This is a genomic window from Pseudomonas sp. EA_15y_Pfl1_P101 (genome assembly GCF_963970835.1).
Classification (GTDB): Bacteria; Pseudomonadota; Gammaproteobacteria; order Pseudomonadales; family Pseudomonadaceae; genus Aquipseudomonas; species Aquipseudomonas tritici.
Window position 1 is genome coordinate 1 of the sequence record NZ_CAXAPA010000009.1, and the last position, 57,671, is coordinate 57,671.

At 60.8% G+C, this 57,671-nt stretch carries 45 protein-coding genes and 2 pseudogenes (1 of these 47 running past the window's edge); 26 read left to right on the forward strand and 21 right to left on the reverse strand.

Going from position 1 to position 57,671, the window contains the following annotated elements; all coding sequences use genetic code 11:
- The 6 genes from AACY36_RS15535 to AACY36_RS15560 all read right to left on the reverse strand — a co-directional run.
- A partial coding sequence (locus tag AACY36_RS15535) for an ATP-binding cassette domain-containing protein (protein WP_339419326.1) occupies positions 1-263 on the reverse strand: 263 nt, incomplete at its 3' end.
- Between the two features lie 63 nt (positions 264-326).
- Positions 327-1,331 (reverse strand): substrate-binding domain-containing protein, encoded by a 1,005-nt coding sequence (locus AACY36_RS15540; RefSeq protein ID WP_339419328.1) that lies wholly within the window; start codon positions 1,329-1,331, stop codon positions 327-329.
- A gap of 37 nt (positions 1,332-1,368) precedes the next feature.
- Positions 1,369-2,232 carry an SMP-30/gluconolactonase/LRE family protein gene (locus tag AACY36_RS15545; protein WP_339419330.1) on the reverse strand — a complete coding sequence of 288 codons (864 nt, stop codon included), beginning with the start codon at positions 2,230-2,232 and terminating at the stop codon, positions 1,369-1,371.
- Positions 2,233-2,257: 25 nt separating this feature from the next.
- Positions 2,258-3,838: an aldehyde dehydrogenase (NADP(+)) gene (locus AACY36_RS15550; RefSeq protein ID WP_339419332.1), complete on the reverse strand. Its 1,581-nt coding sequence runs from the start codon at positions 3,836-3,838 to the stop codon at positions 2,258-2,260.
- Positions 3,839-3,849: 11 nt separating this feature from the next.
- Positions 3,850-4,839, reverse strand: a complete 990-nt coding sequence (gene araD1 / locus AACY36_RS15555) for an AraD1 family protein (protein WP_339497278.1) — start codon at positions 4,837-4,839, stop codon at positions 3,850-3,852.
- A 15-nt stretch (positions 4,840-4,854) separates the two neighbouring features.
- Complete coding sequence (locus tag AACY36_RS15560; RefSeq protein ID WP_339419336.1) at positions 4,855-6,177, reverse strand: MFS transporter; 1,323 nt, start codon at positions 6,175-6,177, stop codon at positions 4,855-4,857.
- Positions 6,178-6,369: 192 nt separating this feature from the next.
- Between AACY36_RS15560 and AACY36_RS15565 the strand changes: the two genes are divergently transcribed.
- Both AACY36_RS15565 and AACY36_RS15570 read left to right on the forward strand, forming a co-directional pair.
- Positions 6,370-8,106: an IlvD/Edd family dehydratase gene (locus AACY36_RS15565; protein WP_339419338.1), complete on the forward strand. Its 1,737-nt coding sequence runs from the start codon at positions 6,370-6,372 to the stop codon at positions 8,104-8,106.
- 48 nt (positions 8,107-8,154) lie between these two features.
- Positions 8,155-8,877 carry a FadR/GntR family transcriptional regulator gene (locus AACY36_RS15570; protein ID WP_339419340.1) on the forward strand — a complete coding sequence of 241 codons (723 nt, stop codon included), beginning with the start codon at positions 8,155-8,157 and terminating at the stop codon, positions 8,875-8,877.
- 45 nt (positions 8,878-8,922) lie between these two features.
- Here the strand turns inward: AACY36_RS15570 and AACY36_RS15575 are convergent, their stop codons facing one another.
- On the reverse strand, positions 8,923-11,049 hold the full coding sequence (locus AACY36_RS15575; RefSeq protein ID WP_339497279.1) for a TonB-dependent siderophore receptor: 2,127 nt from the start codon (positions 11,047-11,049) through the stop codon (positions 8,923-8,925).
- 188 nt (positions 11,050-11,237) lie between these two features.
- Complete coding sequence (locus AACY36_RS15580) at positions 11,238-12,329, reverse strand: NADH:flavin oxidoreductase/NADH oxidase (protein WP_339468768.1); 1,092 nt, start codon at positions 12,327-12,329, stop codon at positions 11,238-11,240.
- Between the two features lie 78 nt (positions 12,330-12,407).
- Between AACY36_RS15580 and AACY36_RS15585 the strand changes: the two genes are divergently transcribed.
- Positions 12,408-12,719, forward strand: coding sequence for an ArsR/SmtB family transcription factor (locus tag AACY36_RS15585; protein WP_339419343.1), 312 nt, complete (start codon positions 12,408-12,410; stop codon positions 12,717-12,719).
- A gap of 8 nt (positions 12,720-12,727) precedes the next feature.
- Here AACY36_RS15585 and AACY36_RS15590 read toward each other — a convergent pair whose 3' ends face one another.
- On the reverse strand, positions 12,728-13,186 hold the full coding sequence (locus tag AACY36_RS15590; RefSeq protein WP_339497281.1) for a metallophosphoesterase family protein: 459 nt from the start codon (positions 13,184-13,186) through the stop codon (positions 12,728-12,730).
- 123 nt (positions 13,187-13,309) lie between these two features.
- On the opposite strand from AACY36_RS15590, the gene AACY36_RS15595 reads away from it, so the two are divergent.
- The 5 genes and pseudogenes from AACY36_RS15595 to AACY36_RS15610 all read left to right on the forward strand — a co-directional run bounded on the left by AACY36_RS15595 (position 13,310) and on the right by AACY36_RS15610 (position 20,226).
- On the forward strand, positions 13,310-14,200 hold the full coding sequence (locus AACY36_RS15595) for a bestrophin family protein (protein ID WP_339419346.1): 891 nt from the start codon (positions 13,310-13,312) through the stop codon (positions 14,198-14,200).
- Positions 14,201-14,428: 228 nt separating this feature from the next.
- A pseudogene (locus AACY36_RS28305) lies at positions 14,429-15,427 on the forward strand (cache domain-containing protein); the annotation flags it as partial.
- A 327-nt stretch (positions 15,428-15,754) separates the two neighbouring features.
- Positions 15,755-16,291 (forward strand): annotated as a pseudogene (locus AACY36_RS28310) (methyl-accepting chemotaxis protein); the annotation flags it as partial.
- 205 nt (positions 16,292-16,496) lie between these two features.
- Positions 16,497-18,905, forward strand: coding sequence for a glucose/quinate/shikimate family membrane-bound PQQ-dependent dehydrogenase (locus AACY36_RS15605; protein WP_339419349.1), 2,409 nt, complete (start codon positions 16,497-16,499; stop codon positions 18,903-18,905).
- Between the two features lie 55 nt (positions 18,906-18,960).
- Positions 18,961-20,226 carry a carbohydrate porin gene (locus AACY36_RS15610; RefSeq protein WP_339419350.1) on the forward strand — a complete coding sequence of 422 codons (1,266 nt, stop codon included), beginning with the start codon at positions 18,961-18,963 and terminating at the stop codon, positions 20,224-20,226.
- Positions 20,227-20,232: 6 nt separating this feature from the next.
- Here the strand turns inward: AACY36_RS15610 and rpiB are convergent, their stop codons facing one another.
- The gene (gene rpiB, locus AACY36_RS15615) at positions 20,233-20,715 is read right to left on the reverse strand and encodes a ribose 5-phosphate isomerase B (RefSeq protein ID WP_339419352.1); all 483 of its coding nucleotides are present in this window, start codon (positions 20,713-20,715) and stop codon (positions 20,233-20,235) included.
- 255 nt (positions 20,716-20,970) lie between these two features.
- Between rpiB and AACY36_RS15620 the strand changes: the two genes are divergently transcribed.
- The 5 genes from AACY36_RS15620 to dhaL are packed head-to-tail and all read left to right on the forward strand — an operon-like array spanning position 20,971 to position 25,894.
- Positions 20,971-22,458: a sugar ABC transporter ATP-binding protein gene (locus AACY36_RS15620; RefSeq protein ID WP_339419354.1), complete on the forward strand. Its 1,488-nt coding sequence runs from the start codon at positions 20,971-20,973 to the stop codon at positions 22,456-22,458.
- A complete protein-coding gene (locus AACY36_RS15625) occupies positions 22,455-23,432 on the forward strand; it encodes an ABC transporter permease (RefSeq protein ID WP_339419356.1) in 978 nt (325 codons plus the stop codon). The genes AACY36_RS15620 and AACY36_RS15625 overlap by 4 nt, the downstream gene beginning before the upstream one ends.
- Before the next feature lie 14 nt (positions 23,433-23,446).
- Positions 23,447-24,205 carry an SDR family oxidoreductase gene (locus AACY36_RS15630; protein ID WP_339419358.1) on the forward strand — a complete coding sequence of 253 codons (759 nt, stop codon included), beginning with the start codon at positions 23,447-23,449 and terminating at the stop codon, positions 24,203-24,205.
- 36 nt (positions 24,206-24,241) lie between these two features.
- The gene (locus tag AACY36_RS15635; RefSeq protein ID WP_339497283.1) at positions 24,242-25,243 is read left to right on the forward strand and encodes a dihydroxyacetone kinase subunit DhaK; all 1,002 of its coding nucleotides are present in this window, start codon (positions 24,242-24,244) and stop codon (positions 25,241-25,243) included.
- A gap of 3 nt (positions 25,244-25,246) precedes the next feature.
- Positions 25,247-25,894 (forward strand): dihydroxyacetone kinase subunit DhaL, encoded by a 648-nt coding sequence (dhaL, locus tag AACY36_RS15640; RefSeq protein WP_339419361.1) that lies wholly within the window; start codon positions 25,247-25,249, stop codon positions 25,892-25,894.
- Positions 25,895-26,081: 187 nt separating this feature from the next.
- On the opposite strand, the gene AACY36_RS15645 is transcribed toward dhaL, so the two are convergent.
- Together AACY36_RS15645 and AACY36_RS15650 are read right to left on the reverse strand one after the other, a co-directional pair.
- Positions 26,082-27,059 carry a sugar-binding transcriptional regulator gene (locus AACY36_RS15645; protein ID WP_049708871.1) on the reverse strand — a complete coding sequence of 326 codons (978 nt, stop codon included), beginning with the start codon at positions 27,057-27,059 and terminating at the stop codon, positions 26,082-26,084.
- An 88-nt stretch (positions 27,060-27,147) separates the two neighbouring features.
- Complete coding sequence (locus AACY36_RS15650) at positions 27,148-28,320, reverse strand: XylR family transcriptional regulator (RefSeq protein ID WP_339428055.1); 1,173 nt, start codon at positions 28,318-28,320, stop codon at positions 27,148-27,150.
- 139 nt (positions 28,321-28,459) lie between these two features.
- Here AACY36_RS15650 and xylA point away from each other — a divergent pair, with 139 nt between their 5' ends.
- From xylA to AACY36_RS15670, 4 genes are all read left to right on the forward strand, one after another.
- On the forward strand, positions 28,460-29,776 hold the full coding sequence (gene xylA / locus AACY36_RS15655) for a xylose isomerase (RefSeq protein ID WP_339419371.1): 1,317 nt from the start codon (positions 28,460-28,462) through the stop codon (positions 29,774-29,776).
- Positions 29,777-29,877: 101 nt separating this feature from the next.
- Entirely contained in the window at positions 29,878-30,879 is a 1,002-nt protein-coding gene (gene xylF, locus AACY36_RS15660; protein ID WP_339419374.1) for a D-xylose ABC transporter substrate-binding protein, read from the forward strand.
- A 5-nt stretch (positions 30,880-30,884) separates the two neighbouring features.
- Positions 30,885-32,429 carry a D-xylose ABC transporter ATP-binding protein gene (gene xylG / locus AACY36_RS15665; RefSeq protein ID WP_339436248.1) on the forward strand — a complete coding sequence of 515 codons (1,545 nt, stop codon included), beginning with the start codon at positions 30,885-30,887 and terminating at the stop codon, positions 32,427-32,429.
- Complete coding sequence (locus tag AACY36_RS15670; protein ID WP_339419377.1) at positions 32,430-33,566, forward strand: sugar ABC transporter permease; 1,137 nt, start codon at positions 32,430-32,432, stop codon at positions 33,564-33,566.
- Positions 33,567-33,866: 300 nt separating this feature from the next.
- Here AACY36_RS15670 and AACY36_RS15675 read toward each other — a convergent pair whose 3' ends face one another.
- From AACY36_RS15675 to AACY36_RS15685, 3 genes are all read right to left on the reverse strand, one after another.
- Positions 33,867-35,117, reverse strand: coding sequence for a glycoside hydrolase family 68 protein (locus tag AACY36_RS15675; protein WP_339419378.1), 1,251 nt, complete (start codon positions 35,115-35,117; stop codon positions 33,867-33,869).
- Positions 35,118-35,368: 251 nt separating this feature from the next.
- On the reverse strand, positions 35,369-36,307 hold the full coding sequence (locus tag AACY36_RS15680) for a pectate lyase family protein (RefSeq protein ID WP_339419379.1): 939 nt from the start codon (positions 36,305-36,307) through the stop codon (positions 35,369-35,371).
- A gap of 239 nt (positions 36,308-36,546) precedes the next feature.
- The gene (locus AACY36_RS15685) at positions 36,547-38,046 is read right to left on the reverse strand and encodes a CoA-acylating methylmalonate-semialdehyde dehydrogenase (RefSeq protein ID WP_339419380.1); all 1,500 of its coding nucleotides are present in this window, start codon (positions 38,044-38,046) and stop codon (positions 36,547-36,549) included.
- 109 nt (positions 38,047-38,155) lie between these two features.
- Between AACY36_RS15685 and AACY36_RS15690 the strand changes: the two genes are divergently transcribed.
- Together AACY36_RS15690 and AACY36_RS15695 are read left to right on the forward strand one after the other, a co-directional pair.
- Positions 38,156-39,091: a LysR family transcriptional regulator gene (locus tag AACY36_RS15690; RefSeq protein WP_339419381.1), complete on the forward strand. Its 936-nt coding sequence runs from the start codon at positions 38,156-38,158 to the stop codon at positions 39,089-39,091.
- Positions 39,092-39,263: 172 nt separating this feature from the next.
- Positions 39,264-40,946, forward strand: a complete 1,683-nt coding sequence (locus tag AACY36_RS15695; protein ID WP_339419383.1) for an AMP-binding protein — start codon at positions 39,264-39,266, stop codon at positions 40,944-40,946.
- A gap of 54 nt (positions 40,947-41,000) precedes the next feature.
- Here the strand turns inward: AACY36_RS15695 and AACY36_RS15700 are convergent, their stop codons facing one another.
- Together AACY36_RS15700 and AACY36_RS15705 are read right to left on the reverse strand one after the other, a co-directional pair.
- Positions 41,001-42,275, reverse strand: coding sequence for a glucarate dehydratase family protein (locus AACY36_RS15700; protein ID WP_339419384.1), 1,275 nt, complete (start codon positions 42,273-42,275; stop codon positions 41,001-41,003).
- Positions 42,272-43,633, reverse strand: a complete 1,362-nt coding sequence (locus AACY36_RS15705; RefSeq protein ID WP_339419386.1) for an MFS transporter — start codon at positions 43,631-43,633, stop codon at positions 42,272-42,274. Before AACY36_RS15705 ends, AACY36_RS15700 begins: the two co-directional genes overlap by 4 nt.
- A gap of 106 nt (positions 43,634-43,739) precedes the next feature.
- Here AACY36_RS15705 and AACY36_RS15710 point away from each other — a divergent pair, with 106 nt between their 5' ends.
- The 4 genes from AACY36_RS15710 to AACY36_RS15725 all read left to right on the forward strand — a co-directional run bounded on the left by AACY36_RS15710 (position 43,740) and on the right by AACY36_RS15725 (position 48,838).
- Positions 43,740-44,648: a LysR family transcriptional regulator gene (locus tag AACY36_RS15710; protein ID WP_065876275.1), complete on the forward strand. Its 909-nt coding sequence runs from the start codon at positions 43,740-43,742 to the stop codon at positions 44,646-44,648.
- 149 nt (positions 44,649-44,797) lie between these two features.
- On the forward strand, positions 44,798-45,253 hold the full coding sequence (locus AACY36_RS15715) for a (2Fe-2S)-binding protein (RefSeq protein ID WP_339419389.1): 456 nt from the start codon (positions 44,798-44,800) through the stop codon (positions 45,251-45,253).
- Entirely contained in the window at positions 45,253-47,478 is a 2,226-nt protein-coding gene (locus AACY36_RS15720) for a xanthine dehydrogenase family protein molybdopterin-binding subunit (protein ID WP_339497285.1), read from the forward strand. The genes AACY36_RS15715 and AACY36_RS15720 overlap by 1 nt, the downstream gene beginning before the upstream one ends.
- A 16-nt stretch (positions 47,479-47,494) precedes the next feature.
- A complete protein-coding gene (locus AACY36_RS15725; RefSeq protein WP_339497287.1) occupies positions 47,495-48,838 on the forward strand; it encodes a c-type cytochrome in 1,344 nt (447 codons plus the stop codon).
- Between the two features lie 2 nt (positions 48,839-48,840).
- On the opposite strand, the gene AACY36_RS15730 is transcribed toward AACY36_RS15725, so the two are convergent.
- From AACY36_RS15730 to nhaA, 4 genes are all read right to left on the reverse strand, one after another.
- On the reverse strand, positions 48,841-49,917 hold the full coding sequence (locus tag AACY36_RS15730; protein ID WP_339428061.1) for a GlxA family transcriptional regulator: 1,077 nt from the start codon (positions 49,915-49,917) through the stop codon (positions 48,841-48,843).
- On the reverse strand, positions 49,914-51,323 hold the full coding sequence (gene gabP / locus AACY36_RS15735) for a GABA permease (protein ID WP_339419395.1): 1,410 nt from the start codon (positions 51,321-51,323) through the stop codon (positions 49,914-49,916). The genes AACY36_RS15730 and gabP overlap by 4 nt, the downstream gene beginning before the upstream one ends.
- Before the next feature lie 167 nt (positions 51,324-51,490).
- Positions 51,491-51,796, reverse strand: coding sequence for a YdcA family protein (locus AACY36_RS15740; protein ID WP_339419505.1), 306 nt, complete (start codon positions 51,794-51,796; stop codon positions 51,491-51,493).
- A gap of 380 nt (positions 51,797-52,176) precedes the next feature.
- Positions 52,177-53,370 carry a Na+/H+ antiporter NhaA gene (gene nhaA, locus AACY36_RS15745; protein WP_339419396.1) on the reverse strand — a complete coding sequence of 398 codons (1,194 nt, stop codon included), beginning with the start codon at positions 53,368-53,370 and terminating at the stop codon, positions 52,177-52,179.
- 388 nt (positions 53,371-53,758) lie between these two features.
- Between nhaA and AACY36_RS15750 the strand changes: the two genes are divergently transcribed.
- The 3 genes from AACY36_RS15750 to AACY36_RS15760 form a co-directional block, all read left to right on the forward strand.
- A complete protein-coding gene (locus tag AACY36_RS15750; protein WP_339419508.1) occupies positions 53,759-55,246 on the forward strand; it encodes a SulP family inorganic anion transporter in 1,488 nt (495 codons plus the stop codon).
- Positions 55,247-55,474: 228 nt separating this feature from the next.
- Positions 55,475-57,142 (forward strand): BCCT family transporter, encoded by a 1,668-nt coding sequence (locus AACY36_RS15755; RefSeq protein ID WP_339419398.1) that lies wholly within the window; start codon positions 55,475-55,477, stop codon positions 57,140-57,142.
- Between the two features lie 326 nt (positions 57,143-57,468).
- Positions 57,469-57,671 carry the start of a methyl-accepting chemotaxis protein gene (locus AACY36_RS15760; RefSeq protein WP_339419400.1) on the forward strand. The gene runs 1,417 nt beyond the window's last position, so 203 of the gene's 1,620 nt are visible here — the first part of the coding sequence; it begins with the start codon at positions 57,469-57,471; its stop codon lies beyond the right edge, outside the window.

Genomic DNA, 57,671 nt, shown 5'->3' on the forward strand with positions numbered 1-57,671 from the left:
ATGCTGTCCGCCGCGTTCTTGAACGCCATGGTCTGCTCGCCGATTTGCAGCGTGCCGCTGTTGGGGATGTAGGCGCCGCCGAGGATCTTCAGCAGCGTCGACTTGCCCGCGCCGTTCTCGCCCATCAAGGCATGCACCTGCCCAGGGTGGGCGGTGAAGCTGATGCCATCCAGCGCCTTGACCGCGGGAAAGGTTTTACCGATGCCGTCAAAACGCAGACTGGCGCCGGCAGTGTGTTGTTGTTCATTGACTTGCGCGTGCATAACCACCTCATCACACCGATCAGGCAGCCCTGTTGCCGGGGCTGCCGAGGAAAGCGAACTGCCTTATTTCCACAGGCCGATCTTTTCCAGCTCCTGCTTGAAGTTTTCGCGGGTGATCAGGGTCACTTCGTCCATGGCGGTGTACTTCGGCGGCTCGGTGCCTTTGGTGACCCACTCGTACATCATCAGCGCGGTGTTGTAGCCCTCGATGTGCGGGCTAGGCAGCATCGAACCGAAGAAGCCGCTGTTGGCTTTCTTCAGTTCACCGATAGCGTCGGTGCCATTGATGCCGATGCCGATCACATTGGCGGCTTTGAAGCCGGCGCTTTCGGTCGCGCGTACGCCGCCGAGTACGGTGTTGTCGTTCATGCCACCGATGATCAGGTTTTTCGCACCGCTGGGCAGCTTGACCAGCGCCGAGTTGGTGGCGTCCATGCTGCCTGGTACGTCGAGGGTTTTAAGCGCAGCGGTGAGAATATGGTCGTCAGGAATGCCGGCCTCTTTCAGGGACTGTATCGATCCGTCGGTGCGTTTTTTACCGGTGTCGAGCTCGTTGAAGGTGTTGATCACCGCATAGGTGTCCTTCCAGTCCCAGCCGCGTTTTTTAGCTTCGGCGGCCATGGCCGCCCCCTGCTTCTGGCCGACTTCAAACGCAGCCATGCCCAGGTACGGCACGTCTTCCATGAAGGCGCCTTTGGCGTCGACGAAGCGGTCATCCACAGCAATCACTTTCAAGCCGTTGGCCTTGGCCTTGGCGACAATGGCCGGGCCCAGGGACACGTCCGGCGGGCAAATCACAAAGCCTTTGGCGCCGTTGGCCGCCAGGCTGTCGATAGCCGACAGGGTTTTTTCGCCATCGGGCACGGCGATCTTGATCACGGTGAAGCCATGCTCCTTGCCGGCTTTTTCGGCAAAGGCCCATTCGGTCTGGAACCACGGTTCTTCAGCCTGCTTGACCAGAAAACCGATCTTGACTTCCTCAGCGGCCAGCAGCAGCCCGCTCAGGCTCATGGCCGAAACCGCCACAGCGGCGCAGCACAGGGAACGCAAACCTCGACGACGATTCATACAGGTGACTCCTTGTTGTTGTTTTTAAAATCGGGATTTAGCCGGCAAAGCGGTGACAGGGCTTGCCTGGCACGTCAACCTCAATGGCCAGCACGGCGCCGTCCAAAGGGTGATCCAACGGGCTGGCGGCACTGGTGATATAGAGGGTGGTGAGGTTAGGGCCGCCAAATACGCAACTGGTGGGGCGGCTCACGGGCAGCTCGATGATGCGGTCCACCTCACCACCAGGCGTGAGGCGCAGCAGGCAACTGCCGTCCCAGCGCGCGTTCCAGATATAGCCTTCGACGTCCATGGCCGAGCCGTCCGGCCCGCCACGTTCATGGGGGCCGAACCAGACGTGCGCGGGTTCGAGTTGACCGTTCGGCAGAACCCCATGCCGGTACAGCGTGCCCTCCATGCTGTCGCCAAAATGCACGTGGCGGCCGTCATCGCTCCACAGCAAGGTGTTGGGAATGCCCAGGCCACTCAGCAACGGCGTGACCTGCGCATCGGCATCAATGCGAAACAGGCCGCCGGAGCGTCGGGTGATGGGCAGGTCTTCGCCCTGCTCGCCAATGTTGTTCTGCATAGTGCCCAGCCACAGACGGCCCTGGGCATCGCAGCGCGCTTCATTGCCACGATTGCCCGATTGCGGGTCGGCCACACACAGCAGGGTCAAGGCTTCGGTGACCAGGTCCAGGCGGTACACGCCGCTGCTCAAGGTCACCACGGCATCGCCGCTTTCACACGGGATAAACGCCGAGACATGCTCGGGCAATTGCCAGACCTGTAACTGCCCGTCCATCAGGCGCAATGCCTGTTTGCCGGCAATGTTGACCCAGTACAGGGCCTGGGTGGGCACGTCCCAGAACGGGCCCTCCCCCAATTGCGCACGGTGCGCGGTGACGGCACTCAGCGACATGAAACCTCCTGCTTCATTGTTTTTTTTACAGCGCGTCGCGTGAAGGCGTGCCATCCACGAGCCGCTGGATACGCAACGGGTTAGCGTTTTTCAACGCGTCGGGCAGCAGGCTATCAGGGTAATTCTGGAAGCACACCGGGCGCAGGAAACGGTCGATGGCCAGCGTACCGACCGAGGTGCCACGCGCATCGGACGTCGCGGGGTACGGCCCGCCGTGCACCATCGAATCGCAGACTTCCACACCGGTCGGGTAGCCGTTGAGCAGGATGCGCCCGACTTTCTGTTCGAGCAGTGGCGTGAGTTCGGCGAACTGTTGCAGGTCGGCCGGCTCGCCAATGACCGTCGCCGTCAATTGACCGTGCAGGCCATGTAAGGCGGCGCTGAGTTGGGCCTGGTCGGCGACTTCGACAAATACCGTGGTGGGGCCGAACACTTCTTCCTGCAGCACTTCATCGCCGTCGATCAACAGGCGCACATCGGCCTTGAACAATTGCGGGTGTGCCTGGTTACCGGCCTGAGCGCTGCCCGCGAGGTGCTGGATGCCGGGGTGCGCCAGAAGTTTTTCCAGGCCTTTGCCGTAGCTGCCCAGGGTGCCGGCGTTGAGCATGGTCTGCGCCGGTTGATCACCGATCAGTTGCGCAACTTGTTGAGTAAACGCCGTGAATGCAGGCGAAGCGATACCGATCACCAGGCCTGGGTTGGTGCAGAACTGGCCGCAGCCTTGCACTACCGAGGCGGTCAGGTCACGAGCAACACTTTCAGCCCGTGCTGTGAGGGCCTGGGGCAGCACGATCACCGGGTTGATGCTCGACATTTCGGCAAACACAGGGATCGGCTGCGCACGTGCCGCAGCCATGTCGCACAAGGCACGCCCGCCCTTGAGCGAACCCGTGAAGCCTACGGCCTGGATCGCCGGGTGCTTGACCAGCGCTTCACCGACGCCACCGCCGAAGATCATATTGAACACGCCGGCCGGCATCTCGGTGCTTTCGGCCGCCCGAATGATCGCATCGGCCACCCGCTCGGCGGTCGCCATATGCCCACTGTGGGCCTTGAAGACGACCGGGCAGCCCGCCGCCAGTGCGGCTGCGGTGTCGCCGCCGGCCGTGGAAAAGGCCAGGGGAAAGTTGCTCGCGCCGAACACCGCAACCGGCCCGAGGCCGATACGGTATTGGCGCAAATCCGGGCGAGGCATCGGCTGGCGATCCGGCAGCGCCTTGTCGATACGCGCGCCGTAGAAATCACCGCGACGCAGCACGGTCGCGAACAGGCGCATCTGGCCGCTGGTGCGCCCACGCTCGCCCTTGATACGCGCAGCCGGCAGCGCGGTTTCGCGGCAGACCAGCTCGACAAAGTCATCGCCCAACGCGTCCAGCTCATCGGCCACCGCGTCCAGGAACTGCGCGCGACGCGCCGCACTCATGGCACGGTACGCAGGGTAAGCCTGCGCGGCAGCCTTGGCGGCGGCGTCGACTTCTTCCGGGGTAGCCTGGTAGAAATCCTGGGGCAAGGCTTCGCCAGTGGCGGCGTCGACGCTTTGCAGTTTGACGCTGCCGTTGGCGCTGCGCTGGCCGCCGATGTAGTTGTGGCCGAGGAACTGGGTCATGGGGTTCTCCATTAAAGGGTGATGACGTGGCCGGGTTCGAATGCCGCATCGCTGCTGCCGACGCTGTTGATCAATGGCGCGCCGAACTCGGCTTGGCTGATCTCGAACACATCGCCCGGTTGAGTACGTATACCGTCGGCGAATGACAAGGTGGCGGTGCCGAAAAAGTGGACGTGCACATCGCCGGGCTTGAGGAACTGGCGGTATTTGAAGTGGTGATACTCGAGGTTTTCCAGGCTGTGGCACATATTGGCCTCGCCGCTGAGGAATTCGTTCCGCCAGATTTCCTTGCCGTTACGCAGGAGGCGGCTGGTGCCCGCCAGGTGCTGGGGCAACTCGCCCACGCGCAGCTCCGGGCCGTAGCTGCAACTGCGCAGTTTGGAATGGGCCAGGTACAGGTAATTCTTGCGCTCCATGATGTGGTCGGAGAACTCGTTGCCCACCGCGAAGCCCACACGGTAGAGCTTGCTGTCCGGGCCGATCACGTACAGGCCGCCGATCTCCGGTTCTTCGCCGGCATCTTCGGCAAACGGTGGCACCGGGAAGGCGGCGCCTGGACGCACGACGATGCTGCCGTCACCTTTATAGAACCACTCCGGTTGCACGCCCGCCTGACCCGCTGCTGGCTTGCCGCCCTCCACGCCCCATTTGAAGATGCGCATGGTGTCGGTCAGTGCAGTGTCATCGCCGGCCTGGTGCATTTTGTCCCGCGCCGAGGCGCTGCCCAGGTGGGTCAGGCCGGTACCGCTGATCAACATGTGCGCCGGGTCCGGGTGGTCCAGCGGCGGCAGGATCTTCAGCTCGGCCAGCAGTGCGGCGTAGTCGTGGCTATCGCCCAGACCGAGGCTGTTCACCTGTTGTGCCAGGCCGACGCCCGCTTCGATGGCGGCCAGGGCCAATTCGCGCACACTGCGCGCCGTCTGGACTTCGCGCAGGCTGTCGCCCTCTACAACGCCGACCCGACGCTCGCCATTGCTTAATTCGAACTGAACTAAACGCATGAAACTTCTCCCAGATTAAGTACGTGTGGCGCCACGAGCGCTGGCGGCGAATTGATCGGCGGGCAGTGCGTGCTTGCGCTCCAGCACGCGGTAGACCACGCCGGTCAAGACCAGCCCGAACACCATGACCCCGGACAGGAAGTACAAGCCCGAGGCGAGGTTGCCGGTGTATTCCTTGAGCGCACCGATCACGAACGGACCGATATAGCCGCCGAGGTTGCCCACCGAGTTGATCAATGCAATGCCCGCCGCCGCACTGGCGCCGGCAAAAAACCGACCCGGCAAGGTCCAGAACACCGCCGTGCAAGAAAACATCGCGAACGCCGCCAGGCACAGCGCCGTCATTTGCAGCAGCGGCACGCTCAGCCATGCGCTGAAGAACAGGCCGATGGCACCGAGTACATAGAGCACCGCCAGGTGGCCGTAGCGATCGTTCAAACGGTCGGAACTGCGCGGGATGATCAGCAGGCCGATGATGCCGAAGATATACGGCACGGCGGAGATGAAGCCGGTGGTCAAATCACTGCCGCCGAACTGTTTGATCAACGTCGGCAACCACAGGCCCAGGCCATAAATGCTCAGGGTCACCGGCAGGTAGAACAGCGCCAGCAGCAACACCCGCTTGTCTTTCAAGGCATGCAGTGGGTTGCCGTGACGGGTCTGGCCGTAGGCTTGCAAGTCTTTGTTCAACTCGCCGGCGAGCCAGGCTTTTTCCTCGTCGTTCATCCATTTGACGTGCTTGGGGCCGTCCGGCAGGTAGCGCAGCACCGGCCAGGTGAGCAGGATCGCCGGGCTGCCGATCACGATAAACAGCCACTGCCAGCCGTGCAGACCAAGGATGCCGTCCATGCCTAGCAGCCCGCCGGATACCGGGCCGGTGATCATCATTGCGATGGGTTGCGACAGGATAAACAGCCCGAGGATCTTGCCGCGATGGCGCACCGGGAACCATTGGGTGATGTAGTAGAGAACGCCCGGAAAGAACCCCGCTTCCGCCGCGCCAAGCAGAAAGCGCATCACATAGAAGCTGTGTGGACCCTGCACAAAGGCCATGCCGATGGTGATGGCGCCCCAGGTGATCATGATCCGCGCGAACCAACGCCGTGCGCCGAAGCGGTCGAGCATCAGGTTGCTGGGGATCTCGAAAAGGAAGTAGCCAATGAAGAACAACCCCGCGCCCAGGCCATAGGCCGCATCGCCGATGCCGACGTCGGCGCCCATGTGCAGCTTGGCAAAACCCACGGCGGAGCGGTCCACGTAGGCGATCAGGTACAGCAGGATCAGGAAGGGAATCAGTTTCAGCGTGATGCGCCGAATAAGCCGCAGTTCCTGGCTCATGGGGTCGATCTCCGATTGTTGTTTTTATAGAAGCTCGGGGGACGCCTCTCGCGAAAATCCGCCAGGGTCATACCTCAGTTAAGCCAGACTATATAGTATGACTATTTACAAAACAACTCTTCCAAAGCATCGATTTTGCGCTTATGTTTAGGCGCAGATAGAACATATAGTCATACAATAAGAGAATCGATCATGTCTGATAAAAAGCCCGGCCTACGCTCCGCCCAGTGGTTTGGTACTGCCGACAAAAACGGTTTTATGTACCGCAGCTGGATGAAGAACCAGGGCATTGCCGACCATCAGTTCCATGGCAAGCCAATCATCGGCATCTGCAACACGTGGTCGGAGCTGACGCCGTGCAACGCGCATTTCCGCCAGATCGCCGACCACGTTAAACGCGGCGTGATTGAGGCCGGTGGCTTCCCCGTGGAATTCCCGGTGTTCTCCAACGGTGAATCGAACCTGCGCCCTACCGCCATGCTCACCCGCAACCTGGCGAGCATGGACGTGGAAGAAGCCATTCGCGGCAACCCGATTGACGGTGTGGTGCTGCTGACCGGCTGCGACAAGACCACCCCGGCCCTGCTGATGGGCGCCGCCAGTTGTGACGTGCCGGCCATCGTGGTCACCGGTGGGCCGATGCTCAACGGCAAGCACAAGGGCCAGGACATCGGCTCGGGCACCGTGGTGTGGCAGCTCAGTGAACAGGTCAAGGCCGGCACCATCACGCTGGATGATTTCCTCGCGGCCGAGGGCGGCATGTCGCGTTCGGCAGGCACCTGCAACACCATGGGCACCGCGTCGACCATGGCCTGTATGGCCGAGGCACTCGGTACTTCGCTGCCCCACAACGCGGCAATCCCGGCGGTGGATGCGCGGCGTTATGTATTGGCGCATATGTCGGGCATGCGCGCCGTGGAGATGGTGCGCGAAGACTTGAAACTGTCGAAGATCCTCACCAAAGAGGCGTTTGAAAACGCAATCCGCGTGAACGCCGCCATCGGTGGTTCGACCAACGCCGTGATTCACTTGAAAGCCATCGCCGGGCGCATTGGCGTTGAATTGGACCTGGACGACTGGACCCGCATCGGTCGTGGCATGCCGACCATCGTCGACCTGCAACCGTCCGGGCGCTTCCTGATGGAAGAGTTCTACTACGCCGGTGGCCTGCCCGCCGTGCTGCGTCGCCTCGGTGAAGCCAACCTGATCCCGCACCCGAACGCCCTGACCGTCAACGGCAAGACCCTGGGCGAGAACACCAAGGACTCGCCGATCTACGGCCAGGACGAGGTGATCCGTACCCTCGACAATCCGATCCGCGCCGACGGTGGCATCTGCGTGCTGCGCGGCAACCTGGCGCCATTGGGCGCGGTGCTCAAGCCTTCGGCGGCCAGCGCCGAGCTGATGCAGCATCGCGGCCGTGCGGTGGTGTTCGAGAACTTCGACATGTACAAGGCGCGCATCAACGACCCGGAACTGGACGTGGACGCCAACTCGATCCTGGTCATGAAAAACTGCGGCCCCAAGGGTTACCCAGGCATGGCCGAAGTCGGCAACATGGGCCTGCCGGCCAAGCTGCTGGCCCAGGGTGTGACGGATATGGTGCGAATTTCCGACGCGCGCATGAGCGGCACGGCCTACGGCACGGTGGTGTTGCACGTGGCCCCGGAAGCCGCTGCCGGCGGACCGTTGGCCACCGTGAAGGAAGGCGACTGGATCGAACTCGACTGCGCCAATGGCCGTTTGCACCTGGACATCCCCGACGCAGAACTGGCGGCGCGCATGGCAGACCTTGCGCCACCTGAAAAGCTTATCGTCGGCGGCTACCGGCAGTTGTACATCGACCATGTGCTGCAGGCCGACCAGGGTTGCGACTTTGACTTCCTGGTGGGTTGCCGTGGGGCTGAAGTCCCCCGGCATTCCCACTAATTGGGATGCTATGATGCCGCGAATTTAAGTCAGAGCATCCCTGTCGTTATGGATCACCAGCCGCCCAAGCCGCGCAAGAGCCAGCATGCCCAGATCGTTCAGGACTTGGGCATGCACATCGTTTCCGGTCGCTTCAAGCCCGAAGAACGGCTGCCCATGGAGGCCACGCTCTGCGAGGAGTACAAGGTCAGTCGCTCGGTATTGCGCGAAGCGACCCGGGTGCTCAGCGCCAAGGGCCTGGTGTATTCCAAGCCGCGCGTGGGCGCGGTGGTGCGGCCGCGCTTGAAATGGCACCTGCTCGACCCGGACGTGTTGTCCTGGTTGATGCAGTCCACGCCCCACAGTGAATTCTTCAATACCTTGGCCGGTGTGCGGCGCATCCTCGAACCGGAAATTGCCGCCATGGCCGCAACCACCGCCACCGATGACGACATCGCCACCATCGAAAAAGCCTACCAAGGCATGGAAACCGCGCAGACTCACGAACAGCTGTTGCAGGCCGACCTGGACTTCCACCGCGCCATTGCCGACGCCACCCGCAACGACCTGCTGGCCTACATGTGCAACATGCTGTCGCTGCCATTGCGCGAGTCGATCAACATCACCAACCAGCGCCCGGATATCCAGGGCCTGAGCCTGCCCCGGCACAAGGCGATCCTTACCGCGATCCAGAACCGCGACGCCCTTGGGGCGCGGCATGCGTCGCTGGTGCAGTTGGATGACACGCGAGTGGCGTTGGATACGGTGATGAATGTGCTCACGCCGCTTTAATGTGGGAGCTGGCTTGCCTGCTCCCACCGGGATAGGGTCCCGCTACTACAGGGTGTAGGAGATCCCCACCTGCACCGTGCGCGGCTCGCCGGGGTAGGCATAGAAGTTCAGGAACGAGCCCTCTTCGTACTCACGGTTAAACAGGTTCTTCACATCCAGGTTCAGCCGCACGTTTTCGTTGACCTTGTAGTAACCGAGCAGGTCGACCACCGTGTAAGCGTCCATGGTGAACGTGGAGTTGTTGGTCTGCCCGGCACGATCAGCCACGTACTTTCCACCGGCGCCAAGGCCCAGGCCCTTGAGTGCGCCGTCCTGGAACTCATACACGTTGAGCAGGCTGAAGCTGTTGCGCGGGATGTTGGCCAGACGCGTTCCGGTACGCACTGTCGTGTCCTTGGTGACGGCGGCATCCACGTAGGCATAGCCGCCGATCATCCGCCACTCGGGCGTCAGGTTGCCGGCCACGTTCAGGTCGAAGCCGCGGCTGCGCACCTGACCGGTCGCGACGTTGAAAGCGGAGTCGAGCGGGTCGACACCTTGGACGTTTTTCTTTTCGATCTGGTAGATCGCCGCGTCGACGCTCAGCTGTTTATCCAGCGCTTCCCATTTCACGCCCATCTCATAGGACTTGCCCTTCTCCGGCTCGAACCCGCCACCCTGGCGGCTGGCGCCAGTGTTCGGCTTGAAGGAGCGGGCGGCATCAGCGTAGATCGCGACGGTGTCGGTGAGGTCGTACATCACGCCGACGCGCGGGGTGACAGCATTATCGGCGGCGTTCCAGTCGCGCACGCCGGTTACGTAGGATTCGTACTTGTGCTCGAACCGCTCAAAGCGCGCGCCCGCGAGGACTTTCAAACGGTCGGTCAATGCCACCTGGTCCTGGACGAATGCGGCGTAAGTCTTGAGGTTTTCTTTATCGTGGGTCGGCGTGCGCGTCAGCGCCGGACGCGGCTGGCCATAGACCGGGTTGAAGATATCGATCGGGAACGCAGCACTGGAACGCTGGATGATCGACTTGTAGTCGTAATCTTCGTATTCGATACCGGTGAGCAAGGTGTGCTCCAGCCCCCCGGTGGAGAAGTGCCCGGTCAGGTTGAGCTGGTAGTCCTTGTCGGTCCAGTCCAGCTTGCGGTAGTTGAAGTTGCGCTGCAGGGTGCGGCCGTCGGCCCCGAGGCTGCTGGCGTTGTTTGCCTCCACGCCATTGCCCTTCATCGTGCCGTCCAACCACTGGAACCCTCCGCCCAGAGTCCAGTTGTCGTTGAGCATATGCTCGAAACGCAACTGCGCCATGTTGTTATCGTTGTGCAGGTTGCCGGCGTATTTTTCGCCCCAGAAGGTGTCGCGCGACGGCGTGCCGCGCTGGTTGGCAAAGCGCGTCAGGCCGCGATCCAGCGGGTGGTTGTTGCGTATGAAGTCGCCTTCGAAGATCACCTTGGTTTCGTCGGTGGCTTGCCAGGTCAGCACCGGGGCCACACCGTAGCGTTCGGTGGAGACGTGGTCGCGGAAGGTGTCGCCGCCCTCGCCCACCACGTTCAGGCGATAAGCCAGGCGGCCCTCCTCATCCAGCGGGCCGGAGGCATCCAGGGTGCCGCGCTTCATGCCTTGATCATCCAACTGGCTGCCCAATGTGACCGTGCGCTCGGCCAGGGGCTGCTTGGACACCACGTTGAAGGTACCGCCGGGATCGCCACGGCCGTAGAGCATGGTGGCCGGGCCACGCAGCACTTCAAGGCGTTCGATCGTGTTGGCATCAGGCATGGCCGGGTAGCCGCGGTTTACAGGAAAGCCGTTGCGATAGAACTCGCCAGTGGTAAAGCCGCGCACGGTAAAAGTGGTCAGGCCCTGCCCGCCGAAGTTGTTGGCGCGGCCGACACCACCGGCGTAGTCCAGCGCTTCCTGCAAACGGGTGGCGCCGATGTCCTCGACCACATCTTTGGACACCACGGTGATGGACTGCGGCGTTTCATGAATCGAGGTATCGGTGCGCGTTGCACTCGCTGACCGTGTGGCGTGGTAGCCCTTGACCGGCCCCTGAGCCGTCTCGTAGTCCGCCTGTCCCGTGACATTGGTGGCTTGCAGCTCAAGACTGGCCTTGTCGGCAGAGACAACCTCTGCCCAGGTAAAAGGCGAAAAAGCTTGAAGCACACAGAGGGAAATCAGGGTACGACGCATGAATGTTGCACCTAGTGAATGAGCCAGATGGGACGGCAAACCTGCCAAGAATTCGACGCGCATGGTATATCAAAGAATTCTCGTTTGATATCTATTCTCATTCGTTATTTTTTGCGTATCCATTTTGTATCAATGCCGAGACAAAAAAAGCCACTCAATTGAGTGGCCTATAGACTGCCTGGCTTACCTTAGCGATAGCGCTCCAGCCAATGGGCGTAAGGCGCCGGCAACGTCCAGGAGGATTTCTCCACGCCCAGTTCCTTGGCCGCAAAGTAGGCCCAATGCGGGTCAGCCAGGTGCGCACGACCGACCGAGACCAGGTCCAGGTGCCCAGACTGCAACGCGCCTTCTGCCAGTTGCGGCGTGCCAAAGCCCCAGGCCGAGGTCACCGGGATGCCCGCTTCGCGGCGCACGCGCTCGGCGATCGGGCCCATGAAGGCCGGGCCCCACGGAATATGGGTGTCGGGGATGGTAAAACCGACGCTGACGCTCAGCAGGTCCAGGCCGCCAGCCTTGAAGTTGCGGGCCAGTTCGATGGATTCGGTAAGGGTCTGCTCGTCACGGCCGTCGTATTCGATCACGCCAAAACGCGCGGTCAGGGGCAGGTTCTCTGGCCAGACTTCGCGCACGGCGGCCAGGGTTTCCAGGAGGAAGCGGCTGCGGTTGTCAAAGCTGCCGCCGTAGGCGTCGGTGCGCTGGTTGGAATGCTCGGAGAAGAAGCTCTGGCCCAGGTAACCATGGGCGAAGTGCAGTTCGATCCACTCGAAGCCGGCGTCACGGGCCCGGCGGGCGGCGTCGACGAAGTCCTGCTTGACCCGAGCGATGTCGTCCAGGGTCATGGCGCGTGGCACTTGCGGCAGGTTGGCACCGAAGGCGATCGCCGACGGTGCGATGGTTTCCCAGCTGCGCGCATCGGAAGCCGGCATGTGGTCGTCACCTTCCCACGGGCGGTTGGCGCTGGCTTTGCGGCCGGCGTGGCCGATCTGGATGCCTGGCACCGAGCCGGCGGCCTTGATGGCCTTGACCATGGGCACGAACGCTTCAGCGTGGGCGTCACTCCAGATACCGGCGCAACCTGGGGTGATACGCCCCTCAGGCGCTACAGCGGTGGCTTCGACCACCAGCAACCCGGCGCCGCCACGCGCCATACTGGCCAGATGCACGAGGTGCCAGTCGTTGACGATGCCATCATCGGCCATGTATTGGCACATTGGCGGGATGGCGATGCGATTGCGCAGGGTGACGTCTTTGAGTTTGAACGGTTCGAACAAAGCGGGCATTGAGAACTCCGGGAGCGAGTGGATGATTCGATAGTTCGATGGTAATCGAACTATAGTATTCGATGATACCCCCCTGTTATGATTCGTTTCATGCGAGCCTTTAAACACCCTCCTCTTGAAGACCTGACCCTCGAGCGCCTGCTGTACGCGCTGAGTGACCCGGTGCGCCTGGAAATCGTGCGCTGCCTGGCCGGTGTGCCCGAAGCCACCTGCGGCGAACTGGACGGCGGGCGTCCCAAGTCGAGCATGTCCCATCATTTCCGCGTGTTGCGCGATGCCGGGCTGGTGCAGACTCGCAGTGCCGGCACCACTCATCTGAATTCGTTGCGCGGCGATCTGCTTGATGAGCGGTTCCCGGGATTGCTGCAAACCATTCTTGCGCAGCGGTAAAACGCGGCTCAGTCCAGCAGCGCGATCAACCGCGGCTCAATGGACGTCTCCAGCACCTCCAGCAACGCCAACGTCACCGGCAACTTGAAGCGCCGCCGCCCTGCGCTGCCGGGGTTCACATACAACGTTGCGCCGCGCCACTCGATCAGCGGCTTGTGCGAATGGCCGGTGATCACCAACCGCGTGTGTGAATCGAGTAACCCCGTTACATCGGCGATGTCATGCACCAACAGCGCCTTCCAGCCGTTCACATCAATCGTCAGATGATCGGGCACCGACTGCGCCCATGCAGCATCCTGATCTTTATTGCCGCGCACCACGTGAAGCGGTGCGATCAGCGCCAATTGATCGAGAATATCCAGGCTGCCGATATCTCCGGCATGGATGATCTGTTCACAGCCCTGCAATGCTGCGACGGCCTCTGGCCGCAGTAAGCCGTGGGTATCGGAAATCACGCCGATTTTCATAAGTGCTCCGGAGCAGTGTTGATACCTATGTAACTTAAACGATTCAGGTGCGGGGCGAACCTTCCCCGCCGACGGGCGTCCGAGTTAGGCACTGTTGCTTACTGCTCGCCCCGAGGTCCGCGTTTGAAAGCCGCCATTCTCAAAAAGTACCGACTGATCATCAAGACCATGGGCTACGTAGGCTGGGCCCTGTTCTGGCTGTTGCTGTGGGACGTCGCCGTCACCGTCGACTTCATGTTGTTTCTCACCTACAAGATCAATCTGCCGCTGATGCCCCTGACCCTGCTGGGTTCGGCGCTGGTGGTGCTGATCAGTTTCCGTAACAGCAGCGCCTACAACCGCTGGTGGGAAGCCCGCACCTTGTGGGGTGCAATGGTCAACAACTCGCGCAGCTTTGCCCGCCAGGTATTGACCCTGCTCGATGATCCCGCCGGCGAAGTGAACCCGGTCAAGGCCACCCTGCTGCGCCGCCATGTGGCCTATGTGAATTGCCTGGCCGCGCACCTCAAGGGCCAGCCGTGTCCCGCGGAAGTCCGGGCGTTTATCCCCGGCGATGAGTTTGCGCGCAACGGCACCACCAACAACTTTGCCAACGACATCCTCACCGGCTCCGCCGCGCTGCTGGCCAAGGAATACAAGGTCGGTCACCTGGACAGCATCCGCCTGGCGCGGCTGGAGTCGACGCTGGTGGATTTGTCCAACGCCCAAGGTGGCATGGAGCGAATCGCCAACACGCCGCTGCCCTACCCTTACGTGTACTTCCCGCGATTGTTTATTTCGCTGTTCTGCCTGATCGTGCCGGTGGGCCTGGTGGAATCCCTGGGGTGGTTCACCCCGCTGGCCTCGACGGTGGTGGGCTTCATGCTGCTGGCTATCGAGCGCATCGGTACCGACCTGCAAAGCCCGTTCAACTCCAGCGAACATCAGATCCAGATGGACACCATCTGCGAAACCATCGAAAAAAACCTGCAGTCGATGCAGCGTGATGCGCTGGGTGGCGAGCGCATCGGTTAAACACGCCCTTCGACCTCAAGTACGTGCCCCCTCAGTCGATATACAGGGGGTACGCATGGGCCACACCCCCCCGTCATAACAACACATGCGACGCTCGACGCTACTGTTTTCTCCTTGCCAAAATTATAAATACCCGCGGGTGAAGTCATGAATATCAAGCAAAAGCTGACCTGGGCGTTTGCCGCCATCGCGTGCGTCCCGGTCGTTTTGGTCGCTGTGTTGGTTGTAATGAATCTGCGCGAGGGGGCCCTGGCCAATTTCCTCGACAGCAGCGGCCGCGAGATCCGCCAGATCGACAATGGCATGAAGCAGTTCTTCGACGGTATCAGCCAGAACGTCGATTTTGTGGCCAAGGACCCGCGCGTTGTCGCGGCCAAGGACCTCAAGAGCTACGCCGGTGCCGACGCTGCACAACTGCCGCTGACCCCGACAAACAAAGCACTACTGGAGATTTTCGACCAGTTTGCCAAGAGCCATCCGAGCACCGCCTACCTGTCCCTGGGTTTGAAGGACGGCGGCTACGCCAGTTGGCCCGACGACACCAAACTGAATAACTACGACCCGCGCGTACGCCCCTGGTACCAGGCGGCCATCGCCGCGCCGGGCGCCACTGTGCGTACCGGCGCCTATTACTGGGCGCCGGACGATGTGGTGCTGATCGGCACCGTGCACACCGTCGCCGACGCCACGGGCAACATCCTGGGCGTGGTCGGCCTGGACGTATCGCTCAAGCAACTCACCGAACTGGTGCGCAACATCAAGCTCGGTGACAGCGGCTACCTGATGCTGGTGGAAGGCAACGGCAACGTGCTGGTCGACCCCAGCGATGCCAAGCACAACTTCAAACCCCTGGCCGACTTGGGCCCCAACTATGCCGAACTGGCCAAGCGCAGCGACGGCGTGACCCAAATAGACATCGATGGCGTGGCTTACATGGCCAACGTTGTCAGCTCCAAAGACTTGGGCTGGCGCTTTATCGGCCTGATCAAGCGTGATGAAGTGATGGCCGGCGCCACCCGCCTGACGTGGCTAATTGGGGCCATCGCGGCGATATTGGCATTGGTGTTCGCGATTGTCGGCGCCAGTTTCGCCAGCGTGATCGTGCGCCCGATTCGCGGCGTGGCCGACGGCCTGCAGGAAATCGCCGAAGGAGAAGGCGACCTGACCCGTCAGCTCAAAGTACAAGGCAAGGACGAAACCGCCAGTTTGGCCGGTTGGTTCAACCAGTTCCTCAGCATGATCGCCCAGTTGGTGCAGCGCATTGGCAATGCTTCTTCCGACCTGCAGACCGCCGCCGCCGACACCAGCGAAGTCGCCAACAACATGAACCAGGCGGCCGGCCGTCAACGTGAAGCCGTGGAACTGGTGAGCACCGCATTCAACGAAATGGTAGCCACTGCCAACGAAGTCGCCCGCTCCTGCAGCGCTGCCGCCACCAGTGCCGACGAAGGCTACCGCGACGTGCACAACGGCCAACAGCACATTGGCGAAGCCACCGGCAGCGTGCTCAAGTTGAGCGAAGACCTGCAAAAGTCCACCCAGACCATGCAATTGCTGGAGCAGGACAGTAAAAACATCAACACCATCCTCGACACCATCCGTTCGATTGCCGAACAGACCAACTTGCTGGCGCTCAACGCGGCCATTGAAGCCGCGCGTGCCGGTGACCAGGGCCGAGGTTTTGCGGTAGTTGCCGACGAAGTCCGCGCCCTCGCCCGCCGCACCGCCGACTCCACCGGCGAAATCGACAGCCTGCTCGGCAACCTCGCCCGCCGCACCCAGGAAGTGACGCAGCAGATGCAAGGCAGCCTGCTGGTGTCTCACACCAGCGTGGAACGCATCCAGCAGGCCCGCGACAGCTTTGACAAGATCCGGGGCTCGGTCGACTCGATCCGCGACCAAAATACCCAGATCGCCACGGCCGCCGAAGAGCAGCACCAGGTGGCCGAAGAGATCAACCGGCATATCGCGCAGATCCATGCCGATGCGCAACTGGTCGAAGAGTTTGCCCACTCAGCGCAGACCGGGTCAGGCCGGCTGACGGATATCTCGGGCCAGCTCAAAGGGTTGGTGGGTCGGTTCAAGTTCTAACCTGACGCGCTACCCGTTCAGCGCGCGAGTGTGGTGAGCGGGCTTGCCCCGCTCACCACACTCGCGCCGCCGCCAAACGCGACATTTAGCCTCAACCCATCATCGCACCCCCTGCAATAGTCTATTGCAGGACTCCAATGTACTAACCAGTTACTTATGTTGCTAAAATCGCGTCTTTGCCCTCTCACATTCGAGTCCTTTCGACATGAAACGAGCATCGCGCGCCGCTGGCGCCTCTAAATTTTTACTGCTGGGCCTGGGCGTAATCATCGCCCTGCTCGGCCTCGCGCTGGCCATCGGCGGCCTCAAACTGGTCAGCCTGGGAGGTTCCTGGTACTTCCTGGTCGGCGGCCTGGCCATGGCGATTGCCGGCTTGATGATCGCCCGGCGTAAACCGGCGGGCGCGTGGCTGTTTGCGGCTTTCCTGGTCGGCACGGCCATCTGGGCGGTGGCGGATGTGGGGCTGGTGTTCTGGCCGCTGTTCTCGCGTGTATTCATGTTTGCGGCCATCGGCATGGTGGTAGCGCTGGTCTACCCGCTGCTCGTCAATAAGCCTGCACGCGGTGCCTATGGCGTCGCCGCAGTATTGGCGATCGGCGTGGCCGTGGCGGCGGGCAATATGTTTGTCGCCCACCCAAGCGTGGCCCCGACCGGTACCGGCCCTGGCATCACGCCGGTAGCCCCCGCCGATGCTCAGAAAGACTGGGCGCACTACGGCAACACCGAAGGCGGCAGCCGCTTCGCCGCGCTGGACCAGATCAACCGTGACACCGTCAACCAGCTCAAAGTGGCGTGGACCTACCACACCGGCGACGTGGCAATCAGCGACGGCAACGGTGCCGAAGACCAACTGACGCCCTTGCAGATCGGCAACAAAGTCTTCATCTGCACGCCGCACAATAACCTGATCGCCCTCGACGCCGACACCGGCAAAGAACTGTGGAAGAACGAGGTCAACGCCAAATCGGCGGTGTGGCAGCGCTGCCGCGGCATGGCGTATTTCGACGTCACTGCGCCGATTGCCCAGCCGACCCAACCGAACAGCTCGCCGATCATCGCCGCCAGCGTTCCTGCCGGCGCGCAGTGCCAGCGTCGCTTGCTGACCAACACCATCGACGCCCGCCTGATCGCGGTAGATGCCGACACCGGCAAATTCTGCGAAGACTTCGGCACCCACGGCCAAGTCGACTTGAAAGCCGGCCTGGGTAACGTGCCGGACAGCTACTACCAACTGTCCTCCGCGCCGTTGATCGCCGGTACCACTGTGGTGGTGGGTGGCCGCGTGGCCGACAACGTACAGGCTGACATGCCGGGCGGCGTGATCCGTGGTTTCGACGTGATCACCGGCCAGATGCGCTGGGCTTTCGACCCCGGCAATCCGCAAGACAAGCAGGCCCCGGCCGACGGCAGCACCTATGTGCGCAGCACCCCGAACAGCTGGGCACCGATGTCCTATGACCCGCTGATGAACACGGTTTTCCTGCCAACGGGCAGTTCGTCCACCGACATCTATGGTGTGGAGCGCACCGAGCTTAACCATAAATACGGCGCTTCGGTATTGGCGCTGGACGCCTCCACCGGCGCGGAAAAATGGGTCTACCAGACCGTCCACAATGACCTGTGGGACTTCGACCTGCCGATGCAGCCAAGCCTGATCGACTTCACCCCGCCGGGCAGCGACAAGGCTGTGCCAGCGGTGGTGATCGGCACCAAGGCCGGGCAGATCTACGTGCTCGACCGCGCCACCGGCAAGCCACTGACCGAGGTTAAAGAAGTACCGGTCAAGGCCGCCAACATCCCCAACGAACCCTACTCGCCCACCCAGCCAAAATCGGTCGGCATGCCGCAGATCGGCGCACAAACCCTGACCGAATCGGACATGTGGGGTGCCACGCCCTTCGACCAGTTGCTGTGCCGCATCGACTTCAAAGGCATGCGCTACGACGGCCTGTACACCGCGCCAGGCACCGATAAATCCTTGAGTTTCCCAGGTTCGCTCGGCGGCATGAACTGGGGCAGTATTTCCACCGACCCGGTACACGGCTTTATCTTCGTCAACGACATGCGCCTGGGCCTGTGGATCCAGATGGTGCCGTCGCAGAACAAGGCGCTGGCCGCGTCCGGTGGCGAAGCGCTGAACACTGGGATGGGCGCCGTGCCGCTCAAGGGCACGCCGTATGCAGTGAACAAAAACCGCTTCCTGTCGGTGGCTGGCATTCCGTGCCAGGCGCCGCCCTTCGGCACCCTGACCGCGATCGACATGAAGACCCAGAAAGTCGCCTGGCAAGTGCCGGTCGGCACCGTGGAAGACACCGGCCCGCTGGGCATCCGCATGCACCTGCCGATCAAGATCGGCTTGCCGACCCTTGGCGGCACCCTGTCGACCCAGGGCGGCCTGATCTTTATCGCCGGCACCCAGGACTTCTACCTGCGCGCCTTCAACAGCGGCAACGGTGAGGAAATCTGGAAAGCCCGCCTGCCGGTAGGCAGCCAGGGTGGGCCGATGACTTACGTTTCGCCGAAAACCGGCAAGCAATATGTGGTGGTCACCGCTGGCGGCGCACGCCAGTCCACCGACCGTGGCGACTACGTGATCGCTTACGCCCTGCCATAACCGCCTTTAAGCGCGGTGCTCTTTGCACCGCGCCGTCTGCTTTGGAAGAACCCGCATGACCCGCTCTTCTTATCTTTCCCTTGGGCGCCTGTTGCTCGGCCTGGCCTTTGGCGCCGCCCTGCCCGTTCAAGCCAGTGACACCACCCTGACCGGCGACTGGGGCGGCCTGCGCCGTGAACTCGACGAGCAAGGCATTCGCTTCACCGGCGACTACAGCGGCGAAACCGCCTACAACGCCCACGGCGGCCAACACCGCTCGGCGCGCTACTCGCAAAACCTCAAGCTCGGCGTGCAGTTCGACCTGGGCAAGCTCTACGGTTTCAACCATGGCGACCGCATCCAGGTCACCCTCAATGACCGTCGCGGCAACAGCGCTTCCGAAGACCTGGTGGGCAACCGCCTGCCGATCCAGGAAAATTACGGCGGCCTCTACACCCGCCTGACCGAGCTGAGCTACGAGCGCACCCTCTTCACCCCGGCACTGAACGTCAAGCTCGGCTACATGGCCATGGGCAATGACCTCGGCGGTCTGGACAGCGGCATTCTGTGCAACTTCATGAGCGCCGGTTTCTGCGGGCACCCGCTGAACATGTCCGGCGGCAGCGGCTGGAGCAACTACCCGAACGCGCGCCTGGGTGCGCGGGTGAAATACGACTTATCACCCTCCTGGCAATTGCGCGTCGCCGCGTTCAATGTGGACCCCGACAGCAACGGCGATTCCAGCCGCGCCTGGCACTTGAGCCCCAAGCACACCACAGGTACCGTGGTGCCGATCGAACTGGTGTACAAACACGCTGGCACCCTGCCGGGCGAATACAAACTGGGCTATTACTACGACAGCTCCGATGTGAAACGCATTGGCAGTAACAAGGAGGTCAGCGGACGCGCCGGCCACTACCTGCTGATCGACCAGGCGGTGTGGGCGTCGGATTCATCCGCCGGCCGCGTGCTGCACGCCTTCGGCCAATACTCCGCTGCCAGCGAAGCGGCGTCGCCATTCAGCAAGTGGTACGGCGTGGGCGTGGTGCTGTACAAACCGTTCGAAGGCCGGCCACGTGACAGCCTGGCCCTGGGTTATGGCCGAGCCGTACCGAACCCGCGCAGCCGCGAGGTGCAGGAACTGGCCGCCTTCAACGCCGGCACGGATTATCCCAACCTGAACAATGCCGAGCAGTTGATCGAACTGAGCTATGGCTACCAGGCCACGCCATGGCTGACCCTGCGCCCGGATGTGCAATACATCATCGAGCCGGGAGCGTTTTCCGGCGACAACATCGACAACGCTTTGGTGCTGGGCCTGCAGGTCAAAGCGGTATTCTGACCCGGCTCAGTCGTCTGACGGCAACGCCCTGTTCGCCCGTTCGAGCGCAGTGATGCGCTCGACTTTCGCCCCGGAGCGCTCCGCTTCGAATTCCGACTCGAGAAACACTTTCACGATGCTCTTGGCCAGCTCGGGCCCGATCACCCGTGCACCGATCGACAGGATCTGCGCATCGTTGCTTTTGCGCGCCCGCTCGGCGGAATACGTGTCATGGGCTTGGGCCGCCCGCACCCCCTTGATCTTGTTGGCTGAAATCGCCATGCCGATACCCGTGCCGCAAATCAACACACCCAGGCGCTGCTCACCGGCACCGACCGCCATCGCTACAGCCGCCGCGATATCCGGATAGAGCACTGGGCTGGACGAATGGCAGCCAAAGTCCTCAACCTCATACCCCAGGTTTTCGATAAAACGCTTGAGCAACTCCTTGAGCTCGAAGCCCGCCTCGTCGCATCCGACGGCCACCGAAAACGTCGTTTGTGCACCCATCACTGTTTCTCCATTAGACCGATCAAATGATCACCCACTGAAATTATGCACGATCATTAGCCGGCGACTGACAGGGTACTGTCAAGGCTTATTTAAGTGAGAAAACAGTTTAAAACTGCCACACCACTGGAAGACATTGTACCGAGCCATTGACATAACCGGCTCAAGCAGTTTAAACATATGATCACTGTCCGATCATATGATCAGGTTACTGGACAAAATACCTAATAAGAAAATCAGCAAGAGGACACACCAATGGCAGCGCCATTACTGCTCCACGCTGAACACGTTTCCAAAGCCTACGCGGGGGTTCCGGCCCTGCGCGATGGGCGCCTCTCTCTGCGTGCCGGTAGCGTCCACGCCCTGTGCGGCGGCAATGGCGCCGGCAAATCGACTTTCCTCAGTATCTTGATGGGCATCACCGGGCGCGACGCCGGCAGCATCCTGCTCAACGGCCAGCCGGTGCAGTTCGACCGCCCCAGCGCGGCACTCGCCGCCGGCGTGGCGATGATCACCCAGGAGCTGGAACCGATTCCCTACATGACCGTCGCCGAGAACATCTGGCTGGGTCGCGAGCCGCGGCGCGCCGGCTGCATTGTCGACGGCAAGGCACTCAACCGGCGCACCCGCGAACTCCTGCAAAGCCTCGAATTCGACGTGGACGCCACCAGCCCGATGCACCGCCTGAGCGTGGCGCAGATCCAACTGGTGGAAATCGCCAAAGCCTTCAGTCATGACTGCCAGGTGATGATCATGGACGAGCCCACCTCGGCCATCGGCGAACACGAGGCGCAAACCCTGTTCAAGGCCATCCGACGCCTCACCGAGCGCGGTGCCGGCATCATTTATGTGTCTCACCGCCTCAGCGAACTGGCGCAGATCGCCGACGACTACAGCATCTTTCGCGACGGCGCCTTTGTCGAAAGCGGGCGCATGGCCGATATCGACCGCGCTCATCTGGTACGCGGTATCGTCGGCCAGGAGCTGCAGCGCATCGACCACAAAGTCGGCCGCGAATGCGCCGCCGCCACCTGCCTGGACGTCAACGGCCTGAGCCGCAACGGCGAATTCCAGGACATCAGCCTGCAACTGCGCCAAGGCGAAATCCTCGGTATCTATGGACTGATGGGCTCGGGCCGCAGTGAATTCCTCAACTGCCTGTATGGCCTCACCGTGCCCGACGCCGGCGGCGCCACCCTGCAAGGCCAACCCCTGCCCACTGGCACACCCGCTGCGACGATTCGCGCCGGCCTGTCACTGGTCACCGAAGACCGCAAAGACAGCGGCCTGGTGCTCAGCGCCAGCATCCTCGCGAATATCGCACTGTCGGCCTACAAGCAGCTGTCGAGCTGGTCGGTGATCAACGCGCGCAAGGAGCAAGCCCTGGCGCAAAGCATGGTCAAGCGCCTGCAGATCAAGGTCTCGTCCCTGGACCTGCCGGTGGAATCCATGAGCGGCGGCAACCAGCAAAAGGTGGTGCTCGCCAAATGCCTGTCGACCCAGCCGATCTGCTTGCTTTGCGATGAACCCACGCGCGGCATCGACGAGGGCGCCAAGCAGGAGATCTATCACCTGCTCGATGAATTTGTGCGTGCCGGCGGCGCGGCCATTGTGGTCTCGTCCGAAGCGCCGGAGCTGCTGCATCTAAGTGATCGCATCGCGGTATTCAAGGGCGGCCGCCTGGTGACCGTCAGCACCGACACCGCCCTCTCCCAGGAAGCCTTGTTGAGTCTTGCCTCATGAATAGCAAAGTCCTTGCTGCACCCGTGACCGCCGCGCCGCGCAATCGCCTGCGCATATCCCTGGACCGCTTCGGCCTGCCGCTGGTGTTTATCCTGTTGTGCGTGGTGATGGCGTTTTCCAGCGAATACTTCATGACGTGGCGCAACTGGATGGACATCCTGCGCCAGACCTCGATCAACGGCATCCTCGCCGTGGGCATGACCTACGTGATCCTGACGAAGGGCATCGACCTGTCGGTGGGTTCGATCCTGGCGTTTGCCGGCTTGTGCAGCGCGCTAGTCGCCACCCAGGGCTATGGCCTGCTGGCAGCGGTGAGTGCGGGGATGTTTGCCGGGGCCATGCTGGGTGTAGTCAATGGCTTTATGGTCGCCAACCTGTCGATCCCGCCGTTTGTCGCCACTCTTGGCATGCTCAGCGTGGCGCGGGGCATGACCTTTATTCTGAACGACGGCAGCCCCGTCACCGACCTGCCCGACAGCTTCCTCGCCCTGGGTATCGGCAAGCTCGGGCCTATTGGCGTGCCGATTATTATCTTTGCCGTGGTCGCGCTGATTTTCTGGATGGTGCTGCGCTACACCACCTACGGCCGCTACGTATACGCCGTGGGCGGCAATGAAAAAAGCGCACGCACCTCCGGCATCGGCGTGCGCAAGGTGACGTTCTCGGTGTATGTGATTTCCGGCCTGCTGGCGGGCCTTGCGGGCGTGGTACTGGCCGCGCGCACCACATCGGCCCTGCCCCAGGCAGGCGTTTCCTACGAGCTGGATGCGATTGCCGCCGTGGTGATCGGCGGTACCAGCCTGTCGGGCGGCAGCGGCAGCATTGTCGGCACGCTGTTCGGCGCGCTGCTGATCGGCGTGATCAACAACGGCTTGAACCTGCTCGGGGTGTCGTCGTATTACCAACAAGTGGCCAAGGGGTTGATCATCGTGCTCGCAGTGTTGATCGATGTCTGGCGCAAGAAAAAACGCTAAGTGGAGTGTGTGCAATGTCCAATTTCTGGAACCAGGCGTTTGACCTCACCGGCCGTTGCGCCGTGATCACCGGCGGCGCGGCCGGTATCGGCCTGGCCTGTGCCAATTTATTGGTGGAACGCGGTGCCAGGGTGGCCCTGCTGGATCGCGACCCGGCGGTGGTGGACGTCGCCGCCAGCCTCGGCGCCGGCCACCTGGGCCTGGTGGCCGACCTGCGCCAGCTCGACTCGGTACACGCCGCCGTCGACCAGGCTGCCGCCGCGCTCGGGCGTATCGATTACCTGGTCAACAGCGCCGGCGTTGCGTTGCTGGACAAGGCGCTGGAGGTCAGCGAAAACGCCTGGGACACCACCCTCGATATCAACCTCAAGGCCAGCTTCTTCGTGGCCCAGGCCTGTGCCCGGCACATGATAGAAAGCGGCGGCGGGCGCATCGTCAACCTTGCTTCCCAGGCTGCAGTAATCGGGCTGGATCGCCATGTGGCCTACTGCGCCAGCAAGGCCGCCGTGGTCGGCATGACCAAGGTGTTAGCCATGGAATGGGCGCCCCACGGCATCAACGTCAACGCCGTGTCGCCAACCATCGTCGAAACCGCCCTGGGCAAGAAGGCCTGGGCCGGTGAACTGGGCGAGCGCGCCAAATTGCAGATCCCGGTGGGACGCTTCGCTCAGCCCGAAGAAATCGCCGGCCTGGTGCTCTACCTGGTCAGCGACGCAGCCAAGATGATCAACGGCGAGAACGTGGTGATCGACGGCGGCTACAGCATTCAGTAATCCGCTTGCTCACGAATAAGAATAAGGAAACAGCGCATGAATCGAGTGATAAACGACCCAGACCTGGTGGTCGAGGACATGCTCGCGGGCATTCTCGTGGCGCACCCGGAGCTGGTGCAGTACGAGAGCAACCCACGGGTCATCCGCCAACGTAAAACTTCACCGGCCGGCCAGGTGGGCATTGTCACCGGTGGCGGTTCGGGCCATGAGCCGGCGTTTCTCGGCTATGTCGGCCCTGGCTTGGTGGATGCGGTGGCGGTCGGCGAGATTTTCTCCTCACCCACCGCCAAAAGCTTCTTCGATGCCTTCCGCGCTGCGGACCAGGGCGCGGGCGTGGCCTGCCTGTACGGCAACTATGCCGGCGACAATATGAACGTGAAGCTGGCAATGAAAATGGCCGCCAGCAAAGAGATGAACATCCGCACCGTGGTCGCCAACGATGACGTGGCCTCTGCCCCTGCGGCGGATATCGCCAAGCGGCGCGGCGTGGCCGGTGAGATTTTCATGTGGAAGATCGGCGGAGCCGCCGCTGCGCAGGGCTACGACCTCGACGGCGTGATCCGCGTGACCCAGAAAGCCGTGGACCGGTGCCGCTCCATCGGCGTGGGCCTCACGCCCTGCACCATTGCGGCAGTCGGCAAACCCAACTTCCAGATCGAAGGCGGCATGATGGAACTGGGCATCGGCCACCACGGCGAACCCGGCATCGAAGTGGTGCCGGTGGAATCCGCGGCCGCGATGGCTAAACGCATGCTCGCACCGATCCTGGCCGACCGCGACTTCAGCGCAGACGACAGCGTCGTGGTGCTGGTCTCGGGCCTGGGCGCCACGCCGGTGATGGAGCTGTACATTTTCTACGCCGAGGTCGAGCAGCAACTGCGTGCCAACGGCCTGCGCATTCACCGCTGCTACGTAGGCAATTACTTCACGTCGCTGGAAATGATGGGCGTGACCCTGACCGTGCTCGGCCTCGATACCGAGCTGACCACCTTAATCGATCACCCCTGCCGCTCCATCGGCATGACACAGTCGGAGTGAAGCATGAGCGAGCATTTCCCCAGCAACACCGGTAGCGCCATCGTCACCAACCTGGTGTCGATCATCGTTGCCAACCGCGAATACCTCAGCGAAGTGGACGGCGCCATCGGCGACGGCGACCACGGTATCAACATGGCCAAGGGGTTCTCGCGCTGCGGCAAGACCCTCGAAGGGCGCGAACTGTCGCTGGCCGAGGCGCTGGACGAACTGACCCTGGCGCTGATGGAGGGCATCGGCGGCTCCATGGGCCCGCTCTACGGCAGCCTGTTTATCGGCATGGCCGACGAAGTGCGCGGCCGCGACAGCATTGATGCGGCGAGTTTCGCCAGGCTGCTGCGCGGTGGCCTCACGTCACTGCAAGACATCAGCGATGCAGGCGTGGGCGACAAATGCCTGATGGACACGCTGATCCCGGCCGTGGAGGCATTTGAACGGGCCGAAGCCAGCGGCGCTTCGTTTGCCGAAGCGTTGCGCCAGATGAAAAATGCGGCCTCCCAGGGCCGCGATTCAACCCGCGACCTGGTGGCGAAAATCGGCCGCGCCAGCCGCCTGGGGGAGCGCTCCCTCGGCGCACTGGATGCCGGCGCGGTGTCTTGCTGCCTGATCCTCACCAATCTCGCCGATTCGGTGGAGGCCCGGCTGGTAGCGTAATTGTGGGAGCGGGCTTGCCCGCGAAGGCGGTGTGTCAGTTGGCATAAATGCTGGCTGACCCATCGCTATCGCAGGCAAGCCAGCTCCCACATTGGGTTCTGCGCCTGGCCGGTCAACTGAGCACACCCCCCATCCTTGTGGGAGCGACGATCCGACGCGCCCGCCAAGGCTGCGCGCCCCTATGCACTTAACGGCGCGTCGCATCATCCAGGGCGAGGATCGTGTAGGCATTCGATACGGTCGTCGCCAGGGTGTTGATCACCCCGGAACGCAACGCGCCGAGGGTCGCCGCCGCCTTGGTGTTCTCGCTGGCAATCGCCACCACATCCGGAATACGCACCAGTTCCTGCACCGACAAGCCGATCACCCTGCCCTGCATGGCGTTGACCGCCGGCTGGCCGTGGATGTCGATGAAGTCGTAGCCCATCATGTCGCCCACCGTACCGGACACACGGGCCTGGGCAATTTCCTGGGGCGAGAACCAGCCCATGCGCACCATGTTGCTGTTCTCGCTCATGTCACCGATGCCAATCAAGGCGATATCGGCGCGGCGCGCTCGGTCGAGGGTCGAGCGTACGGTGTCGTTGTTGATCAGCACACTGCGCAGTTCCGGGTTGGCCACCAGGGCCGGTGCGTACAGGGTTTCGCTCTCGGCGCCGAAACGCAGGGCCAGGCGCCGGCAGATATGGTCGGGGTTCATGTATTCGCCAGCCTTGAGCGAGCCGCCAATCGCACACACAAACGTGCAGTTGCGCGTCACCGGCAGGAACACATTGTCGGCCACCGCGCCGACATTGCGGCCCATGCCGACGGCGATGATCATGCCGTCGCTGAGGGTTTTGTTCAGATAGTTGGCGACCAGGCTGGCGACGGCCGAACGCTGGGTGTCGGGGTCGCCGTGGTCGACCGCGATCAACGCACGGTCCAGCTGGAAACGCTCGACCAATGCCTGCTCCAGCTCAGTGTTCAGCGCCGGGTGTTGCAACACCCGCACCTCCACCACCCCTTCATCACGGGCGCGCTTGAGCAACCGGCTGACCTTGACCCGAGACAGGTCGAAGCGCTTGGCAATGGCTTCCTGGGTGATGTTGTCGAGGTAATAAAGCATGGCCACTTCGGTCATCAGGTCGATGTCGCTGGCGGCACGCTGAGCACTGTCGGTCATGGGAGCTTCCATTTACGCCACAAAAAACCATTCTCCCTAGTCTGTACGGTGCAAGTCCAGCAGCGAATGGGCCTGGCTGGCAAAGTTTCTAATGACTCTGCTGGTATTCGCGTGGCGTACAGCCGAACTCGCGACGGAACACCGTGTGCAGGTACTGCGCAGATTTGAAGCCGCATTGCTGGGCGATGTCGGCAATCGCCAGGTGGTTGCCTTGCAGGCCCTTGGCGGCGTTGGCGAGCTTGAAGCGCAGAATCTCGTCATGCACGCTGCAGCCGCGCGCCTTGCGAAAGTGCGACTCCAACGATGAACGCGACACGCCGACATAGGCCGCTACCTGGGCGGTCTTGATGCCCTGGCAGGCGTATTGGCGGATAAACAGCAGCGCCTGCATCACGTAGGGATTACCCAGCGGTTGATGCAGGCTGGATGCCTGCACGTTGATCGCATCCGGCGGCACCAGCACCTGCGTGCCCGTGCAGGGCTTGCCGTGCAGCATCTGGTGCAACAGCGCGGCGGCGGTGCGGCCCATGGTTTCGGTGCCCTGGATCACCGAACTCAGTGGCACGCGTGTAAGGGTGCGGGTCAGCGGGTCGTTGTCGATGCCGATCAGCGCCACTTCTTCCGGCACCGCGATGCCGGCGGTGAGACAGGCTTGCAGCAGTTGCCGGGCGCGGGCGTCGGTGACGGCGATGATGCCGATGGGCTTGGGCAGGCTTTGCAGCCAGGCTATCTGCTGCTCCACCGCGCTGTCCCACAGCGGCGCGCTGGTGCCCAGGCCGCGATAGATCTGCACCGGCAAGCCATCCCGTTGCATCAACCGTTTGAAGGCTTTTTCGCGCTCCTGGGCCCAGCGATTGGCCTGGGCTTCGGGCAGACTGAAACAGGCAAAGCGCGTCAGCCCGGCCTCGATCAGGTGCGCGTACGCCATCGTCATCAAGGCATCGTTGTCCGTTGCCACGTAGGGAATGCCCTTGGGGTAGGCGCGCGCATCTTCATAGGAGCCTCCCACCGCCACCACCGGCACCTTGCTCCCGGCCAGCGCTTCGCCGATCAGCGGGTCGTCAAAGTCGGCAATGATGCCATCGCCCTGCCAGCGCTCAATGCCTTTGAGGCGGCACAAAAAGTCTTCTTCGAGGAACAAATCCCAGGACGCGCGGGTGCTGCTCAGGTAGTTGCCAATGCCGGCAATGATGCCGCGGTCATAGATTTTGCTGCCGTTGAAGAGCAAGGCAATGCGGTGCACGGGCGGTAGGGTTTTCATTGTTTTTATCCTGGGGCCGGTCGCCACAGACTAGCCCCTGCCACTCAAAATCGCACCCTCCCTTGGTGATTTTCATAATCGGCAGCCCCACCGCCGTTGCTAGTATCGGGACACCGCCAAGAACAATAAGGAAAACGCCATGCCGTACTTCCCCGGTGTCGAGAAGGTTCGCTTCGAAGGCCCCAGCAGCGAATCGCCCCTCGCCTTTCGCCATTACGACGCCAACAAAATCATCCTCGGCAAACCCATGCGTGAACACCTGCGCATGGCCGCCTGTTATTGGCACACCTTCGTGTGGCCAGGCGCGGACATGTTTGGCGTCGGCACCTTCAAACGGCCATGGCAACGCAGCGGCGACCCGATGGAACTGGCCATCGGCAAGGCGCAAGCAGCGTTTGAGTTTTTCTCCAAGCTGGGCATCGACTACTACAGCTTTCACGACACGGACGTCGCCCCCGAAGGCAGTTCGCTCAAGGAGTACCGCCACCACTTTGCACAGATGGTCGATCACCTGGAGCGTCACCAGGAACAGACAGGGATCAAGCTGCTGTGGGGCACCGCCAATTGCTTCAGCAACCCACGCTTTGCCGCCGGCGCCGCCAGTAACCCGGACCCGGAGGTGTTTGCCTACGCCGCCGCCCAGGTGTTCAGCGCGATGAACGCAACCTTGCGGCTCAAGGGTTCCAACTATGTGCTGTGGGGCGGCCGTGAAGGTTACGAAACCCTGCTCAATACCGACCTGAAACGTGAGCGCGAGCAGCTTGGTCGCTTTATGCGCATGGTCGTGGAACACAAGCACAAGATCGGCTTCAAGGGCGACCTGCTGATCGAGCCCAAGCCCCAGGAGCCGACCAAGCACCAATACGATTACGACAGCGCCACCGTGTTCGGCTTCCTGCATGAATACGGACTGGAGCATGAGATCAAGGTGAATATCGAGGCCAACCACGCGACCCTGGCCGGGCACAGTTTTCACCATGAAATTGCCACCGCCGTGTCCCTGGGCATCTTCGGCAGCATCGACGCCAACCGCGGCGACCCGCAGAACGGCTGGGACACCGACCAGTTCCCCAACAGCGTCGAGGAAATGACCCTCGCCACCTATGAAATCCTCAAGGCCGGCGGGTTCAAGAATGGCGGCTATAACTTCGACTCCAAGGTGCGCCGCCAAAGCCTGGACGATGTAGACCTGTTCCATGGGCATGTAGCCGCCATGGATGTATTGGCCCTGGCCCTGGAGCGCGCGGCGACTATGGTCGAGAACGATCGGTTGCAGCAGTTCAAGGACCAGCGCTACGCCGGTTGGCAGCAACCGTTGGGCCAGGCCGTGCTGGCGGGAGAATTCAGCCTGGAGTCGCTGGCTGAACATGCGTTTGCCCATGAACTGAACCCTCAGGCCGTGAGTGGCCGTCAGGAGATGCTTGAAGGTGTCGTGAATCGCTTTATCTACCGGTGACATTTGCGCGACAAATCTCTGCACAGAGCGTCGAGGGACGCTCTACAGTTTTACCCGCATCACGCTGTGTCTTTCCAACAACAATAAAAGGACGCACCACCATGAAGTCATTCAAACGTACCCTGCTCGCCACTGCCCTGGCTCTGCTCGCCCTGCCGGTCATAGCCGACCCGGCCCACCCGAAAATAGGCTTCTCGATCGATGACCTGCGTCTGGAACGCTGGTCCCGTGACCGTGACTACTTCGTCGCGGCGGCAGAAAAACTCGATGCCAAGGTCTTCGTCCAGTCTGCCGATGCCAACGAGCAGAAGCAGATTTCCCAGATCGAAAACCTGATCTCCCGGGGTGTCGACGTGATCGTCATCGTGCCCTTCAACGCTACCGTCCTCACCAACGCCGTCGCCGAAGCCAAGAAGGCCGGAATCAAAGTGGTGTCGTATGACCGCCTGATCCTTAACGCTGACATCGACGCCTACATCTCCTTCGATAACGAAAAGGTCGGCGAAATGCAGGCCAGCGGCGTGATGCAAGCGGCGCCCAAGGGCAACTACTTCCTGCTCGGCGGCGCGCCCACCGACAACAACGCCAAAGTGCTGCGTGAAGGCCAGATGAAGGTGCTGCAACCGGCCATCGACAAGGGCGACATCAAAATTGTCGGGCAGCAGTGGGTGAAAGAATGGAACCCCACTGAAGCCCTGAGCATCGTCGAAAACGCCCTGACCCGGAACAACAACAAGATCGACGCCATCGTGGCTTCCAATGATGCCACCGCCGGCGGTGCGATCCAGGCCCTGGCCGCGCAGAAACTGGCAGGCAAGGTGCCGATCTCCGGGCAAGACGCCGACCTGGCCGCGATCAAGCGTGTGATCGACGGCACGCAAACCATGACCGTGTACAAGCCGCTCAAGCTGATCGCCACCGAAGCCGCCAAGCTCTCGGTGCAACTGGCGCGTAACGAGAAGCCGACCTACAGCTCGCAGTACGACAACGGCAGCAAGAAGGTCGACACCATCCTGCTCACGCCTACCCCGCTGACCAAAGCCAATATCGATCTGTTGGAGAAAGACGGGTTCTATACCAAAGAGCAGATTGCCGGGCAGTGACCGCCATGTCCGACTATTTGCTGCAAATGAACGGCATCGTCAAAACCTTTGGCGGTGTCAACGCCCTCAACGGCATCGACCTCAAGGTACGGCCGGGGGAATGCGTCGGCCTGTGCGGCGAGAACGGCGCCGGTAAATCAACCTTGATGAAGGTGCTGTCGGCGGTTTATCCGTACGGCACCTGGGACGGTGACATTCTCTGGGACGGGCAGCCGCTCAAGGCTCAGTCGATCAGCGAGACCGAGGCGGCGGGGATCGTGATCATTCACCAGGAACTGACCCTGGTGCCTGACTTGTCGGTGGCCGAAAACATCTTCATGGGCCACGAACTGACCTTGCCGGGTGGGCGCATGAACTACCCGGCGATGATCCACCGCGCCGAAGCCTTGATGCGCGAGCTCAAGGTACCGGACATGAACGTCGCGCTGCCGGTGTCGCAGTACGGCGGCGGCTACCAGCAATTGGTGGAAATCGCCAAGGCCCTGAATAAACAGGCGCGCCTGTTGATTCTCGATGAGCCCTCCTCGGCCCTGACGCGCTCTGAAATCGAAGTACTGCTGGACATCATCCGCGGCCTCAAGGCCAAGGGCGTGGCCTGCGTGTACATCTCCCACAAGCTCGATGAAGTGGCGGCGGTGTGCGACACCATTGCGGTGATCCGCGATGGCAAGCACATCGCGACCACGGCCATGGCCGACATGGACATCGCGCAGATCATCACCCAGATGGTCGGCCGCGAGATGAGTAACCTCTATCCCACCGAGCCGCATGACGTGGGCGAGGTGATTTTCGAGGCCCGCAACGTCACCTGCTATGACGTCGACAACCCCAAACGCAAGCGTGTGGACGACATTTCCTTCGTGCTCAAACGCGGGGAAATCCTCGGCATTGCCGGGTTGGTGGGGGCCGGACGTACGGAACTGGTGTCGGCGCTGTTCGGCGCCTACCCAGGGCGCTACAGCGCCGAGGTGTGGTTGGACGGCCAGGTGATAGACACACGCACGCCGCTCAAATCCATCCGCGCCGGGCTGTGCATGGTGCCCGAGGACCGCAAGCGCCAAGGCATCATTCCCGACCTGGGCGTGGGCCAGAACATCACCCTGGCGGTGCTCGATACCTATGCACACATGACGCGTATCGATGCCGAAGCGGAACTGGGCAGCATCGACCAGCAGATCGCACGCATGCACCTGAAGACCTCCAGCCCGTTTTTGCCGATCACCAGCCTGTCCGGGGGCAATCAGCAAAAGGCTGTGCTGGCGAAAATGCTGATGGCCAAGCCCAAAGTGTTGATCCTCGACGAACCCACGCGCGGCGTGGACGTGGGCGCCAAATATGAGATCTACACGTTGATGAACGCCCTGGCGGCAGAAGGGGTGTCAATCATCATGGTGTCCTCGGAGCTGGCCGAAGTACTCGGGGTCTCCGACCGCGTGCTGGTGATCGGCGAAGGCCAACTGCGCGGTGATTTCGTCAACAACGGCCTCACCCAGGAGCAGGTGCTCGCGGCTGCGCTCAGCCATAACAATAATGATCGGAAGACCGCGTAGATGAATCAGCTCCAACAGCTGTTTACCCGCTACAAAATGCTCGCCCTGGTGATCGCCGTGGCGGTGATCTGGCTGTTTTTCAGCTGGCAGACCGAGGGCGGGTTTCTCACACCACGCAACCTGTCCAACCTGCTGCGGCAGATGTCGATCACCGGGATCCTGGCGTGCGGCATGGTGCTGGTGATCATCAGCGGCGAGATCGATTTGTCGGTGGGGTCATTACTGGGGTTGCTGGGCGGGTTGGCGGCGATCCTGGATGTGGTTTATCACATTCCGCTGCTGGCCAACCTGAGCTTGGTAGCGTTGTGCGGGTTGGTGATCGGGTTGGCAAATGGGTACATGACAGCCTATCTGCGCATCCCGTCGTTTATCGTCGGTTTGGGCGGGATGCTGGCATTTCGAGGGATCCTGCTGGGGATCACGGGCGGTACCACCATTGCGCCGGTTTCACCGTCGCTGGTGTATGTGGGCCAGGGGTATTTACCGCATTCAGTCGGTATTGGCCTCGGGGTTTCGCTGTTTGCCCTGACACTGTTCCTGGCATGGAAACAGCGGCGCAATCGCGCGCTGCATGGTCTTGCGGCGCATTCCCTCGTGCGTGATCTGGTGCGCGTGGTACTTATCGGCGCCGTGCTGGCCGGGTTCGTCACCACGCTCAACAGCTACGACGGCATTCCCGTCCCCGTCTTGCTTCTGCTGGTGCTGTTGGGTGTATTCAGCTACGTCACCCGCCAGACCGTGTTCGGCCGCCGCATCTACGCGGTGGGCAGCAACATGGAAGCCACACGCCTGTCGGGCATCAACGTACAAGCGGTGAAGCTATGGATCTTCGGCATCATGGGCGTGATGTGCGCCCTCGCCGGCCTGGTCAATACTGCCCGGCTCGCGGCCGGTTCGCCGTCGGCGGGGAATATGGGCGAGCTGGATGCCATCGCTGCGTGCTTTATCGGCGGCACGTCAATGCGTGGCGGCTCGGGCACAGTGTACGGCGCGTTGCTGGGCGCGCTGGTGATTACCAGCCTGGACAATGGGATGTCGATGCTGGATGTGGACAGTTACTGGCAGATGATCGTGAAGGGCAGCATTCTGGTGCTGGCGGTGTGGGTGGATGTGAGTACGCGCACGGGCCGGCGGTAAAGATCCGGAAGAACACCGACGCTCAAATGTGGGGGCTGGCTTGCCTGCGGTAGCGGTCTATCAGTACCCGATGTGCTGACTGATACTGCGCTATTGCGGTCACGCCCTCTCCCACATTTGATAGGTGGCGTGAGTGGCTTTGGGTCATGATTCGTAAAGCGCCAGTAAGACGTGTCGCGTTTAATTGCTGGCATCAATGGCGAGCCTGTGATCCCCCCCTCGAGAGTCTTAAGCCATCAACAGCGCCTGCATGAAAAACAGCCGTAAAAAAGCCACTCCGAAGAGTGGCTTTTTAGTCAGTTACTGGCTCAACACAACATCGCGCATCGCCGGGATGTAACCGTAGTCATAAGCCTCCTGCACAAACGAGCGATCGCCCTTCAATACAATCCTCACAGTGGGTGCTTCGGTGCCGCCAATGCGGTAGTCATCGCCGCTGGTGGGCACGCTGTCGATAAAGGAAGTCACCAGGCCATTGGGCATCACGCAGTGGGAATACGTCTGGAACGGCTGCGAAGGCGGATTGCCCAGCACCAGCCCCGAGGCGTTCATCGGCGTGTAGGGGCCGAACAGATGATCGCCGACAAAACCGTAGACGCCATCCGGACCCGTCACGCCATCCGCGTAGGTGAATTTGTGGCTGATGGTGAACAAGTAGTACTTGTTGTCCTGGAACACATAATGCGGGCGTTCGGTTTGATCGTTCACCCCAACAGCAGTCACCAAGGGCGGCAGAATGTCCCACTCGTCACCGTTGAGGTCTTTGGCCACGGCGATGCCGATGCAGCCAACCTGATAACGTGCCCCGCCGACATCTTCATGCCCTGGCGGCACCAGGCCCAGTTCATTCGGCCCCACTTCGTGAGTCCCGCGCTCGCCGGCAACATTGCCCTCAAACACCATGTACAACTTGCCGTCATTTGGATCGATAAACGGGCTTGGATCGCGAAAGTTCCAGGTCGCATTCTGCGCTTCGGTTTGATAATAGGTGCCGTCTGCATCAAACAATGACTTGACCTGAGTGAAGCCTTGCAGCTCGACACCGGTGTCGGAAGTGACCACCCGGCCCCTGACTTTGGCAATGGTGGCACCCGGCGTTACACAGGTGTAATACAGGTCAATGTCACCGTTGTTATTGAGCAGGATAGGTGTGCCCGCCCATTCACGCGTGGTCGGCGAAACCCCTTCGGCCATGACCCGGCCGCCGAAGATCCAGTCCTTGCCGGTGCGCGAGTACCAATAGCAGATACGCGCATGGCCATGGCGGTCTTCCCAATCGCGCTTGATGTCGTAACGGCCATCGGCGTTGATGAATTGTGGATCATGAGGGCGACGGTCGGCGGTCAGGGTGAAGATCACCGACCAGCCATTGACCGATACAACCGTACCATCCAGCTCACGCAATGGCATGGTGTCCCAAATGAATACAGTGTCACTCATGACAGGAAAGTCAGGACTCACTAACGGCTGTGTGGTCGTCGGGTCATTTTCATTAACTTTTAGCGCATCGGCCCGTGTCCAGCGAGTAGGTGCGTGATTCGCATGTTTCATGATGATGTCCTTTTACTGATGCTTACGTGACAAGCGAAGATTGAATAACACATAACAGCCAGCAACTTTGCTGTGACTGAAAAGAATGAGCCGTCGTTGGCCCTGAAGTGCGGAACCAGGTTTAACATGGCCACCCGCCTATCGCAGCGTGAAGAATTATTTAGATTAAAAAGGCCATCACTGTATTTATATCCTTGATATAAATACAGTGGCACTTGCAATCTATGCCAACCAACTAGAAAGCTAGCTAATCAACTACCGAATACCAGCGCACCGGACTGGGCTCCGGCATTCTTCTGCGTAAAGTCTTTGGCTTGGGCTGCGGTTTTCAAGGTGTAGGCGTAGTTGGAAGTGGCCGTCCATTGCGCCTTTGGTGACTTCTGGTTGGTGATCGGTGGAACACTGTTGGTATCAGTGAACGTCCCAGTCCCCTTGTCATCCAACATGCCGTTGTTTTGACTGCCCTCACCAAAGTAGTTACTTTCAGAAAGGATGTTGGCGTTCTGCGCCAGGGTAAAACCGAGGTGGAAGTTATTGATGTAGTTGTTATAAACATGAAAGTATCCGTAACGCATCAAGCCCGGCGCACGCACTTCCATATCCTCGAAGCGGTTATGGCACACCGTCAGGCGTGGGTAGCCGTTGAACTCTGCCTTATTGTCATCCGCCGGGTGACCGAAGATCAGCCCATACTTGTGACTGCCAAAGAAGCAGTTGCTGAGGGTGACATAGTCGGCTTTCTCGCCGATATACAACAGTTTATCTTCACTGCCGTCAGTGGTAGACCAGCTGTGCCCGACGAAAGAGCAATGGTCAATCCAGTACTTGCTGCCGTAGTTCAGATAGACCTGGATATCGTCATTGGCCTTGATAGTCGCCGAATGCCTGAAAATAATATTCTGCAGAATAATGTTCTGCGACTGCGCCGTTGCCCGCAGGTGAATATTTTCCAAGGTTCGATTCTGGAATGAGCCGATCAGGGTCTTGTTAGCGCCCATCGTCACTTTGGTGAGACGCGAGGCCGAGAGATTACTGTTGATCACCAATACCCGCGGGGTGGTGTCGCCAATATTGGCCTTGAGTTGATCGAGCGTAGTGATGCTGACCACGGGACCCGACCAGCCACCTGTCACTTTTGCCGCTTGGGCGAAACCGGTCAAACCGGTGAGTTTGCTTTCTGGATACGACATGAGTTCCCTCTCTAAAATAAAAACAGCTCGCTATGACGAGCGGGTGCATCAAGTTAATCCGTTAACTTGCACACAGTGTTTGGCAGGACTGAGATTGTCGTGTGAGGTTCGATCAGCGCTTAAACACTGTGTTTATATACAGTATTCGGCATTCACCAAAACGTCAACCCTTGTGCGGGCAAAAAAAAATGGGAGGGGCAAGCCCCTCCCACATTGGGTCCTACAGCATCTGTTCAACCTTACTTCGACACCGGCATCGCAAACTCCGCGCCCTGCTCGATGCTCTCCGACCAGCGCTGCATGATCGACTTCTGCTTGGTGTAAAACCGCACACCCTCCGTGCCATACGCATGCATGTCGCCGAACAAACTCTTCTTCCAGCCGCCGAACCCGTGCCATGCCATCGGCACCGGGATCGGTACGTTGATGCCGACCATGCCCACTTCAATCCGCCGTGCAAACTCGCGGGCAATATTGCCATCGCGGGTGAAGCAGCTCACGCCATTGCCGAATTCGTGGTCGTTGACCAGTTTGATCGCTTCGGCGAAGTCACTTACGCGCACGCACGCCAGCACCGGGCCGAAGATTTCTTCACGGTAGATGCTCATCTCTTGGGTCACGTGATCGAACAAGGTCGCGCCGAGCCAGAAGCCGTTTTCCAGGCCCGCTTCGGTGGGCACGTAGTCGCGCCCGTCGAGCAGCAGTTGCGCACCGGCCTGTACGCCTTGTTCGATGTAGCCGCTGATACGCTCCAGCGCCGCGCGGGACACGATCGGGCCCATTTCGGCCTTGAGGTCGCGGCCGTCGGTGATGCGCAGTTGCTTGGCACGCTCGGTCAAGGCGGCGATGACTTTGTCACCCACATCACCCACCAGCACGGCGACGGAGATGGCCATGCAGCGTTCGCCGGCACTGCCGTAGGCGGCGCCCATCAGGGCGTCGACGGTTTTTTCAATATCCGCGTCGGGCATTACCACCATGTGGTTTTTGGCGCCGCCCAGGCCTTGCACACGCTTTCCGTTACGCGCGCCGGTTTCGTAGATGTACTGGGCAATCGGCGTGGAGCCAACAAAGCTCACGGCCTTGACGTCCGGGTGTTCGATCAGCGCGTCCACCGATTCCTTGTCGCCCTGCACGACGTTGAACACGCCCTTGGGCAAGCCGGCTTCACGCAGCAGTTCGGCCATGAACAACGATGCGCTTGGGTCGGTCGGGCTTGGCTTGAGGATGAAGGTATTGCCCGCCGCAATGGCGATCGGGTACATCCACATCGGCACCATCACCGGGAAGTTGAACGGTGTAACACCGGCTACAACGCCCAGCGGCTGGCGCAGGGTCCAGTTGTCCATGCCACGGGAAACCTGGTCGGAGTGTTCGCCCTTGAGCAAGTTCGGAATGCCACAGGCAAATTCGAGGATATCGAGGCCACGGTCGACTTCACCCTGGGCGTCGGTAAAGACCTTGCCGTGCTCGGCGACAATGATGCGCGCCAGGTCATCCTTGCGTGCACGCAGCAGGTGCAGGTATCCGAACAGCACGCGGGCGCGGCGGATTGGCGGGGTGTCGGCCCAGTCGGCGAAGGCAGCCTGGGCGGCGGCGACGGCTTCGGACACGGTCTGGCGACTGGCCAGGGCGACGCGGCCGGTCTTTTCGCCGGTGGCCGGATTGTAGACGTCCTGATAGCGATCGTCGCGGGACACGCGCTGATCGTTGATGTAGTGCTCGATTGTTTTAGTCATGGCAGTAGATCCCAGGTGGGTAGCGTTGGGACACACGATAAGCTTTCGGTTTGTTCCAAACCAGAGCAGAATCCAGAACTTATTGTCCATAAAAGCGAACAATACCCGCATGGAAAAGTCTGAGATCGAAGGGCTGTGGACCCACATTCACTGGCTGTCGGTGCTGGAAGAACAAGGCACCTACACCGCCGCAGCCGCTCGCCTGGGGGTGAGTAAGTCCGCCGTCAGCCAGCGCATTTCGGACCTGGAAAAAGCCACCGGTACGCGGCTGGTCACGCGAACGACGCGCAGCGTAAGGCTCACCGATGCCGGGCTGTCGCTGACCCGGGAGGTCCGCAGTGCCTATGAGCAGATCGCGCGCAGCTTCTCGTCGGTGCGCGACTCTGCCGGCGAGATTCGTGGATTGGTGCGCTTGACCGCGCCGGTGGCCTTCGCCAGGCAGCAGTTGGTGCCACACCTGGCGGAATTCCTGCAGCAGTTTGCGCAAGTACGTATCCAGTTGGATGTGTCGGATGCGTTGAGCTCGCTGGCAGCCGAGGGCTACGACCTCGCCGTGCGCCACGGCTTCCAGGTGCCGGAAACCCACGTGGCGTGGAAGCTGTGCGACACCGGCTCGGTGTTGGTCGCCACCCGCGATTACCTGCAACGCCACGGCGAACCCCGTGAGCCTGGCGACCTGTCAGCCCACAACTGCCTGTTCTACCCGCGCGGCACCGACCAGCCGGCGTGGACCTTTGAGCGCGGCAGCACAAACGTCGAGCGCCTTACCGTGCCCATCGCCGGCAGCTTTGCCACCAACAACAGCGAAGCCCTGCGCGATGCGGCCCTCAACCATCTGGGCATCGCCCTGCTCCCGGACTTCAGCGCCCATGCCGCATTGGCCAGCGGCAAGCTGGTACAGGTGCTCAAGGGCTGGACGCTCAAGGGCGCGTTTGCCGATGAGATCTACCTGATCCGACCGTATTCACCGCATGTGCCCAAGTCGGTGACGGCATTGGTGGGCTTCCTCAAGGAAAAACTGTCAGGTGGGTTCAGGTTTGATTAACGGTCATCGCTTGCGCGTAGGCACCGTCATGTTGGAAGGACGAGCATGACTTTTTTGCACAACGCACCGGTATTTTTGGGCGTTCTTCTCTGATTTATGCGTGCCTATACTCGGTCCAGCCTCTCGGTTCAGCCGAGGGCCAGTCCCACAACAATAATTAAGGACAGCCACCATGATCCAGCCCTTCCTGGCCGCTCGGGATTTTCTGCTCGCTCACCGCACCGACTACGCCACCGCCGTACGGGATTTCCGTTGGCCGCAACTGGGCGAATTCAACTGGGCCCTGGACTATTTCGACGCCATGGCGAAGGGCAATGCGGCCAATGCGCTGTGGATCGTCGAGGAAGACGGCCGCGAGCAGCGCTACAGCTTCGAGCAACTGGCCGCACGTTCCAACCAAGTGGCCAACCACCTGCGCGCCCTCGGGGTTGGGCGCGGTGATCGCGTACTGCTGATGCTCGGCAATGATGTGGCGCTTTGGGAAACCATGCTCGCCGCCTTCAAGCTCGGTGCAGTGGTCATCCCCGCCACCGCCCTGCTGAATGCCGACGACCTGCGTGACCGTATTGAGCGCGGGCAGGTTCGTCACTTGGTGGTCGGCGAGGCGCATGTGAGCAAATTCGCCGGGCTGGCTGAAGGCTGCAGCCGCATCTGCGTGGGTTCGGCGCCTGCCGGCTGGTTCCCACACAGCGCCGCCTGTGAATATCCCGAGCAGTTTGAAGCCGAAGGCCGCACCCTGGCCACCGACCCGATGCTGCTCTATTTCACCTCGGGCACCACATCAAAACCGAAGATGGTGTTGCACAGCCACCAGAGCTATCCCGTTGGGCACCTGTCGACCATGTACTGGATCGGCCTGCAACCGGGCGACCTGCACCTGAATATTTCCTCACCGGGGTGGGCCAAGCATGCTTGGAGCTGCCTGTTTGCGCCGTGGAACGCCGGCGCCTGCATCTTTATCCATAACGTCGCGCGGTTCAGCGCGCCGGCCTTGCTCAGTGCATTGGAACGCTACGGCGTGACCAGCCTGTGCGCGCCGCCCACCGTGTGGCGTATGTTGATTCAGGAAGATCTGGCCAGCTACAAATCGCGCCTGAACCTGCGCGAACTGGTCGGCGCCGGTGAGCCGCTGAACCCGGAAATCATCGAGCAGATCCAGCAGGCCTGGGGGTTGCCGCTGCGTGATGGCTTCGGCCAATCGGAAACCACTGCACTGGTGGGCAACACGCCCGGGCAGTTGCTCAAGCCAGGCTCCATGGGCCGCCCGCTGCCGGGCTATCAAGTGGCCCTGCTCGACCCGGATGGCAACCCCGCCAATGAAGGCGAAGTCGCCCTGCCCCTGGACGTGCGCCCGCTCGGCCTGATGCTGTGCTACGAAGACAGCCCGGAAAAAACTGCAGAAGTGATGCGTGACGGTTATTACCGCACCGGCGACACCGCGCAGGTCGACGCCGACGGCTACATCACCTTTGTCGGTCGCGCCGACGATGTGTTCAAGGCCTCCGACTACCGCATCAGCCCATTCGAGCTGGAAAGCTCGCTGATCGAGCACCCGGCAGTGATGGAAGTGGCCGTGGTGCCCAGCCCCGATCCATTGCGCCTGGCCGTGCCCAAGGCCTTCCTGATCCTGGCCCATGACGCCCCCGGCAGCGCCGAGCTGGCCCGGCATATTCTCGCCTTCGCCCGCGAACATCTGGCGCCCTACAAGCGGGTGCGGCGTATCGAATTCGTGACCGAACTGCCAAAGACCATTTCCGGGAAAATCCGCCGGGTGGAACTGCGCCAGATGGAAGTACTGCGTCGTCAGAGTGATACGCGAGGCGAACAGGAACACTTCGAAGAAGATTTTGGCTGAAAAAAAGCCCGGCAACACACACGTGTGTTGCCGGGCAAAGCGAAGCGACCAGCTTCAGAAACGCGGTTTCACAGCCTTCCAATCCGGTTGGTAACGCTGCATCTGTTTTACGTCGTCGCGCTGGCGAATGCCGCAACTGAGGTACTGCTCATGCAGCTTGCCCAGTTGGTCATGGTCAAGTTCCAAGCCCAGCCCCGGGGCACGGGTGATCGTCACGCAGCCATCGACAATCGGCACCTTGCCGCCCTTGATGACTTCCTCGTCCGGCTCCTGCCAGGGGTAATGGGTGTCGCAAGCGTAATCAAGGTTGGGCACCGACGCGGCCACATGGGCCATCGCCATCAGGCTGATGCCCAGGTGTGAGTTGGAATGCATCGACACGCCCAGGCCGAAGGTCTGGCACATCTTCGCCAACACCTGGGTGTCGCGCAGGCCGCCCCAGTAATGATGGTCAGCGAGGACGATCTGCACGCTGTCCAGGGCAACGCTGCGGCGGAACTCGTCAAAATCGGTGACCACCATATTGGTCGCCAGGGGCAAGCCGGTGCGTTTGTGCAGCTCGGCCATGCCTTCCAGGCCCGGGGTCGGGTCTTCGTAATACTGCAGGTCATCGCCCAGCAGTTCAGCCATGCGAATCGAGGTTTCCAGCGACCAATTGCCATTCGGGTCGATGCGCAGCGGCACGCCGGGGAAGGCTTTTTTCAGCGCTTTGATGCACCGCACCTCATGTTCCGGTTCCAGCGCGCCGGCCTTGAGCTTGATGCTTTTGAAGCCGTAGGCTTCGATCATCCGCCGGGCCTGGGCGACGATCTGCTGTTCGTTGAGCGCTTCGCCCCAGCTGTCAGGCTTGTAGGGCGAGTCGATGTGTTCGGCGTACTTGAAAAACAAGTACGCACTGAACGGAATCCGGTCGCGGAGAGCCCCACCGAGCAAATCCACCAGTGGCACATTCAAGGCGTGGGCCTGCAGATCGAGCAAGGCCACTTCGAACGCCGAATAGGCATTGCTCACGGCCTTGCTGGCGTGGGAGCCCGGCGCCAGTTCTGCGCCGCTGAGGCTCACGGGCCTGTGCGCGGCCACCGTGGCCTGGACGATCGCACGCAGCCCGTTCAGGTTGAAGGGATCGAGGCCGATCAGTTGCGGCTGCACCTGTTGCTGGATCGCCAGCGCCGGGGCATCGCCGTAGCTTTCGCCAAGGCCGATGTAGCCGGTGTCGCTCTCGACCTCGATGATCGAGCGCAGTGCGAGGGCTTCGTGGATACCGCTGGCGTTAAGCAGCGGCGGGTCGCGAAAGGCGATGGGCGTGACGGTAACGCGGACGATTTTCAAGAGGCTGCTCCCTGTGGGCCTGGACGCGAGGCGCGCTGATGTGTAGTCGGTGTGGGGGGCACGGTGCCCCGTGGTGCGGTGCGCGCAAAAAACACCACCACCGCCGCCGCCAGGGAGGTAGCGGCCAGGCCATACAACCCGCCTTCGATGGAGCCGGTGGTCTGTTCCAGCAAACCAAAGGTGGTGGGGGCGACAAAGCCTCCCAGGTTGCCGACCGAATTGATCAAGGCAATCACCGCCGCGGCGATCCGGGCATCCAGATAACCCTGGGGAATTGGCCAGAACAAGGCAGAGGCGGCCTTGAAGCCAATCGCGGCAAAACAGATGGCGACAAAGGCAAACACCGGCCCGCCGGTAGTAGACATGAACATACCGAAGGCGGCGATCACCAGCATCAGCGCAACCCACGCCTGCTGATGTTTCCATTTGCTGGCGAGGGCGGCGAAACCGTACATGGCGACGATGGAAATCAACCAGGGAATCGAATTGAACAAGCCCACCTGGAAGTCGCCCAGGTTGCCCATTTTCTTGATCATGCTGGGCAGCCAGAAGGTGGCGCCATAGATGGTCAGGGCGATGGAAAAGTAAATAAAGCAAAACAGCGCGATCTGTCTGTCGGCGAGGAGCTTGAACATCGAGGGCCGGACAGTCCGGACGGCTTCACGCGCTAGCTGTTCCGCCTCGATGGCACTCACCAACGCGTGTTTTTCCTCTGCGCTGAGCCACGTCGCCTGATCGGGACGGGACTGCAACCAGAACCATACAAAGCCACAGAGCACGATCGAGGCAAACCCTTCGATCAGAAACATCCACTGCCAGCCATGCAGGCTAAACCCATTGATGTGCAGCAAGGCCCCCGACACCGGGCCTGAGATCACCGAGGCAATCGCAGAGCCGCTGAGGAAAATCGCCATCGCCTTGCCACGCTCGGAGGCTGGCAGCCACTGGGTGAAGTAGTAGATGACACCGGGGAAAAACCCCGCCTCGGCGGCGCCGAGGGCAAAGCGCAGGATATAAAAACTGGTTTCACCTTTGACGAAGGCCATGGCCATCGCGGCCGCGCCCCAGGTGAACATGATGCGCGTCAGCCAGGCCCTTGCGCCGTAGCGCTGCAGGAGCAGGTTGGACGGTACTTCAAAGATCGCGTAGCCAATGAAGAACAAACCGGCACCGAGGCCGTAGGCGGCCGCGCCAATGCCCAGGTCGATCTCCAAATGGCTGCGCACAAAGCCGATGTTGACCCGGTCGATGTAGTTGACGATGAACATCACCACAAATAATGGCAGTACATGACGCTTGACCTTGGTGGCCGCACGGGCGAGCACGGTCGGGTCTGGCGGATTCTGAACAGTGTCCAAGGGCAACTCCCAATCATTGTTTTTTTAGGGACGCGTTGATCATGGACGTCGGGCATTGATCCCGTCTAATCTAACTTGGCATCCGATTGATACCTGGATTAGATCAATGTTCGAACTCACTCAACTGCGTTGCTTCACCACTGTGGCCACCGAGCTGAATTTTAGGCGGGCGGCCGAACGGCTGAACATGACCCAGCCGCCGCTCAGTCGACAGATCCAATTGCTGGAACATCACTTGGGGGTCGAACTGTTTGCCCGCACCACCCGCAGCGTTGCCCTCACCGCCGCCGGCCGCGCATTTTTTATCGAGGCGCAGAACTTGCTGGAGCGTGCCCAGCAAGCGGCGGTGACGGCGCGTCGCTTCGCTGAGGGCGATATCGGCACGGTCAATATCAGCTTCGTCGGCAGCGCGGTGTACGAGTTTTTGCCACGCGTGATCGCCGAGGCGCGGCTCCGGCAGCCCCAGGTGAAGATCGACCTGTCAGAGATGAACACCTACCAGCAATATGAAGCGCTGCGCGCCCGCCGGATCGACCTGGGGATCGTCCGCGCGCCGCTGCTGGAGCCGGGCTACGCCACCGAGTGCCTGGTGCGCGAGCCCTTCGTGCTGGCAGTTCCCAGCAGCCATCGGCTGGCCAATGCCGAGACGGTCAGCGTGCACGACTTGGACGCCCAGCCCTTCCTGATGTACGCCCACTCGGCCTACCCGCCGTTCAACGAACTGCTCACCGGCCTGCTGCGCTCAGCGCGCGTGGCGCCGGAGTTTGTGCAGTGGCTGGGGTCATCCCTGACCATCCTCGCGCTGGTCAATGCCGGCATGGGCCTGGCATTGGTGCCACGTTGCGCCAGCAGTGTGGTGTTCAAGAACGTGGTGTTCCGCGATATCGACTTGGGCGAAGGGGCGCAGAGTGAGCTGCATTTGATCTGGCGCGAGAACAACGACAACCCAGCGTTTGCAATGTTGCTGGACGGAATTCGCAGTGCGGTCCGTCAAGAATGGGATCAGGCACGCTAGCTCAATCCTCTTGAATACTTGCCTGATCCTCCGACTTCTCGGATTTCGGATAGATAGCCCTTGCACCGTGGTCTAGAGTTCGACAATAAGCGGCCGCCGCAAGCTCATACTAAAAATGGCCGCATACACCGATGATCAGCAGGTGAGCCATGGAATTACGAATCAACCAGAAAACCTATCAGGTCGAAGCCGACGCTGACACGCCACTGCTGTGGGTGATCCGCGACGACCTGGGCCTGACCGGCACCAAATACGGCTGCGGCCTGGCCCAGTGCGGGGCCTGTTCGGTGCTGGTGGACGGTAATGTGGTGCGCTCGTGTGTCACGCCAGTGGCCGGAGTGGTCGGGCGTGAAATCACCACCATCGAAGCGATTGAAGACGATGAGGTGGGCAAGCGCGTGGTCGCGACTTGGGTCGAGTATCAGGTGGCGCAATGCGGGTATTGCCAGTCCGGGCAGGTAATGGCCGCGACTGCGCTGCTCAAACACAGCCCCGCCCCTAGCAAAGCGCAGATTGATGCGGCAATGATCAACCTGTGCCGTTGCGGCACCTATAACGCCATCCATGCGGCGGTCGACGCACTGGCCAAGCAGGAGAGCGTCTGATGAACATCCTCAATGAACTGCTCGAGGCACCGGTAAACCTGTCGCGCCGCCGCTTCTTGGCGAGCACGGCGGTGGGCGCGCTGGTGATCGGTTTCGGCCTGCCGCTTGGCTCGTCGAGGGTGCAGGCGGCCACGGCCAACGCCGCAGAACGGGGCACTCAGGTGCCAGCGTTTCTTGAAATTCGCCCGGACGGCACGGTGCGCCTGCTCAGTCCGTTCATGGAAGGCGGACAAGGCACCCACACCGCCATGGCGCAGATTGTCGGCGAAGAGCTGGATGCCGACCCCGCCACGTTCATCGTCGAAGCCGCGCCACCCGGCGAAGCGTATGTGGTGATGGACAACGGCCTGCGCATCACCGGCGGCAGCATGTCGGTGCGCATGAGCTACCCGACCATGCGCCGCCTGGGCGCCCTCGCCCGCGCGATGCTGCTGCAAGCCGGTGCCGCGCAGTTGGGTGTACCGGTTGCCGAACTGACCACCCAGCCTGGCCGGGTGGTACATACGGCTTCCGGCCGTTCGTTGGGCTACGGCGAATTGGCCAGTCGCGCTCTGGACATGCCAGTGCCCGACCCGGCCAGCGTCACGCTGCGCGACCCAAGCCAGTTCCGCTGGATCGGCAAGCCGGTCAAACGCCTGGATGCCTATGACAAATCCACCGGCAAGGCGCAATACAGCATCGACCTGAAAGTCGACAACATGCTTCACGCGGCGGTCCAGCATGCGCCACGCCTGGGCATGACCGTGGGCAGTGTGCGTAACCAGCCGCAAGTGGAAGCCATGAAAGGCGTGCATTCGGTGCACGTGCTGCCCGGCGCCGTGGCGGTAGTGGCTGAACGTTGGTGGCACGCCAAGCGTGCGGTTGAAGCGGTCCAGGTCGACTGGCAAGAAGCGGCTGCGGACTCGACACTGCGCGTCATGCCGGCAGACTTCTCCAGCGACAAGCACCGCGACTTCCTCGCTGCCCAGCAAGTCCCGGCCCGTGACGACGAAAACGAAGGTGACGTGGCCGCCGCCTTGTCAGGCGCCAAGACCAAAATCGAAGCGACGTATCACAACCAATACCTCAACCACGCCCAACTGGAGCCGCCGTCGGCACTCGCACGCTTCAACCCCGATGGCACCCTGGAGATCTGGCTGCCTAACCAGGCGCCTGACATGTTCCGCGCCGACATCGCCAAGCGCACCGGCCTCGACCTCGACAAAATCACCCTGCACTCGCCACTGCTGGGCGGCTTTTTTGGGCGGCACTTTCTGTATGACTCCGCCAATCCCTTCCCCCAGGCCATTGCGCTGGCCAAGGCCGTGGGGCGTCCGATCAAGCTGATCTGGAGCCGTGAAGAAGAATTCCTGCGCGACGTGCTGCGCCCGCTGGCCGTGGTCAAGTTCCGCGCTGCGCTGGATGACAAAGGCTTCCCGGTGGCCATCGAAGCGGTCAGCGCGACCGAAGGCCCGACCGAAGCGCTGGCCGGCAAGCAGGGCGATAAAATCGACCCCACGGCCCTCGAAGGGTTGTCGGGCAAGCCCTACACCATTCCCAACAAACGCATCGCGCAGATCTACGTCAAAGGCGCGCCCATGCTCGGCTACTGGCGTTCGGTGGGCAACTCGCTCAACGACTTCTTCTATGAGTCGTTTCTCGACGAACTGGCGGACAAAGGCGGACATGATCCCTATGAGCTGCGCCTGCATCTGCTGCGCGACAACCCACGGCTGACCACGTTGCTGCGAGCGGCGGGTGAATTGTCCGGTGGCTGGAAGCGTGGCCCCTTCACCGCCGAGGACGGCACCCGACGCGCTCGCGGCGTGGCCATGGCCTCACCGTTCGGCTCCCACACGGCAGCGATCGCCGAAGTGTCCATCGAGAATGGAAAGGTCAAGGTGCACGATATCTGGCAGGCCATCGACCCGGGCAGCATCGTCAACCCGGCGATTGTCGAGGCGCAGGTCAATGGTGCCGTGGCGTTGGGCTTGTCCCAGACCTTGCTGGAAGAAGCGGTGTACGTGGATGGAAAACCACGGGCGCGCAACTACGACCTGTACCCGATCCTGGCGCCCGCACAGATGGCGCGGGTGCATGTACGGGTGGTCGAGAGTGGCGAAAAAATGGGCGGTATCGGCGAACCGCCGTTGCCCGCCGTGGCACCGGCCGTGGCCAATGCGGTGGCGCAGTTGACGGGCCAGCGCGTGCGCAGCCTGCCCTTGAGCCGACACACTTTCAGCTGACCCTCAGGAAACGCCCATGAACAACCGTCGATTCGCAAGAACCGCAGGCTGGCTGGCGCTGCCCTGCCTGGCTGCCGCAGGCCTGCTGGCCTGGTATGTCACCCGTGAACCTGCTACTGCGTTCGAACAGGAACAGGCGGGTGCCAGCTTCGAACCCGCCTTGGTCAGCCGTGGCGAGTATGTCGCCCGCCTCAGCGATTGCGTGGCCTGCCACAGTTTGGCAGGCAAGGCACCGTTCGCCGGGGGGCTGGAAATGGCCACGCCGTTGGGGGCGATTCACGCCACCAACATCACGCCGGACAAAAACACCGGGATCGGCACTTACAGCCTGGCTGACTTCGACCGCGCAGTGCGCCATGGCGTGGCGCCGGGTGGGCGACGGCTGTACCCGGCCATGCCCTACCCGTCCTACGTAAAACTCAGCGATGACGATATAAAAGCGCTGTACGCGTTCTTCATGCAGGGTATACAGCCGGCCAACCAACCGAATATCCCCAGCGATATTCCCTGGCCGCTGAATATGCGCTGGCCGATCGCGCTGTGGAACGGCGTGTTCGCCCCAACCGCTACTTATGCAGCCAAGCCAGACCAGGACGCACTGTGGAACCGTGGTGCCTATATCGTCCAAGGCCCCGGCCACTGCGGCAGCTGCCACACACCACGCGGCCTGGCCTTTAACGAAAAAGCCCTGGATGAATCCGGCAAGCCGTTCCTCGCCGGCGCCCTGCTCGACGGCTGGTACGCACCGAGCCTGCGCCAGGACCCCAACACCGGGCTGGGACGCTGGACTGAGCCGCAGATCGTGCAGTTCCTCAAGACCGGGCGTAACGCGCATGCAGTGGTCTATGGCTCAATGACCGAAGCCTTCAACAATTCCACACAGTTCATGCAGGACGACGACTTGGCCGCCATCGCGCGCTATTTCAAGTCGCTGCCTGGCGACCCGCAGCGCGACGGCACGCCCTGGCAGTATCAGGCGGTGAGCACGAACCAGGACGTCCCCGGCGCCCGCACTTACGCGACCCGTTGCGCCTCGTGCCATGGCCTGGACGGCAAGGGCCAGCCCGAGTGGATGCCGCCACTGGCCGGCGCCACGTCGGCACTGGCCAAGGAAAGCGCCTCCGCGATCAACATCACCCTCAACGGCTCGCAACGTGTGGTCGCCGCCGGCGTTCCCGACGCCTACCGCATGCCGGCGTTTCGCGAGCAATTGTCCGACCAGGAAATCGCTGAGGTGCTGAGCTACGTGCGCGGCACCTGGGGTAATAACGGCGGTGCGGTTGAGGCGAAGGCGGTGGGCAAGTTGCGCGGGCATACCGACCCGGCGAGCAGCAGCCCGATCATCCTGCATATGCGCTGAATTCAGGACTTCAGGTTCTTCACGCTGGCAAACGTTGCCTCGCCCCGCGCCTGCTCCAACACGTTCATGGGCGCGGGCGCAGGCAACGTGTGCAGCACCGGCTTGAGCACGACGGATCGCTCGCTGTCCGTGACTGAACGCTCATCGCTGGGCGGTACGCCGAAGTATTCGCGGTAGCACTTGGAAAAGTGCGGTGTGGACACAAAGCCACAAAGCACGGCCAATTCCACGATTGAAATGGGTGTCTGCTTGAGCAACTGCCGCGCACGGATCAGCCGCAGCCTGAGGTAATAGCGCGAAGGCGAACAGTGCAGGTACTTCTGGAACATGCGCTCAAGCTGGCGACGCGACAACGCGACATACGCGGCCAGCTCGTCCAAGTTGATCGGTTCCTCCAGGTTCGCCTCCATCAATGCCACGATTTCCTGCAACTTGGGTTGCTGGGTGCCCAGCATATGCTTGAGGGGCACGCGCTGATGGTCCTGCTCGTTGCGGATCCGCTCGTACACAAACATGTCGGAAATGGCCGCCGACAGCTCATGCCCGTGATCCCGACCGATCAAGTGCAGCATCATGTCCAAGGGCGCGGTACCGCCCGAGCTGGTGAGACGGTCCCGGTCGAGGCTGAACAGGCTGGAACTGACAGTCACCCGTGGGAAGGCCTCCTGCATGGCGGCCAACCACTCCCAATGCACGCTGCATTCATAGCCATCCAACAAGCCGGCCCGCGCCAACACAAAGCTACCGGTACAAATACCGCCCAATCGCTTGGCGTAACGCGTCTGGCCGCGCAACCACTTGACCAGTTCGCCAGTCACGGTGCCCTGGATGCCGATGCCGCCACAGACAATCACAATGTCGGCGGGCAGCACGCCGAGTATCGAACCGTCAGGCGTGATGGGCACGCCGTCACTGGCCCACACAGGGTTGCCGTCCGGGCTCGCGGTATGCCACTTGTAAAGCTCCTGGCCAGACAGCTGATTGGCCATGCGCAACGGCTCGACTGCAGCCGCCAGTGACATCAAGGTGAACTGGTCCAGCAGCACGAAAACGATGCTGCTGACAGGACGGGCACTCATGGCTGCGAAGCTGCGGCCACTGTTTTTTGCGCGCGTTCAGGCTGCCGCGCGGTGAGCAAGCCGATCAGGGAAATTATCAAGGCCAGGCCGATTGTCGAGGACACTTCAGAACGGTGCTCGGGGGTCACCAGCATCACCGTCAATGCGGTACAGATGAACGCAATGACCAACCAGGTCAGCCACGGAAACAGCCACATCTGGAAGGTCAGCGTGACGTTGCGCTGTCGTAGGATCTTGCGCATGCGCAACTGGGAAATGGCGATCACCAGGTACACCAGCAAGGCGATGGCGCCCGAGCTGGCCAGCAGGAACTGGAACAACCCGGCCGGCGCGAAGTAGCTGAACAGGGTCACTCCCGCGCCCAGGATCGTGCTGGCGATCACCGCCGCCCTTGGCACGCTCGCCGCCGAGGTCTTCCTCATCAGCTGGGGTGCGTCGCCCCGCTTGCCCAGGGAAAACAGCATGCGCGAGGCGATGTAGATGGAGGAATTCATACAACTGGCCACGGCGATCAACACCACCCCATCAACCAGCAGTTTGGCGTGGGGAATGTTCATCAGCTCCAGTGCCCGTTGATACGACCCTACAGACGCCAACAGCGGGTCATTCCATGGCACCACGGAAATCACCACGAAAATCGACAACAGATAGAACACGCCGATGCGCCACATCACCGAGCGCGTGGCCCGGGCGATGTTCTGCGCCGGGTTACTGGATTCGGCCGCCGCGATGGTAACCGCTTCGGTACCGATGAAACTGAACATGATCGTGATGAAAGCCCCGACCACTGCCGACAGCCCGTTGGGCGCGAAACCGCCATGTTCCTCCATCAACCGGCTCAACCCACTGGCCTCCCGCTCGGGAATCCAGCCCATCAAAACCGCGAAGCCCAGACCGATGAAGCCGATGATCGCAATTACCTTGGCCATGGCGAACCAGAACTCGAACTCACCGTACTTGGACACGCTGAACAGATTGGTGACCACCAACAAAAAGATCGACAGCAAGGCAAACAGCCAAGCGTCGATCTGTGGGAACCACTGGTTGAGAATATGCCCGGCGGCCAGGGCTTCGATGGGGATCACCAGCACCCAGAACCACCAGTACAACCAACCGATGGTGAACCCGGCCCAGCGGCCGATGGCCTGGTCGGCATAGGTCGAGAATGACCCCGTATCGGGGTTGGCCACCGCCATCTCCCCCAACATGCGCATAACCAGCACCACCAGCGTGCCGGAGAACAGATAGGCCAGCAGCACCGCCGGCCCAGCCGCGGCGATCGCGTGTCCGGAACCGACGAACAACCCCGCGCCGATAATGCCCGCAATGGAAAGCATGGTGACATGACGCGGCTTGAAGCCCTGTGCCAACTGGCCGTTCGAATCGTTGGAATTCAGGCTATTCATTGTTTTTGTTGTTCTCGGTGATCGACGTCAGGGCGTACTGACTGAAGGGTCAGGCGATCATCATTTCTTAATGATGGGTCACCTTACGCGGCCTGACTTCACTGAAAACAGCCTGAAAGCGGCAGGGATTGGTCTGATATCGACATCGGTAAGCGCAGGCGATGATGTCAACGACGCCGATAACTTTTTTGCCCGGAAGGCGTGAGGCAGTAAACCCCACCCCTTGGTCCGGTGCAGTAAGCACCACTGCCGCAGCCGCAGCTATCTTTAAGATCTTGCAGCGGTTGCAACGCGGGCCGTGCCTGGCGATTGCCGATGTAGGCCGGACAACTTTTTTTCGAAGCACTGATGGAGCCGTCGTTGCACAGGAACGCGTCACCATCACAGCCCGCAATCCCACCCTTGCGACCTGAACAAGGCGTATTGGCAGCCAGGGTGATCGTGCTTGATAGCATCAAAACGAGGCCCAGCATCACTCTACGGTTGTAAGAACGAGACATTGCGGACACTCAAAAAGGGTGGCTTGATGCTATCAACCTTTGCCTGGCTTTAAAAATAGTCCGTTGTTCTATAAGACGCCTAACAGGTGAAATGGCTCAGATACTGCTTGCGACTGACGGCGTTTACAAAAAAGACACTTAAGCGTCTATTTCATAAATCGCAGGCAAAAAAAGCCACTCACCAGAGTGGCTTTTCTTGCCGGAGCAGGAAATCATTTAATTCTGGATTTGTTTTCGGAGCATCTCAAGGCCAAAAAATTGATCGAACAGCAGCCTTCGTGATGCCTGAACCCCTCGGCGCGACTGGATGCTCATCCCCCCATGCAGTTATCAACGGACAGATAAGCTCAGGATTAACGTTTAGCCTTCAAAAGAACAGCCACACCGAGGACAGCGGAAAGAATAGAGCCCATAAGCACGCCAACCTTCACCTCATCGACCAAATGCGGGTTATCCGGGAAGGCCAGCGCCCCGATGAACAGGCTCATTGTGAAACCAATGCCGCACAGCAGCGCTACACCGTACAGCTGAGACCAATCACATTGCTCAGGCAGCTTGGCCAGCCCTGCGCGAATCGCCAACGCAGCCAAACCAAACACGCCAATTTGCTTGCCTAACAATAGCCCAAGCGTAACCCCCAGAGGTACCGGGTCGATCAGGTTATTGGGCGAGATACCGGCAAGAGAGACACCCGCATTGGCAAAACCGAAGATGGGTACAACGGCGAAAGCGACCCACGGGTGCAGCTTTTCTTCCAAGTGGATGAGCGGCGATTTGCGCTCGCTGCTCGCCGCCCGCATCGGAATGCACAGTGCGAGAATGACACCTGCCAGGGTTGCGTGGATACCCGACTGAAGCATAAAGAACCACAGCAGACCGCCCGCTATCAGGTAAGGCCAGAGCCGGGTCACACCGAATCGGTTGAGCATCACCAGGAACACAATAACGCTCAGTGAGGCCAGCAACATGCTGACCGACAAGCCGCTGGTGTAAAACAGGGCGATGATCAGTACGGCGCCAAGGTCATCAAGAATCGCCAGCGCGGATAGAAAGATTTTCAACGAAATGGGCACACGTTTACCGAGCAGCGATAGTACGCCCAAGGCAAACGCGATATCGGTCGCTGCAGGAATAGCCCACCCCCCCAAGGTTTCGGCATTGCCCCAGTTGACCGCAATGTAGATCAAAGCAGGCACCAGCATACCGCCTACCGCGGCGAACCCTGGAAGTGCGCGCTGGCTCCAGCTCGATAATTGGCCAACCAGCATTTCACGCTTGATCTCCAACCCGACCAACATGAAAAAGACAGCCATCAGGCCATCATTGATCCAGTGCTCAATCGAGAGGCCAACGACTTTTACGTGCAGTGACGAGAAGTAAATGTCTGCCAACGGGGAGTTGGCGACGAGGAGTGCTATCGAAGCAGCGGCCATGAGTATCAGGCCACCCGCGGATTCCGCGGCCAGGAATCGGGAGAAAAAAGCACGCGTGTCGCGTGATTCACGATGGCCGTGGGTTTTATCCGGACGTGAAGATTTCAAGCTCATAGGCACAGCCACTCCGCGCGGCGGCCCGACCTGCGCTGAATTAAACCTGCCCTCCCGCGTTTTGCGGTGACACCCATGGGCGTATTCTACATGATACGTTCGTGCAAGCCCGCCTATCGGTTGTGCGCGTGCGCAACTGCCGGTTAGTATCCTGTGGTCTATCGACGACACGCCAAAGGAGTTACCTTGCCCCGTTCCAACTGGCTGCCTACGCCGCCATAGCGCACCGCCCCCTCGCACGACCCTGACCGCCTCCTAGCTGCGGTCGTATTTTGCCGCGCCCGCTTTTTTGGCCGCAGCCACTCCACAACTCAATTGAAGACAGATACACACGCACTGCTCAGCGCCCACCGCTGCGCGGGATGTGGTACCTGCCATGGGTGAATCAATGTTTGAAAAGTTCAAAGTCGCTTGGCTGTCGAATATCCGAGCCGATGTTCTCGCGGGCCTCGTTGTCGCACTGGCCCTTATTCCAGAGGCTATTGCCTTTTCTATTATTGCCGGCGTCGACCCAAAGGTTGGCCTTTATGCCTCTTTCTGTATCTGCACTGTGATCTCGTTTGTTGGGGGGCGTGCGGCAATGATCTCGGCGGCCACCGGCGCCATGGCATTGCTCATGGTCAACCTGGTCAAGGATCACGGCCTTCAGTACCTCCTCGCCGCCTCGCTGACATGCGGCGTACTTCAAATCATCGCGGGCTATTTGCGGCTGGGCGAGCTGATGCGCTTCGTATCGCGATCAGTCGTCACAGGTTTCGTTAACGCCTTGGCGATCCTGATTTTCATGGCGCAGCTGCCAGAACTCACCGGGGTAACCTGGCCTGTTTACGCCATGACTGCTGGCGGACTGGCGATTATTTACCTGTTCCCAAGGCTGCCGGCCGTAGGAAAACTGCTCCCCTCGCCGCTCGTATGCATCATCGTGCTGATGGCGATTTCGATCTACATGGGCCTGAATATACATACGGTAGGCGACATGGGTTCGCTGCCTGATAGTCTGCCGATATTCTTGTGGCCAAGCGTGCCGCTAAACCTTGAAACACTGATGATTGTACTGCCGTACTCTGCCGCGCTGGCAGTGGTCGGTTTGCTGGAGTCGATGATGACAGCAACCATCGTCGACGACCTGACAGACACGAGCAGCGACAAGAATCGTGAATGCAAAGGCCAGGGTATCGCCAACATCACCAGCAGCCTCATTGGCGGCATGGCAGGGTGCGCGATGATCGGGCAGTCGATGATCAATGTTAAATCTGGCGGACGAACCCGCTTGTCTACGCTGAGTGCAGGCGTTTCACTGCTGATCATGATGATCTTCATGGGCGACTGGCTCGCCCGCATACCGATGGCCGCGTTGGTCGCCGTGATGATCATGGTCTCCATCAGCACCTTCAGTTGGGACTCCATCCGCAATCTCAAAGACTATCCGCTCTCAACGAACATCGTGATGCTGGTCACTGTGGTCGTGGTCGTCGCGACCCATAACCTGGCCTACGGCGTTGTCGCAGGCACCTTGCTGGCCGCCATGTTCTTCGCCAACAAGATCGGACATTACCTGGAGGTCACCTCTCAGCGTGACCCCGCACATGCCCATCGCACTTACTACGTCACAGGCCAGGTGTTTTTTGGCTCAGCGGACAGGTTCACTCATTCGTTCGACCTTAAGGAACGGCTGGAGACCCTGACCATCGATCTTCGAGAGGCCCACTTTTGGGATATCACTTCAGTCGCTGCGCTCGACAAGGTCGTGCTCAAGCTACGCCGAGAAGGGGTTCACGTGGATGTCATCGGGATGAACCAGGCTACGTCCACGATCGTGGATCGCTTTGGCGTTCACGACAAACCCGATGGCATAAATAAGTTGATGGGGCATTAAGCGGGCCCGCGCAAACCTGTTCATTGCACTCAAGCGAATAGATTGCAGCCGACAAAGACGTCATGTGGCGGTGACATATTCGATCGAAGGGCTATGCAATTGGCAGGTTTTGGCGGTTTTGTTCTAAAAGCTTGTTAGGATAACGGCGTTTATATCTCGTTTTACCATAGGAACAGCGGGGATAATCACAACTACACGTTAAGACGTGCCAACAACAAGGAGATTCTTATGGTTGAAAAGCCTACGGATGATCGGCCTAACACCCCTCACATTGCCAGTGAGGACGGTATTCCGGCTCCAAGTGGAGCTGCCAATCTGATCGACACCGACTATGTTATTGGTCAAGACAATATCAAGGGAGAGTTTTCGTTCTCGCTCGATATCCACGGCAAAGTCTTCATCATTTCAGCGGCCACCATCCTGCTGTTCGTGATTTTGACACTGGCCTTGCAGAATGAAGTAGAACCCCTCTTCAGCGCTATCCGGAACTGGTTAACCAGCCACCTCGCCTGGCTCTTCATGAGCATTGCGAACGTTTTTGTGGTGCTGTGCATTGCGCTGATTTTCTCCCCGCTGGGGAAGGTACGTTTGGGCGGCAGAGATGCCAAACCCGATCACTCCTACGTCGGATGGTTTTCAATGCTGTTTGCCGCGGGCATGGGCATCGGCTTGATGTTTTATGGCGTCGCAGAACCGATGTCGCATTACGCGGCGTCCATGGGAGGCGTGACAGTCGATGCGAGCGGCGTGCGTACGGACTGGGCGCCGTTGGGCGGTGCAGCAGGCGATATGAAAGCATCCGCCGACTTGGCAATGGCCGCTACGATCTTTCACTGGGGACTTCATCCCTGGGCGATCTATGCGATTGTGGCGTTGTCCTTGGCGTTGTTTTCTTACAACAAGGGGTTACCGCTTTCGATACGCTCGATTTTCTATCCACTGTTGGGTGAGCGCGTTTGGGGCTGGCCGGGGCATATCATCGATATCCTGGCGGTATTCGCCACGCTATTCGGGTTGGCAACCTCTCTGGGCATTGGTGCAGAGCAGGCTGCCGCGGGGATTGAATACCTCTTCGGGATACAATCGACGAACCTCAGTAAAGTCGTGCTGATCGTTGGCATTACCTTGATCGCGCTGTGGTCAGTCCTTGCCGGTTTGGACAAGGGCGTCAAAATGCTTTCCCAGATCAATATGGGACTCGCATTGCTCTTACTGGTGTTTATCATCGCAGTGGGACCGACCTTGGCCATCTTCACAGGGTTCTTCAAGAACCTGGTGACGTATGCTGAATACCTGCCGGCACTGTCAAATCCATTCGGCCGCACTGACACCCAATTCACCCAGGGCTGGACGGCCTTCTACTGGGCGTGGTGGATCAGTTGGTCGCCGTTTGTAGGCATGTTTATCGCGCGCGTCAGTCGTGGTCGCACCGTCAGAGAGTTTCTGATCTCGGTCTTGCTCGTTCCCTCAGTGGTGTCTGTGCTGTGGATGACAACGTTCGGCGGAACCGCCATTGACCAAACGACTTTACAGGGCCTGGTGGGCGTCAAGGACGCTGTGCTGGAGCTGAAGTTGTTCGCCATGCTGGGAGAGCTGCCGCTTAAAGAGATCACCTCCTTCCTGGGCATCGTTCTGGTCATTGTGTTTTTTATTACCTCCTCGGACTCAGGCTCCTTGGTAATCGACACGATCACCGCCGGCGGCAAGGTGGATGCGCCTGTGCCTCAGCGTGTGTTCTGGGCGGTCATCGAGGGCGTGATTGCGATTGCCCTCTTGTTGGGCGGCGGTCTTGTAGCACTGCAGGCAATGGCAGTGTCCACAGGGTTGCCTTTCGCAATCGTTTTAATGCTGGGATGCATATCCCTCGTGAAAGGACTGATGTCTGAGCCTCGTTAGCACTTAGGGCTTTCGCTGTCAGCGCACAGCAAACACACCCGTGACGCCATCGCCCGGGGCGATGGCGTCCGTCTGAGCAGGCGGGTATTAACGACAGAAAAAACCACCCCGGTAAGAACTTGGTACATGCATGCATGAACGCTCACGTTCTGGTTGTCAGCAGCGTTTGGTATTAGACACTTAAACGTAGCGCAGCACTTTAGTGCATCGACTGATGCCCGCAGACGACTGAGCAGAGCACCTATAGCGAGAGGCCAGATTAAGTTTATTACCGTCAGGTCGATAGACTGGTTACCTAGATCATTCCCTCGCGTTAGGAAGTTCGCATGAACCTTAGAAACCTCAACGTAGCACCCCGAGCTTCCTTGTTTTTCGCGTCGATCATTGCATTGGTCTTTGTGCTCGGCGCGGTCGCTGCTGTGCAAATGGGCAAGCTGCAGGACGCCGAAAAAGATGTCGAAAACAATTGGCTTCCAAGTATCCGACAAACGGCGTTGATGAACGTTGGCGCAATGCGGCTCAGACTTGA

Coding starts and splice junctions, on each gene's coding strand:
- AACY36_RS15540 (WP_339419328.1), bottom strand. CDS start 1,331: ATGAATCGTCGTCGAGGTTTGCGTTCCCTGTGCTGCGCCGCTGTGGCG.
- AACY36_RS15545 (WP_339419330.1), bottom strand. CDS start 2,232: ATGTCGCTGAGTGCCGTCACCGCGCACCGTGCGCAATTGGGGGAGGGC.
- AACY36_RS15550 (WP_339419332.1), bottom strand. CDS start 3,838: ATGACCCAGTTCCTCGGCCACAACTACATCGGCGGCCAGCGCAGCGCC.
- araD1 (WP_339497278.1), bottom strand. CDS start 4,839: ATGCGTTTAGTTCAGTTCGAATTAAGCAATGGCGAGCGTCGGGTCGGC.
- AACY36_RS15560 (WP_339419336.1), bottom strand. CDS start 6,177: ATGAGCCAGGAACTGCGGCTTATTCGGCGCATCACGCTGAAACTGATT.
- AACY36_RS15565 (WP_339419338.1), top strand. CDS start 6,370: ATGTCTGATAAAAAGCCCGGCCTACGCTCCGCCCAGTGGTTTGGTACT.
- AACY36_RS15570 (WP_339419340.1), top strand. CDS start 8,155: ATGGATCACCAGCCGCCCAAGCCGCGCAAGAGCCAGCATGCCCAGATC.
- AACY36_RS15575 (WP_339497279.1), bottom strand. CDS start 11,049: ATGCGTCGTACCCTGATTTCCCTCTGTGTGCTTCAAGCTTTTTCGCCT.
- AACY36_RS15580 (WP_339468768.1), bottom strand. CDS start 12,329: ATGCCCGCTTTGTTCGAACCGTTCAAACTCAAAGACGTCACCCTGCGC.
- AACY36_RS15585 (WP_339419343.1), top strand. CDS start 12,408: ATGATTCGTTTCATGCGAGCCTTTAAACACCCTCCTCTTGAAGACCTG.
- AACY36_RS15590 (WP_339497281.1), bottom strand. CDS start 13,186: ATGAAAATCGGCGTGATTTCCGATACCCACGGCTTACTGCGGCCAGAG.
- AACY36_RS15605 (WP_339419349.1), top strand. CDS start 16,497: ATGAAACGAGCATCGCGCGCCGCTGGCGCCTCTAAATTTTTACTGCTG.
- AACY36_RS15610 (WP_339419350.1), top strand. CDS start 18,961: ATGACCCGCTCTTCTTATCTTTCCCTTGGGCGCCTGTTGCTCGGCCTG.
- rpiB (WP_339419352.1), bottom strand. CDS start 20,715: ATGGGTGCACAAACGACGTTTTCGGTGGCCGTCGGATGCGACGAGGCG.
- AACY36_RS15620 (WP_339419354.1), top strand. CDS start 20,971: ATGGCAGCGCCATTACTGCTCCACGCTGAACACGTTTCCAAAGCCTAC.
- AACY36_RS15625 (WP_339419356.1), top strand. CDS start 22,455: ATGAATAGCAAAGTCCTTGCTGCACCCGTGACCGCCGCGCCGCGCAAT.
- AACY36_RS15630 (WP_339419358.1), top strand. CDS start 23,447: ATGTCCAATTTCTGGAACCAGGCGTTTGACCTCACCGGCCGTTGCGCC.
- AACY36_RS15635 (WP_339497283.1), top strand. CDS start 24,242: ATGAATCGAGTGATAAACGACCCAGACCTGGTGGTCGAGGACATGCTC.
- dhaL (WP_339419361.1), top strand. CDS start 25,247: ATGAGCGAGCATTTCCCCAGCAACACCGGTAGCGCCATCGTCACCAAC.
- AACY36_RS15645 (WP_049708871.1), bottom strand. CDS start 27,059: ATGACCGACAGTGCTCAGCGTGCCGCCAGCGACATCGACCTGATGACC.
- AACY36_RS15650 (WP_339428055.1), bottom strand. CDS start 28,320: ATGAAAACCCTACCGCCCGTGCACCGCATTGCCTTGCTCTTCAACGGC.
- xylA (WP_339419371.1), top strand. CDS start 28,460: ATGCCGTACTTCCCCGGTGTCGAGAAGGTTCGCTTCGAAGGCCCCAGC.
- xylF (WP_339419374.1), top strand. CDS start 29,878: ATGAAGTCATTCAAACGTACCCTGCTCGCCACTGCCCTGGCTCTGCTC.
- xylG (WP_339436248.1), top strand. CDS start 30,885: ATGTCCGACTATTTGCTGCAAATGAACGGCATCGTCAAAACCTTTGGC.
- AACY36_RS15670 (WP_339419377.1), top strand. CDS start 32,430: ATGAATCAGCTCCAACAGCTGTTTACCCGCTACAAAATGCTCGCCCTG.
- AACY36_RS15675 (WP_339419378.1), bottom strand. CDS start 35,117: ATGAAACATGCGAATCACGCACCTACTCGCTGGACACGGGCCGATGCG.
- AACY36_RS15680 (WP_339419379.1), bottom strand. CDS start 36,307: ATGTCGTATCCAGAAAGCAAACTCACCGGTTTGACCGGTTTCGCCCAA.
- AACY36_RS15685 (WP_339419380.1), bottom strand. CDS start 38,046: ATGACTAAAACAATCGAGCACTACATCAACGATCAGCGCGTGTCCCGC.
- AACY36_RS15690 (WP_339419381.1), top strand. CDS start 38,156: ATGGAAAAGTCTGAGATCGAAGGGCTGTGGACCCACATTCACTGGCTG.
- AACY36_RS15695 (WP_339419383.1), top strand. CDS start 39,264: ATGATCCAGCCCTTCCTGGCCGCTCGGGATTTTCTGCTCGCTCACCGC.
- AACY36_RS15710 (WP_065876275.1), top strand. CDS start 43,740: ATGTTCGAACTCACTCAACTGCGTTGCTTCACCACTGTGGCCACCGAG.
- AACY36_RS15715 (WP_339419389.1), top strand. CDS start 44,798: ATGGAATTACGAATCAACCAGAAAACCTATCAGGTCGAAGCCGACGCT.
- AACY36_RS15720 (WP_339497285.1), top strand. CDS start 45,253: ATGAACATCCTCAATGAACTGCTCGAGGCACCGGTAAACCTGTCGCGC.
- AACY36_RS15725 (WP_339497287.1), top strand. CDS start 47,495: ATGAACAACCGTCGATTCGCAAGAACCGCAGGCTGGCTGGCGCTGCCC.
- AACY36_RS15730 (WP_339428061.1), bottom strand. CDS start 49,917: ATGAGTGCCCGTCCTGTCAGCAGCATCGTTTTCGTGCTGCTGGACCAG.
- gabP (WP_339419395.1), bottom strand. CDS start 51,323: ATGAATAGCCTGAATTCCAACGATTCGAACGGCCAGTTGGCACAGGGC.
- AACY36_RS15740 (WP_339419505.1), bottom strand. CDS start 51,796: ATGCTGGGCCTCGTTTTGATGCTATCAAGCACGATCACCCTGGCTGCC.
- nhaA (WP_339419396.1), bottom strand. CDS start 53,370: ATGAGCTTGAAATCTTCACGTCCGGATAAAACCCACGGCCATCGTGAA.
- AACY36_RS15750 (WP_339419508.1), top strand. CDS start 53,759: ATGTTTGAAAAGTTCAAAGTCGCTTGGCTGTCGAATATCCGAGCCGAT.
- AACY36_RS15755 (WP_339419398.1), top strand. CDS start 55,475: ATGGTTGAAAAGCCTACGGATGATCGGCCTAACACCCCTCACATTGCC.